55 protein-coding genes (1 of these 55 only partly in view) are annotated in these 55,205 nt (G+C 68.5%); 38 read left to right on the top strand and 17 right to left on the bottom strand.

Features of this window, described 5'->3' with window-relative positions:
* Positions 1–5: 5 nt before the first annotated feature.
* The 4 genes from QTI33_RS06965 to xdhC all read right to left on the bottom strand — a co-directional run bounded on the left by QTI33_RS06965 (position 6) and on the right by xdhC (position 4,418).
* Positions 6–767 carry a phosphatase PAP2 family protein gene (locus QTI33_RS06965; RefSeq protein WP_286505052.1) on the bottom strand — a complete coding sequence of 254 codons (762 nt, stop codon included), beginning with the start codon at positions 765–767 and terminating at the stop codon, positions 6–8.
* Between the two features lie 61 nt (positions 768–828).
* Entirely contained in the window at positions 829–2,163 is a 1,335-nt protein-coding gene (locus QTI33_RS06960) for a glycerate kinase type-2 family protein (protein ID WP_286505051.1), read from the bottom strand.
* A 26-nt stretch (positions 2,164–2,189) separates the two neighbouring features.
* Positions 2,190–3,395, bottom strand: a complete 1,206-nt coding sequence (locus tag QTI33_RS06955) for a urate hydroxylase PuuD (RefSeq protein WP_286505050.1) — start codon at positions 3,393–3,395, stop codon at positions 2,190–2,192.
* A gap of 210 nt (positions 3,396–3,605) precedes the next feature.
* Positions 3,606–4,418, bottom strand: a complete 813-nt coding sequence (gene xdhC / locus QTI33_RS06950; RefSeq protein WP_286505049.1) for a xanthine dehydrogenase accessory protein XdhC — start codon at positions 4,416–4,418, stop codon at positions 3,606–3,608.
* A gap of 53 nt (positions 4,419–4,471) precedes the next feature.
* Here xdhC and QTI33_RS06945 point away from each other — a divergent pair, with 53 nt between their 5' ends.
* The gene (locus QTI33_RS06945) at positions 4,472–4,972 is read left to right on the top strand and encodes a hypothetical protein (RefSeq protein WP_286505048.1); all 501 of its coding nucleotides are present in this window, start codon (positions 4,472–4,474) and stop codon (positions 4,970–4,972) included.
* 1 nt (position 4,973) lies between these two features.
* Here QTI33_RS06945 and uraH read toward each other — a convergent pair whose 3' ends face one another.
* Complete coding sequence (gene uraH, locus QTI33_RS06940; RefSeq protein ID WP_286505047.1) at positions 4,974–5,336, bottom strand: hydroxyisourate hydrolase; 363 nt, start codon at positions 5,334–5,336, stop codon at positions 4,974–4,976.
* A 74-nt stretch (positions 5,337–5,410) separates the two neighbouring features.
* On the opposite strand from uraH, the gene QTI33_RS06935 reads away from it, so the two are divergent.
* The 6 genes from QTI33_RS06935 (at position 5,411) to QTI33_RS06910 (ending at position 11,751) form a co-directional block, all read left to right on the top strand.
* On the top strand, positions 5,411–6,085 hold the full coding sequence (locus QTI33_RS06935) for a GntR family transcriptional regulator (protein WP_286505046.1): 675 nt from the start codon (positions 5,411–5,413) through the stop codon (positions 6,083–6,085).
* A gap of 4 nt (positions 6,086–6,089) precedes the next feature.
* On the top strand, positions 6,090–7,040 hold the full coding sequence (puuE, locus tag QTI33_RS06930; RefSeq protein WP_286505045.1) for an allantoinase PuuE: 951 nt from the start codon (positions 6,090–6,092) through the stop codon (positions 7,038–7,040).
* Between the two features lies 1 nt (position 7,041).
* Positions 7,042–8,820 (top strand): 2-oxo-4-hydroxy-4-carboxy-5-ureidoimidazoline decarboxylase, encoded by a 1,779-nt coding sequence (uraD, locus tag QTI33_RS06925; protein WP_286505044.1) that lies wholly within the window; start codon positions 7,042–7,044, stop codon positions 8,818–8,820.
* A 1-nt stretch (position 8,821) separates the two neighbouring features.
* Positions 8,822–10,048, top strand: coding sequence for a M20 family metallopeptidase (locus tag QTI33_RS06920; protein ID WP_286505043.1), 1,227 nt, complete (start codon positions 8,822–8,824; stop codon positions 10,046–10,048).
* Between the two features lie 303 nt (positions 10,049–10,351).
* On the top strand, positions 10,352–10,753 hold the full coding sequence (locus tag QTI33_RS06915; RefSeq protein ID WP_286505042.1) for a GreA/GreB family elongation factor: 402 nt from the start codon (positions 10,352–10,354) through the stop codon (positions 10,751–10,753).
* Between the two features lie 89 nt (positions 10,754–10,842).
* Positions 10,843–11,751, top strand: a complete 909-nt coding sequence (locus QTI33_RS06910; protein ID WP_286505041.1) for a universal stress protein — start codon at positions 10,843–10,845, stop codon at positions 11,749–11,751.
* On the opposite strand, the gene QTI33_RS06905 is transcribed toward QTI33_RS06910, so the two are convergent.
* The 4 genes from QTI33_RS06905 to QTI33_RS06890 form a co-directional block, all read right to left on the bottom strand.
* Positions 11,748–13,850 carry an ATP-binding protein gene (locus tag QTI33_RS06905; protein ID WP_286505040.1) on the bottom strand — a complete coding sequence of 701 codons (2,103 nt, stop codon included), beginning with the start codon at positions 13,848–13,850 and terminating at the stop codon, positions 11,748–11,750. The two genes, QTI33_RS06910 and QTI33_RS06905, sit on opposite strands and share 4 nt — an antisense overlap.
* Positions 13,851–13,874: 24 nt before the next feature.
* Positions 13,875–14,507: a response regulator transcription factor gene (locus QTI33_RS06900; protein WP_286505039.1), complete on the bottom strand. Its 633-nt coding sequence runs from the start codon at positions 14,505–14,507 to the stop codon at positions 13,875–13,877.
* A gap of 329 nt (positions 14,508–14,836) precedes the next feature.
* Positions 14,837–15,031, bottom strand: coding sequence for a hypothetical protein (locus tag QTI33_RS06895; RefSeq protein ID WP_286505038.1), 195 nt, complete (start codon positions 15,029–15,031; stop codon positions 14,837–14,839).
* A 33-nt stretch (positions 15,032–15,064) separates the two neighbouring features.
* Positions 15,065–15,313 carry a hypothetical protein gene (locus tag QTI33_RS06890; protein WP_286505037.1) on the bottom strand — a complete coding sequence of 83 codons (249 nt, stop codon included), beginning with the start codon at positions 15,311–15,313 and terminating at the stop codon, positions 15,065–15,067.
* A 288-nt stretch (positions 15,314–15,601) separates the two neighbouring features.
* On the opposite strand from QTI33_RS06890, the gene QTI33_RS06885 reads away from it, so the two are divergent.
* Complete coding sequence (locus QTI33_RS06885; protein ID WP_286505036.1) at positions 15,602–17,086, top strand: nucleobase:cation symporter-2 family protein; 1,485 nt, start codon at positions 15,602–15,604, stop codon at positions 17,084–17,086.
* A gap of 7 nt (positions 17,087–17,093) precedes the next feature.
* On the opposite strand, the gene QTI33_RS06880 is transcribed toward QTI33_RS06885, so the two are convergent.
* Positions 17,094–17,942 (bottom strand): aldo/keto reductase, encoded by an 849-nt coding sequence (locus QTI33_RS06880; RefSeq protein WP_286505035.1) that lies wholly within the window; start codon positions 17,940–17,942, stop codon positions 17,094–17,096.
* Positions 17,943–18,043: 101 nt separating this feature from the next.
* Between QTI33_RS06880 and QTI33_RS06875 the strand changes: the two genes are divergently transcribed.
* From QTI33_RS06875 to QTI33_RS06815, 13 genes are all read left to right on the top strand, one after another.
* Complete coding sequence (locus QTI33_RS06875; protein WP_286505034.1) at positions 18,044–18,628, top strand: helix-turn-helix domain-containing protein; 585 nt, start codon at positions 18,044–18,046, stop codon at positions 18,626–18,628.
* Between the two features lies 1 nt (position 18,629).
* Positions 18,630–19,178, top strand: a complete 549-nt coding sequence (locus tag QTI33_RS06870; RefSeq protein WP_286505033.1) for a GNAT family N-acetyltransferase — start codon at positions 18,630–18,632, stop codon at positions 19,176–19,178.
* A 40-nt stretch (positions 19,179–19,218) separates the two neighbouring features.
* On the top strand, positions 19,219–19,884 hold the full coding sequence (locus QTI33_RS06865) for a glutathione S-transferase family protein (RefSeq protein ID WP_286505032.1): 666 nt from the start codon (positions 19,219–19,221) through the stop codon (positions 19,882–19,884).
* Position 19,885: 1 nt separating this feature from the next.
* On the top strand, positions 19,886–20,107 hold the full coding sequence (locus QTI33_RS06860; RefSeq protein ID WP_286505031.1) for a DUF7661 family protein: 222 nt from the start codon (positions 19,886–19,888) through the stop codon (positions 20,105–20,107).
* A gap of 116 nt (positions 20,108–20,223) precedes the next feature.
* Positions 20,224–20,538, top strand: a complete 315-nt coding sequence (locus QTI33_RS06855; protein ID WP_286505030.1) for a DUF1801 domain-containing protein — start codon at positions 20,224–20,226, stop codon at positions 20,536–20,538.
* A 93-nt stretch (positions 20,539–20,631) separates the two neighbouring features.
* Positions 20,632–21,024 carry a VOC family protein gene (locus QTI33_RS06850; RefSeq protein ID WP_286505029.1) on the top strand — a complete coding sequence of 131 codons (393 nt, stop codon included), beginning with the start codon at positions 20,632–20,634 and terminating at the stop codon, positions 21,022–21,024.
* 63 nt (positions 21,025–21,087) lie between these two features.
* Complete coding sequence (locus QTI33_RS06845) at positions 21,088–21,333, top strand: hypothetical protein (RefSeq protein ID WP_286505028.1); 246 nt, start codon at positions 21,088–21,090, stop codon at positions 21,331–21,333.
* A gap of 217 nt (positions 21,334–21,550) precedes the next feature.
* Entirely contained in the window at positions 21,551–22,975 is a 1,425-nt protein-coding gene (locus tag QTI33_RS06840; protein WP_286505027.1) for an amidohydrolase, read from the top strand.
* 121 nt (positions 22,976–23,096) lie between these two features.
* Positions 23,097–23,708, top strand: a complete 612-nt coding sequence (locus QTI33_RS06835; RefSeq protein ID WP_286505026.1) for a YdeI/OmpD-associated family protein — start codon at positions 23,097–23,099, stop codon at positions 23,706–23,708.
* A 266-nt stretch (positions 23,709–23,974) separates the two neighbouring features.
* The gene (locus tag QTI33_RS06830) at positions 23,975–25,297 is read left to right on the top strand and encodes a C4-dicarboxylate transporter DctA (RefSeq protein WP_286505025.1); all 1,323 of its coding nucleotides are present in this window, start codon (positions 23,975–23,977) and stop codon (positions 25,295–25,297) included.
* Positions 25,298–25,305: 8 nt separating this feature from the next.
* Positions 25,306–26,004 carry a GntR family transcriptional regulator gene (locus tag QTI33_RS06825; protein ID WP_286505024.1) on the top strand — a complete coding sequence of 233 codons (699 nt, stop codon included), beginning with the start codon at positions 25,306–25,308 and terminating at the stop codon, positions 26,002–26,004.
* Positions 26,005–26,054: 50 nt separating this feature from the next.
* Positions 26,055–27,131 (top strand): AI-2E family transporter, encoded by a 1,077-nt coding sequence (locus QTI33_RS06820; RefSeq protein ID WP_286505023.1) that lies wholly within the window; start codon positions 26,055–26,057, stop codon positions 27,129–27,131.
* 15 nt (positions 27,132–27,146) lie between these two features.
* Positions 27,147–28,874: a peptidoglycan D,D-transpeptidase FtsI family protein gene (locus tag QTI33_RS06815; RefSeq protein WP_286505022.1), complete on the top strand. Its 1,728-nt coding sequence runs from the start codon at positions 27,147–27,149 to the stop codon at positions 28,872–28,874.
* Here QTI33_RS06815 and QTI33_RS06810 read toward each other — a convergent pair.
* Together QTI33_RS06810 and QTI33_RS06805 are read right to left on the bottom strand one after the other, a co-directional pair.
* Positions 28,831–30,765, bottom strand: a complete 1,935-nt coding sequence (locus QTI33_RS06810; RefSeq protein ID WP_286505021.1) for a hybrid sensor histidine kinase/response regulator — start codon at positions 30,763–30,765, stop codon at positions 28,831–28,833. The two genes, QTI33_RS06815 and QTI33_RS06810, sit on opposite strands and share 44 nt — an antisense overlap.
* Positions 30,755–31,384, bottom strand: a complete 630-nt coding sequence (locus QTI33_RS06805) for a response regulator (RefSeq protein WP_286505020.1) — start codon at positions 31,382–31,384, stop codon at positions 30,755–30,757. Before QTI33_RS06805 ends, QTI33_RS06810 begins: the two co-directional genes overlap by 11 nt.
* Before the next feature lie 140 nt (positions 31,385–31,524).
* Here QTI33_RS06805 and QTI33_RS06800 point away from each other — a divergent pair, with 140 nt between their 5' ends.
* A complete protein-coding gene (locus QTI33_RS06800; RefSeq protein WP_286505019.1) occupies positions 31,525–32,361 on the top strand; it encodes a hypothetical protein in 837 nt (278 codons plus the stop codon).
* Between the two features lie 23 nt (positions 32,362–32,384).
* Here QTI33_RS06800 and QTI33_RS06795 read toward each other — a convergent pair whose 3' ends face one another.
* Positions 32,385–33,308 (bottom strand): LysR family transcriptional regulator, encoded by a 924-nt coding sequence (locus QTI33_RS06795; protein ID WP_286505018.1) that lies wholly within the window; start codon positions 33,306–33,308, stop codon positions 32,385–32,387.
* Positions 33,309–33,418: 110 nt separating this feature from the next.
* Here QTI33_RS06795 and gcl point away from each other — a divergent pair, with 110 nt between their 5' ends.
* From gcl to QTI33_RS06755, 8 genes are all read left to right on the top strand, one after another.
* Positions 33,419–35,212 carry a glyoxylate carboligase gene (gene gcl, locus QTI33_RS06790; protein ID WP_286505017.1) on the top strand — a complete coding sequence of 598 codons (1,794 nt, stop codon included), beginning with the start codon at positions 33,419–33,421 and terminating at the stop codon, positions 35,210–35,212.
* 76 nt (positions 35,213–35,288) lie between these two features.
* Positions 35,289–36,068 (top strand): hydroxypyruvate isomerase, encoded by a 780-nt coding sequence (gene hyi, locus QTI33_RS06785; RefSeq protein ID WP_286505016.1) that lies wholly within the window; start codon positions 35,289–35,291, stop codon positions 36,066–36,068.
* Between the two features lie 24 nt (positions 36,069–36,092).
* Positions 36,093–36,998: a 2-hydroxy-3-oxopropionate reductase gene (locus tag QTI33_RS06780; RefSeq protein ID WP_286505015.1), complete on the top strand. Its 906-nt coding sequence runs from the start codon at positions 36,093–36,095 to the stop codon at positions 36,996–36,998.
* Positions 36,999–37,108: 110 nt separating this feature from the next.
* Positions 37,109–39,409 carry an NADP-dependent malic enzyme gene (locus QTI33_RS06775; RefSeq protein WP_286505014.1) on the top strand — a complete coding sequence of 767 codons (2,301 nt, stop codon included), beginning with the start codon at positions 37,109–37,111 and terminating at the stop codon, positions 39,407–39,409.
* A 192-nt stretch (positions 39,410–39,601) separates the two neighbouring features.
* Positions 39,602–40,630 (top strand): ABC transporter substrate-binding protein, encoded by a 1,029-nt coding sequence (locus tag QTI33_RS06770; protein ID WP_286505013.1) that lies wholly within the window; start codon positions 39,602–39,604, stop codon positions 40,628–40,630.
* Positions 40,630–41,466 carry an ABC transporter ATP-binding protein gene (locus tag QTI33_RS06765; RefSeq protein ID WP_286505012.1) on the top strand — a complete coding sequence of 279 codons (837 nt, stop codon included), beginning with the start codon at positions 40,630–40,632 and terminating at the stop codon, positions 41,464–41,466. Before QTI33_RS06770 ends, QTI33_RS06765 begins: the two co-directional genes overlap by 1 nt.
* A 7-nt stretch (positions 41,467–41,473) precedes the next feature.
* Positions 41,474–42,244: an ABC transporter permease gene (locus QTI33_RS06760; protein WP_286505011.1), complete on the top strand. Its 771-nt coding sequence runs from the start codon at positions 41,474–41,476 to the stop codon at positions 42,242–42,244.
* 41 nt (positions 42,245–42,285) lie between these two features.
* A complete protein-coding gene (locus QTI33_RS06755; protein WP_286505010.1) occupies positions 42,286–42,600 on the top strand; it encodes an EthD family reductase in 315 nt (104 codons plus the stop codon).
* 7 nt (positions 42,601–42,607) lie between these two features.
* Here QTI33_RS06755 and QTI33_RS06750 read toward each other — a convergent pair whose 3' ends face one another.
* Genes QTI33_RS06750 through QTI33_RS06735 form a run of 4 tightly spaced genes read right to left on the bottom strand, consistent with a single transcriptional unit; the run spans position 42,608 to position 45,487 of the window.
* Positions 42,608–43,006 (bottom strand): OsmC family protein, encoded by a 399-nt coding sequence (locus tag QTI33_RS06750; protein ID WP_286505009.1) that lies wholly within the window; start codon positions 43,004–43,006, stop codon positions 42,608–42,610.
* Between the two features lie 22 nt (positions 43,007–43,028).
* Positions 43,029–43,766 carry an FAD-binding oxidoreductase gene (locus QTI33_RS06745; protein WP_286505008.1) on the bottom strand — a complete coding sequence of 246 codons (738 nt, stop codon included), beginning with the start codon at positions 43,764–43,766 and terminating at the stop codon, positions 43,029–43,031.
* Positions 43,763–44,371 carry a sulfite oxidase-like oxidoreductase gene (locus QTI33_RS06740; RefSeq protein ID WP_286505007.1) on the bottom strand — a complete coding sequence of 203 codons (609 nt, stop codon included), beginning with the start codon at positions 44,369–44,371 and terminating at the stop codon, positions 43,763–43,765. The genes QTI33_RS06745 and QTI33_RS06740 overlap by 4 nt, the downstream gene beginning before the upstream one ends.
* 39 nt (positions 44,372–44,410) lie before the next feature.
* Positions 44,411–45,487 (bottom strand): aromatic ring-hydroxylating dioxygenase subunit alpha, encoded by a 1,077-nt coding sequence (locus QTI33_RS06735; protein ID WP_286505006.1) that lies wholly within the window; start codon positions 45,485–45,487, stop codon positions 44,411–44,413.
* Between the two features lie 271 nt (positions 45,488–45,758).
* Here QTI33_RS06735 and QTI33_RS06730 point away from each other — a divergent pair, with 271 nt between their 5' ends.
* From QTI33_RS06730 to QTI33_RS06695, 8 genes are all read left to right on the top strand, one after another.
* Positions 45,759–46,787, top strand: a complete 1,029-nt coding sequence (locus QTI33_RS06730; protein WP_286505005.1) for an ABC transporter substrate-binding protein — start codon at positions 45,759–45,761, stop codon at positions 46,785–46,787.
* Positions 46,784–47,305 (top strand): nucleoside deaminase, encoded by a 522-nt coding sequence (locus tag QTI33_RS06725; protein WP_286505004.1) that lies wholly within the window; start codon positions 46,784–46,786, stop codon positions 47,303–47,305. Before QTI33_RS06730 ends, QTI33_RS06725 begins: the two co-directional genes overlap by 4 nt.
* Positions 47,306–47,458: 153 nt before the next feature.
* Positions 47,459–48,220 (top strand): SDR family NAD(P)-dependent oxidoreductase, encoded by a 762-nt coding sequence (locus QTI33_RS06720; protein ID WP_286505003.1) that lies wholly within the window; start codon positions 47,459–47,461, stop codon positions 48,218–48,220.
* Positions 48,217–48,984, top strand: a complete 768-nt coding sequence (locus tag QTI33_RS06715) for an SDR family NAD(P)-dependent oxidoreductase (protein ID WP_286505002.1) — start codon at positions 48,217–48,219, stop codon at positions 48,982–48,984. Before QTI33_RS06720 ends, QTI33_RS06715 begins: the two co-directional genes overlap by 4 nt.
* A gap of 31 nt (positions 48,985–49,015) precedes the next feature.
* Entirely contained in the window at positions 49,016–50,149 is a 1,134-nt protein-coding gene (locus tag QTI33_RS06710) for a DUF5938 domain-containing protein (protein ID WP_286505001.1), read from the top strand.
* Positions 50,150–50,163: 14 nt separating this feature from the next.
* Entirely contained in the window at positions 50,164–52,044 is a 1,881-nt protein-coding gene (locus tag QTI33_RS06705) for an acyl-CoA synthetase (protein ID WP_286505000.1), read from the top strand.
* A gap of 38 nt (positions 52,045–52,082) precedes the next feature.
* Entirely contained in the window at positions 52,083–54,818 is a 2,736-nt protein-coding gene (locus QTI33_RS06700; RefSeq protein ID WP_286504999.1) for a winged helix-turn-helix domain-containing protein, read from the top strand.
* Positions 54,819–54,836: 18 nt separating this feature from the next.
* Positions 54,837–55,205, top strand: the beginning of a protein-coding gene (locus tag QTI33_RS06695) for an urease accessory protein UreD (RefSeq protein WP_286504998.1). Its footprint extends 462 nt past the window's final position; only the first 369 of its 831 coding nucleotides appear in the window; its start codon is at positions 54,837–54,839; its stop codon lies beyond the right edge, outside the window.

Here is a 55,205-nt window from a genome sequence, read left to right as displayed (position 1 = left end):
GAGTCTCAGTTCCTCCTGGCTCGGCCGCCGAATCGGCCCGCGGGCAGTGTCGCCTCATGATATCCGCTCCAAATGGCCGGCATCGCGGCCGGACGCGGGCGCCAGCGCAGCGACGGCAGCACGAACACGATGCCGAGCACCGCCCCCGCGACCACGTCGAGCACCACATGCTGCTTGATCGCCACGGTCGACCAGGCGATGGCCGCGAACCACAGCCCGTTGGCCAGCCGCAGGAGCATCGGCGCACCCGCCTGGCGCAGGATGTGCTCGATCCAGATGGCGGTGTAGATCGCGATCGCCACGTGCATCGACGGGCAGGCATTGCCGGCGGCGTCGACACCCTGCAGGATCGCGAAGCCGGGAAAATCGGTTGGCGGAATCGTCATCGGCGGGATCTGCGTGGGCCAGAAGAAGAACGCCGCCAGGCCGGTCAGGCACAGGGCGCCGACCCACAGGCCGTAGACCACCAGCTCCCTGAAGGTGAGCTGCAGCCCGGGCGCCACGCCCACGTACAGCCAGAGCGAGAAATAGGCGACCAGCGCCTGCGGCTGGAACGGGACCAGGTGGTCGAGCGCGGTCAGCGGCATCACGGTCACCGGACCGGCGGGCTGGCGCAGCAGGTGGAAGTAGCCGATGAAGAAGAGCCACGTGAAGGCCGTGGTGCCGATCACCTTGAGGGCGAAGTGGCGCCGGATGCGCAACCAGATCTCGACCTTCCAGCTCTCGAAGGGGCGGGGCGCCGGGCGCAGGTCGTGGGGTGGATTCATGAGGCTCGGCGTTGTCGGTGATTCTCTCATCAGCCAACGCGCCGGGCGTGTCGGCCTCAAGCTACACGATCAGCAGGGCCCGGAAATCGTTGACGTTGGTATGGGTCGGCCCGGTCACCAGCAGGTCACCGACGGCGTCGAAGTAGCCGTAGGCGTCATTGCGGTCGAGGTGGTCGGCCAGCTTGGCGCCCGCCGCCTCGGCCCGGCGCAGCGTGTCGGGCGTGACGATGGCGCCGGCGTTGTCCTCGACGCCATCGATGCCGTCGGTGTCGGCGGCCAGCGCCCAGACGCCCTCGCGGCCGGCCAGCGCGCCCGCCAGCCCCAGGCAGAACTCGCCCGCCCGGCCACCGCGGCCCTTGGCCTGGCCGGGTTGCCGCGGCCGGATCGTGACCGTGGTCTCGCCGCCCGACAGGATCACGCAGGGCTTGGCGAAGGGCGCGCCGCGCAGCGACACCGACCGCGCCAGGGCGCCGTGCACCTTGCCGACCTCGCGCGATTCGCCTTCGATCTCGTCGCTCAGCACATGGGCCTCGATGCCGGCCGCGCGCGCCGCCGCCGCGGCCGCCTCGAGCGACTGCTGCGGGGCCGCGATCACATGGGTCTGGTGGCCGTCGAAGGCGGCATCGCCCGGCTTCGGGGTCTCGAGCGCACCGCTTTCGAGCCGGGCCCGCACCGCCGCGGGCAGCTCGATCCGGTAGCGGTCGAGGATCGCCAGCGCGTCGGCGCAGCGGCTCGCATCCGGCACGGTGGGGCCGCTGGCGATCACGGCCGGGTCGTCGCCCGGCACGTCGCTGATGGTCAGGGTCACGACCTGCGCCGGTGCGCAGGCGGCGGCCAGCCGGCCGCCCTTGATGCGCGAGAGATGCTTGCGCACGCAGTTCATCTCGCCGATGTGGGCGCCCGACTCGAGCAGCTGGGTGTTGATGCGCTGCTTGTCGGCCAGCGTGAGCCCTTCGGCCGGCAGGGTCAGCAGCGAGGAGCCGCCGCCCGAGATCAGGCACAGCACCAGGTCGTCGGCCGTCAGCCCCTGGGTCAGCGCGAGGATGCGCTGGGCGGCGTCGAGCCCGGCCTGGTCGGGCACGGGATGGGCTGCCTCGACCAGTTCGATGCGCGCGGCCAGCCCGGCGGGGCGCGGCGGGATGTGGCCATAGCGCGTGACCACCAGGCCGGACAGCGCAGCGTCCGCCGGCCAGAGCGCCTCGAGCGCCTGGACCATCGAGCCGCCGGCCTTGCCGGCGCCGAGCACCAGCGTGCGTCCCTTGGGCGGTGCGGGCAGGTAGCCGCCCATGCTGGCCAGCGGCAGCGCCCGCTCGACCGCCACGCGGTAGAGATGCTCCAGGAATTCACGCGGGGCCGAATGCGCGTCGGGGATCGGCCGGGGGGTCGTCGGGGTCATGGCTTGCTGGTCTCCTGCGCCAGATGCTACTTCGTGCCGGCACCGCCTTCGAACCACTTGCCGATCAGGGCCCGCTCGGCGTCGGTGATGCCGGTCGCGTTGTTCATCGGCATGATCTTGGTGACCACCACCTGCTGGTACACCGCCTGCGCATGCGCCGCGACCTGGTCGGACGTGTCGAGGCGCACGTTCTTCATCTGCACCTGCGCGCCGTGGCACATGTAGCAGCGTTGCTCCAGCACCTTCTGCACGTCGCCGAAGCTGACCTTCTGCACCGCCGCCCCGGGCGCCGGTGCCGCCGCCGGCTCGGGCTTCATCCAGATGATGGTCAGGCCCAGCACCGCGATGCCGAAGAGCGCGTAGGGAATCGGGTTGCCCGCATTGCCGAGCTTGAAGCGATGCCGCACCACGAAGAACTGCCGGATCGCCGCGCCGCCGAGCATGATCAGCAGCAGCACGATCCAGTTGTACTTGTGGGTGTAGGTGAAGCTGTAGTGGTTGCTCAGCATCGCGAACAGCACCGGCAGGGTGAAGTAGGTGTTGTGCACGCTGCGCTGCTTGCCGCGCTGGCCGTGCACCGGATCCACCGGCCGGCCTTCGCGCAGCGCCTGCACGTTCTTGCGCTGGCCGGGGATGATCCAGAAGAACACGTTGCCGCTCATGGTGGTGGCCATCATCGCGCCGACCAGCAGGAAGGCGGCCCGGCCGGCGAACCACTGGCAGGCCAGCCAGGCCGCGAAGGCGATGAAGACCGCGACCAGCACGCCGACGATGGTGTCGCCGTTCTTGCGCCGGCCGAACAGCTGGCAGATGCTGTCGTAGACCATCCAGAAGACGACGAAGAAGGCCAGCGCGACGCCGATCGCGGCGCCCGGCTGCCAGTCCATCTTGGACTTGTCGATCAGGTAGGTGCTGGCGTTCCACAGATAGGACATCGTGAACAGCGCGAAGCCCGTGAGCCAGGTCGAATAGCTTTCCCAGTACGACCAGTGCAGATGGTCGGGCAGGCGCTTGGGCGCCAGCGCGTACTTCTGCATGTTGTAGAAGCCGCCGCCGTGCACCGCCCATTGCTCGCCGCCGACGCCCTTGTCGAGCGATTCCTGGTCCTCGGGCTTCTCGAGGCTGTTGTCCAGCATCACGAAGTAGAAGGACGCGCCGATCCAGGCGACGGCCGTGATGACATGGACCCAGCGCAGGAGCAGGTTGGCCCAGTCGAGGTAGTAGCTTTCCATTTGCTCTCAACCTTGTCGGCGCATGGGGGCACCGAGGTGTTCCGACCTGCTCACCACTGCGGGCGCTGTAAGCAGAGAAAGTGCCGCGAACGCAGACCCGGGGTGGAATCTCGCTCCGCTGCGGCTTGTTGTGGACTGAAGTGTATACAATTTTGAAGGCTGGCTCGTGGATTTTGCATCACCTGGCGTGCTGGAAAACCCTGAGCGCCCTCATGCTTTCGGCAGGGATTGCAACAACTGTGCCGCCACCGCCACGGCGATCACCTCGGGCTCCTTGCCGCTGATGCCGGGCACGCCGATCGGGCAGGTCACGCGGTCCATCTCCGCAGCCGAGAAGCCGCGCGCCTCGAGCCGGTGCCTGAAGGTGGCCCACTTGGTCTTGCTGCCGATCAGGCCGACGTAGGGCAGGTCGTCGCGCTCGCGCAGCCGCTTGAGGCAGGCGATCACGATGTCCAGGTCCTCGGCGTGGCTGAAGCTCATGATCAGCACCCGCGCACCCGACGCCAGCTGCGCCACCGCCTGCTGCACCGGATCGGAATGCTCGGTCTCGATCTGCGCCGGCAGTTCGGCCGGGAACACGCCGTCGCGGCTGTCGATCCAGCGCACCGCGAACGGCAGCGTCGCTAGCAGCCGCGCCAGCGCCGCGCCCACGTGGCCGCCGCCGAACAGCGCCACCGGCGCCAGCTGCGCCAGCAGCTCGGACTGCAGCGACGCCGCGTCGGCGGCATCGACCAGCTGGTAGGACAGGAACACCACGCCGCCGCAGCACTGGCCCAGGCTCGGACCCAGCGGATAGCGCTGCACGCCCTCGATCGGCGGGCCGCCCGCCAGCCAGGCGCGGGCTTCGTCGGTGGCCTGGAATTCGAGCTGGCCGCCGCCGATGGTGGCCGTCAGCCCGTCGGGCCAGACCGCCATCCAGGTGCCGGCCTCGCGCGGCGCCGAGCCCTGGGTCGAGACCACGCGCACCAGCACGCCGCGCTGGCGCTGCAGGCGCAGCAGCAGTTCGTCGACGGCGCCGGTCATCGGCGATACCTCCGGTTGCCCGGCGCCCGGCCGGGCACGGTATAAACCCGCCGATGCCATTTCAGACCACTTCGCGCCGCCTCGCCCTGGCGGCCGCCCTCCTCGCCAGCGTCTGGCTGGCCGGCTGCAGCACCGCGCCGACCGGCGCCGTGCCGGGCCAGCTCAGCAGCGCCCGCCCGGAGCCCGCCGACCAGAGCCGCGGCAAGCCGCGGGCGTCGAACGCCGCCACGGCGCGCGACTACCGCAAGGACGCCGCCCGCCACGTCTACGAGATCAACAAGGACCGGATCTACGGCGGCAAGCTGCCGCCGCTGCTCTACGCCGTCGGCACGCTGCAGGTCAACCTCGATGCCGACGGCAGGGTGCTGTCGATGCACTGGATGCGGGCGCCCACCCATGCCCCCGAGGTGATCGCCGAGATCGAGCGCACGGTGCTGATGGACGCGCCCTACCCGGCGGCGACGCGGCTGGGCAAGGTGACCTGGACCGACACCTGGCTGTGGGACGAAGGCGGTCATTTCCAACTCGATACGCTCAGCGAAGGCCAGCAGTAGCTCACGAGCCCCGGTAGGTGGAGTAGCTCCACGGGCTCACCAGCAGCGGCACGTGGTAGTGCTGGTCGGTGTGGGCGACCCCGAAGTCCAGTGCCACGCGATTGAGAAAGTTCGGCTCGGGCAAGGTCACGCCGCGGGCCTTGAAGTAGCCCGCGACATCGAACACCAGCCGGTAGGTGCCGGTCTTGAGCGTGCTGTTGTCATAGAGCGGCCCGTCGCTGCGGCCGTCGGCGTTCAGCTTGAAACGCCGCACCAGCGTGGCGCGGGCGTCCTCGCCGGTGCCATCGGTCGTGAACAGCGCCACCTCCATGCCGGCGGCGGGGCTGCCGTGCATGGTGTCCAGTACGTGAGTGCTCAGGCCCATCGATCTGCTCCTTCAATGCATTGGGGAAATTACGGTCGACAAAAGTGTATACAGTTCTGGGCTTTGGGTCTATCATGAAAAGCATGGACTCGACCACCACCCGCGCGATCGTCGACGCACTCACCAAGGCCATTGTGGAGCACCGGCTGCAACCCGGCAGCAAGCTGGCCGAGCAGAAGCTGGCCGACCACTTCGGCGTCTCGCGCACGCTGGTGCGGCAGGCGCTGTTCCAGCTGTCGCAGAACAAGCTGATCCGGCTCGAACCCGCGCGCGGGGCCTTCGTGGCGGCGCCGGCGGTCGACGAGGCCCGGCAGGTGTTCGCGGTGCGCCGCATGCTCGAGGCCGAGATGACGCGGGCCTTCGTGCGCAGCGTCACGCCGGCCAAGATCAAGGCGCTCAAGGAGCACGTGGCGCTCGAGAAGGCGGCGGTGTCGGGCGAAGACGTCTCGGGCCGCACCGAACTGCTCGGCGACTTCCACGTGCGCATGGCCGAGCTCATGGGCAACACCGTGCTGGCGCAGATCCTCGGCGAGCTGATCTCGCGCTGCGCCCTCATCACGCTGATGTACCAGAGCGCCACCGCGGCCGAGCATTCGAACGACGAGCACGCCGACATCGTCAAGGCGCTGGCCGCCAAGGACGAGGAGCGCGCCGTGCGCCTCATGACCGAGCACCTCGAGCACGTCGAGGCCAACCTCACCTTCGACCGCAAGGTCCCCACGCACGACATCTCACTCGCACTCGCATGACACCATGAGCGTTTACGACACGACCCTTCCCTACCCGCGCGACCTGGTCGGCTACGGCCGCAATCCGCCGCACGCCCAATGGCCGGGCCGCGCCCGCATCGCGGTCCAGTTCGTCCTCAACTACGAGGAAGGCGGCGAGAACTGCGTGCTGCACGGCGATGCCGGCAGCGAGCAGTTCCTGTCCGAGATGTTCAATCCCGCGAGCTATCCGGATCGCCACATCAGCATGGAAGGGATCTACGAATACGGCTCGCGCGCCGGCGTCTGGCGGATCCTGCGCGAGTTCGAGAAGCGCGGCCTGCCGCTGACCGTGTTCGGCGTCGGCATGGCGCTCGAGCGATACCCAGAACTGGCCTCGGCCTTCAAGGAACTGGGCCACGAGATCGCCTGCCACGGCTGGCGCTGGATCCACTACCAGAACCTCGACGAAGCCACCGAGCGCGAACACATGCGCCTCGGCATGGAAGCCATCGAGAAGCTCACCGGCGAACGCGCGCTCGGCTGGTACACCGGCCGCGACAGCCCGCGCACGCGCCGCCTGGTGGCCGACTACGGCGGCTTCGAATACGACAGCGACTACTACGGCGACGACCTGCCTTTCTGGATGAAGGTGCAGAAGACCGACGGCCAGGTCGTGCCGCAACTCATCGTGCCCTACACGCTCGACTGCAACGACATGCGCTTCGCGCTGCCGCAGGGCTACTCGCACGCCGACCCCTTCTTCCAGTACATGAAGGACAGCTTCGACGCCCTCTATGCCGAAGGCGACGAGGCGCCCAAGATGATGAGCATCGGCATGCACTGCCGCCTGCTCGGGCGGCCTGGGCGCATCACGGCGCTGCAGCGCTTCCTCGACCACATCGCCACCCACGACCGGGTCTGGGTCTGTACCCGGCTCGACATCGCGCGACACTGGAAGGCGACGCACCCCTACGCCACTCGCCAAGGAGACTGACATGGCGCTCACCATCGACCAACTCAACGCGGCCTCGGCCGACGAAGCCGTCGCGCTGCTCGACGGCGTCTACGAGCATTCGCCCTGGATCGCGGCGCGATCGCTGGTGTCGCGGCCGTTCCGGTCGCTGCCGCACCTCAAGCACGCGCTGGTGCAGGCCGTGACCCATGCCGCGCGCGCCGAGCAGCTCGGCCTGATCCGCGCCCACCCGGAACTCGCCGGCAAGGCGATGGTCAGCAAGAGCCTGACGGCGGAGTCGACCAACGAGCAGAACAAGGCCGGCCTGACCGACTGCACGCCGGAGGAGTTCGCGAAGATCCAGCAGCTCAACGCCGACTACAACGCCAAGTTCGGCTTCCCGTTCATCCTCGCGGTGCGCGGCCCGCGCGGCACCGGCCTGGCCAAGCGCGAGATCATCGACACCTTCGAGCGCCGCGTGCACCACCACCCGGACTTCGAGCTCGGCGAGGCGCTGCGCAACATCCACCGCATCGCCGAGATCCGCCTCGACGACAAGTTCGACGCCACCCCCACGCTCGGCAACGATGTCTGGGATTGGCACGAGAAGCTCTCGGTCCACACCGACCCGGGCTACGCCGAGAAGGGCCAGCTCACCGTCACCTACCTCACCGACGCCCACCGCGCCTGCGCCGCCCAGATCGCCGCCGACATGCGCGAGGCCGGCTTCGACAGCGTGCAGATCGATGCCGTCGGCAACGTGGTCGGCCGCTACGAAGGCGCCACGCCCGGTGCCCGCGCGCTGCTCACCGGCTCGCACTACGACACCGTGCGCAATGGCGGCAAGTACGACGGCCGGCTCGGCATCTTCGTGCCGATGGCCTGCGTGCGCGAACTCAAGCGGCAGAACCGCCGCCTGCCTTTCGCGTTCGAGGTGGTCGGCTTCGCCGAGGAGGAAGGCCAGCGCTACAAGGCCACCTTCCTGGGCTCCGGCGCATTGATCGGCCATTTCGACACCCGCTGGCTCGACCAGCAGGATGCCGACGGCATCACGATGCGCGAGGCCCGCCGCCATGCGGGCCTGAAGGACGAGGACATCGCCGCCCTGCAGCGCGACCCGTCGAAGTACCTGGGCTTCGTCGAGGTCCACATCGAGCAGGGCCCGGTGCTGACCGAGCTCGACCTGCCGCTCGGCATCGTGACCTCGATCAACGGCAGCGTGCGCTATGTCGGCGAAGTCATCGGCATGGCCAGCCACGCCGGCACCACCCCGATGGACCGCCGCCGCGACGCCGCGGCCGCGGTGGCCGAGCTGATCCTGTACGCCGAGCAGCGCGCCGCCAAGGACGGCGACTCGGTCGCCACGGTCGGCATGCTCGAAGTGCCGAGCGGCTCGATCAACGTGGTGCCCGGGCGCTGCAAGTTCAGCCTCGACCTGCGGGCGCCGAACAACGCCCAGCGCGATGCGCTGGCCAACGACGTGGTGGCCGCGCTGAAGGACATCTGCGAGCGCCGCAGCGTGCGCCACACGCTCGAGGAAACCATGCGCGCCGCGGCCGCGCCCAGCGCCCCCGATTGGCAGCAGCGCTGGGAGCGGGCGGTCGACACGCTCGGCGTGCCGCTGTTCCGCATGCCCAGCGGCGCCGGCCACGACGCCATGAAGCTGCACGAGGTGATGCCGCAGGCGATGCTGTTCGTGCGTGGCATCAACTCCGGCATCAGCCACAACCCGCTCGAATCGAGCACCAACGACGACATGCAGCTGGCCGTGCAGGCCTTCCAGCTGCTGCTCGACAACCTCGCCACCGACCCGGCCCACTGACATGACCGACTACACCAAACTCGACGCCTGGATCGACGCCCACTTCGACGAGGAAGTCCGCTTCCTGCAGGCGCTGGTGCGCGTGCCCACCGACACCCCGCCCGGCAACAACGCGCCGCACGCCGAGCGCACGGCCGAGCTGATCCAGGCCTTCGGCTTCGAGGCCGAGAAGCATCCCGTGCCCGCGCAGGAAGTCAAGGACTACGGCCTCGAATCGATCACCAACCTGATCGTGCGCCGCAAGTACGGCAGCGGCGGCCGCACCGTCGCCCTCAACGCCCACGGCGACGTCGTGCCGCCCGGCGAAGGCTGGACCCACGACCCCTACGGCGGCGAGATCGACGGCGGCAGCCTCTACGGCCGCGCCGCGGCGGTGAGCAAGAGCGACTTCGCCAGCTTCACCTTCGCCGTGCGCGCGCTCGAAGCGGTCGCCAAGCCGGCCAAGGGCGGCGTCGAATTGCACTTCACCTACGACGAGGAATTCGGCGGCATCCTGGGCCCGGGCTGGCTGCTCGCCCAAGGCCTGACCAAGCCGGACCTGATGATCGCCGCCGGCTTCAGCTACGAAGTGGTCACCGCCCACAACGGCTGCCTGCAGATGGAAGTCACGGTGCACGGCAAGATGGCGCATGCGGCCATCCCGACCACCGGCGTCGACGCGCTGCAGGGTGCGGTCCACATCCTCAACGCGCTCTATTCGCAGAACACGCTCTACCAGCAGGTGACGTCGAAGGTCGAGGGCATCACGCACCCCTACCTCAACGTCGGCCGCATCGAGGGCGGCACCAACACCAACGTGGTGCCCGGCAAGGTGGTCTTCAAGCTCGACCGCCGGATGATCCCCGAGGAGAACCCGATCGAGGTCGAGGCCACGATCCGCCAGGTCATCGCCGACGCCGCCGCGCAGCTGCCCGGCATCACGGTCGAGATCAAGCGCATGCTGCTGGCCAACTCGATGAAGCCGCTGGCCGGCAACAAGCCGCTGGTCGAGGCCATACAGAAGCACGGCCAGGAACTCTTCGGCGAGCCGATCAAGGCGATGGGCACCCCGCTCTACACCGACGTGCGGCTGTACGGCGAGGCCGGCATCCCGGGCGTGATCTACGGCGCCGGTCCGCGCACGGTGCTCGAGTCGCATGCCAAGCGCAACGACGAGCGCGTGGTGCTCGAAGACCTGCGACGCGCCACCAAGGTCATCGCGCGCACGCTGAGCGATCTACTCACGTGAGGCGCCACTGATCGGTTGCCCCTATCTGGCAAGGACCGTGAGGCCATTGGTTGAGCCTCGCGTGACTGCCCGATACACTCGGGCCCATGCACGCCCCGTCCCGCTTCCAGAACCACGCTGCGCTCGCGCAGCCGATGTTTTCTGCGCGCGCGGCAGGCCTGCAGCCGACGCCCGCACATTCCTAAGCCCGGCGGCCGCTTCCCTCCCATTCAGCGCAACCATCGACCGCCGGGCACCCACCTCGCGCGTCGCGGTGCCTGCCCGTCGTTCGGTCGGCCCGCATTCGACCAGGAGTGCGTCCCCATGCATGCAACCATCCTCGGCGAGCGAACGCTCACCGAACATGACTTCTCGCGCCTGAGCAAGCTGCTCGACGGCCATCTGCCGCCCGCGCTGGCCAACGTCCTCGGCGCGGCCGAAGTGACGCGCTCGCGCGAGGTTCCCGCGGACATCGTCACGATGTATTCGCAGGTCGAACTGGTCGACCCCCACACGCGGCGCCGGCAGACGCTGACCGTCTGCTTTCCCGGCGACTCGGAGCCCAGTGCCGGCTTCATCTCGGTCTTGTCGCCGGTCGGCAGCGCCCTGCTCGGCCTGAAGGTCGGCGCGGTCGCGCGCTGGCAGCTGCCCGGCGGCGAAGAAGGCGCGGCCGAGATCGTCGCCATGGCCTACCAGCCCGAAGCCAGCGGCGACTACACGCGCTAGCGCGCGCCGCCTTTTCCAGCCCACGCAGCGCGCGGTCGTGCCTCGACCGCGGCGCCAGCGCGCGCGCCACGCGCGAAGAGGAGACCTCCATGACCATCCGATCCATCCTGGCCGTGACCGACTTCTCACCGCCATCCCGCCTCGCCCTCGAACGCGCGGCCCGGCTCGCGGCCGAGCACCGCGCCGTCCTCAAGCTCATGGTGCTGCCGGCGAGCGGCAGCGCGCCACCCCCGAACAGCGCCGGCCGGCTCGCCCATGTCGCCAGGAAACTGGGCCATCGCTTCGGCTTCACGGTGCGGCCGGTCGCCCAGACCGCGAACACGCTGGCGCATGTCGCCGAGGAAGCCAGCTGCGCGGACCTGCTGGTCATGAGCCACCGGCGCGAGCGCACGCTGGCCTCGCTGCTGCAGGGGCAGCCGGCCGAGCGGCTGGCGCGCCTGTGCCGCTGCCCGGTGCTGGTGACCAGGACCGCGCCGCGCCAGGGCTACGAACGCATCCTGGTCGCCGTCGACTTCACGCCCGCCTCGAAACGGCTGGTCCAGCTGGCATGGATGCTGGACAGCAACGCCGAGGTCGAGCTGTTCCATGCCATCAGCACACTGAACGAGGCCAAGCTGCGGTCGGCCGAGGCATCGCGGCGTGCGATCCAGGCCTACCGTCATGAATGCATGCGCCACGCCCGCGACCGCATCTTCTGGCTGACCGATTCGTTCGACACCCGCCGCAACCGCGTGATGAGCGCCATCGGCTACGGCGACCCCGCCCGCCAGGCGGTGGTCCAGCAGGACCACGTGGGCGCCGACCTGCTGGTGGTCGGAAAGCGGCGCAGCTCGCCGATCGCGGACTTCGTGTTCGGCAGCGTGGCCCACCGGGTGCTGTGCTGGGCCACCAGCGACGTGCTGATCGTGCCGGATGATTTCCAGGCCTCGACCCGGGCCGCGGCGCGCCAACGGTTCGAGGCCGAACGCGGGGATCTGAAGGGCGCCTTGAACGGCTAGGCGCGTTCAGGCCGCGCCAGGCCCTTCAGCCGCATTTCGATCTCGCGGTCGAGTTCGTCGACCGCCGCCTCGAGCTGGGCCAAGGCGGCGCCGGGGCTTTGCGCCGGCTCGCCACGGCAGGCCCGCTGGAGCAGCTCGCAGGCCCGCATCACGCGCTGGGCCCGGACCATCCGGGCCGGGCCCAGGATCTTGTGCGCCACCGACGACGCCTCGGCCAGCGCCCCCGACCCGACATGCACGGCGAGTTCGCGGATGTCGCTGCGGTTGGTCCGCCACAGCGCCTCGAGAAAGCGCGACTCGACCTGGGCGTCGTCGTCGGACAGGCTGCGCAGCGCCAGCGGGTCGAAGGCGGCCTCGAAGGGCTCGTGCGGCGGCGCTTCGACCGGTGTCGCAAGGCGCGGCGCGGCCGCATCCGCGGGCAGATGGCGATGCAGCGCCGCCGCCAAGGCATCGAGGCTGAACGGCTTCATGAGGCACTCGTCCATGCCGGCCTCGAGCGCGTGGCGCCGGTCCTCCTCCTGGACATGCGCCGTGCAGCCGAGCACCGGGCAGCGCGGCAGGCCACGCTCGTGTTCCAGCGCCCGGATGGCTAGCGCCAGGGCATAGCCGTCCATGACCGGCATGGAACAGTCGGTGATGACCAGGTCGAAGCCACCGTCGCGCCAGAGTTCCAGGGCGGTCTCGCCATCCTCCGCCAGTTCGCAGGCGAGGCCCAGGTGCTCGAGCTGGCGCTGCAGCAGCAGCCGGTTGGCCGGATGGTCGTCGACCGCCAGGATCCTGCGGCCACGCTGCCGCAGCAAGGCGCCGGGCTCCGGCGCAGCGGCCGCGGCCGGGGCGGCCTGCGGGGGCGACGCGGCCTGCAGCGCGAGTTCGACCCGGACGCAGGTGCCCTGGCCGCGCTGGCTGCGGACGTCGATGCTGCCGCCCAGCAGCCGGCACAGGCGCTGGACGATCGGCAGGCCCAGGCCGGTGCCGCCGATGGCGCGCGGGCCGGCCGCCTCGGCCTGGAAGAACGGCCGGAACAGGTTCGCCACGTCTTCCGGGGCAATCCCGATGCCGGTGTCCTCGACCTCGAGGGCGATCGTCTCGACGCCGGCCTCGCGGCCCACATGGCGCAGCCGCACGGTGACGCTGCCGGCATCGGTGTACTTGATGGCGTTGCTCACCAGGTTGTTGGCGATCTGCCTGAAGCGCACCGCGTCCACGCTGTGCCATTCGCCGACCGCGGGATCGATGTCGAGCACCATCGCCAGGCCGTGCTGGCGCGCCAGGCCGCCGAAGATCCGGGCCACCTCGTCGACGATCGCCGGCAGCCGGGCCGGCGCCAGGGCGATTTCGAGGCCGCCGGCCTCGATCTTGGAGATGTCGAGGATGTCGTCGATGAGCCCGAGCAGGGCCACGGCCGACGTCCGGGCCAGGTCCACCGATTCGCGGTCCTTGGCCGACAGCCGGCCTTCACGCGTCAGCAGTTCGAGCATGCCCAGCACGGCGTTCATGGGCGTGCGGATCTCGTGACTCATGGTGGCGAGGAAGTTGGACTTGGCGCGGCTGGCCTCCTCGGCCTCGGCCCGCGCGACCTGGCTCAGATGGATCAGATGGTGGCGCTCGGTGACATCGATCGCGCCGGCCACCAGGGCGCGCTTCTGGCCGCCCGGCGACAGGGAGATCGGGACCGCCCAGTGCGCCAGCCGGCGCGTCTCGCCATCGAGGACCACGTCGACATCGTCGTTCAGCGGCTCGCCAGTCGCCAGCATGTCGAGATAGCGGGCGTGGAGCAGGGCCGAATTGTCCTGGTTGATGTAGTCAAGACCGCTTTCGCCCACGGTCTTGCCCTCCATGGCGGCGCGGGTGGTGCCGCACATCTTCTCGAAGGCGGCATTGCAGAACACCAGCCTGGCCTCGACGTCGCGCACGCAGATCGCCTGCGGGATGGCGTCGAGCAGGGCGCGCTGAAAGGCGAGCTGGTCGCGCAATTCGGCTTTGACGGCGAGTCGCCGGCGCATCTCATGGCGCAGTTTCCGGTTCCAGATCACGCTGATGACGAAGCACAGCGCAAATCCGGCAGCGATTTCATATCCCCAGGGCACGAGCCCCGACATTTCCCCCCACATCATTCGCCCCTTTCAGGAGACGAGGTGATGGGCGCGGGTGAAATCGACCAGTTCGACCAGCGTGGAAATTCCGAGCTTCTCGAATATGCGCGTCTTGTAGCTGCTGATCGTCTTGTTGCTGATCAACAGGGTTTCGGCGATTTCCTTGTTGCTCATGCCGCGCGCCAGGTATTGCAGCACCGTCAATTCGCGGTCGGAAAGCGACTTCATCAACACATCGGGCGGGGCGCCGGTATTCGTGTGCCCGTGCGACGACAGCGCAGACGATGGAAACATGCTGTAGCCGGCAAGCACCGTCCTGGCCGCCTGCGTGACGGCCGACATGTCTTCGCTCTTGCTCATGAAGCCATTGGCGCCCGCCTGCACGGTGCGGGCGGCAAAGATGGATTCCGGCTGGGCCGACAGCACCAGCAGCTTGGTCGACGGCAGGGACTTTCTCAGCCGCTCGATCAGGTCGAGCCCGCTGAGCCGCGGCAGGTCGAGGTCGAGGATGACCAGGTCGGGACGCTGGTCGCGGATCGTAGCCAGGGCCGAGGGGCCGTCGCCGGCCTCGCCCACGACCTGGAACTCGCCGCCGGATTCGAGGGCCGCCCGGACCGCCAGGCGAATGGCGGGATGATCGTCGACAACGATGACTGAGTGCATATGGATTCCCTTGCGTTGAGTTCGATGGCCTGAGGCCGCTCGCGAGGGCGACTGTTGTTTTTTTCCAGTGTCATGCCCCTCACAATTCAACGCAATTTTAGGGCGTTTCTCAATTGATGATGGAATTCATCAGGCATTCGAGAATCAATAATGCAGCAGTTCGCGAAAAAGATCACATAGGATTCCGGATCCGGTTTTTCAAAATTCAGAGTTTTCTCATTGATAATTCGGAATTTTCCGAGTATTCAAAGAAGAAATCTTGATTGAATTGATAACAATCCATTAATTGGATTTGATACCAAAATTTTCTACGAAGAGTTTTCGGGGAATCAGGCCCGCTGGGCGCTCTGCAGCTTGTAGCCGTTCTGGTAGATGCCGATCACCAGCCCGCTGACCGCGTCGGACGGTCGCGCCGTGACGAACCGGTTGTCGCCGGCCTGGTAGACCAGGATGGTGCAGCCGGCGCTGCGGCTCAAGGTGCGCGCCACGCCGGTCGCCTGGCTCACGGTCTTGTAGCTGTTCATGTGCTGTCTCCTCGTTCGTTGGTCGCCGAAAGATCACGAGCGCGCGGCGGCCAGCAACCCGTCGATGGCGAGCACCACGCCCTCCCGGGCGTCCTTCGACGGCACGCCTTCGAGCAGCAGCTGGCGCACCAGGCCCAGCGTGTTGATGAGCTCGGCCTCCATCTCCGTGAGCAGGGGGATCACGTCGAAGTCCGGGTACTTGCCCTTGGCGCCCATCGGTCGTCCGGGGCCCGACAGATCGACGTCGTAGCCTTCATTGATTGCCTGTTTCTGGGTCTTCATGGGGGCCTCGCATGGAAAGGGTGGATCGTGTCGCGCCGGGGATCGGCCGCACATCGATGTAATACATTGTGCCTAATTACTTCAAAAGTAACAAGATGAATCATTATTTCTTCTACGTTTTTGCGACGGCGGCGGCGGGCCCGCGATTTGCAAGGCCACACCACGGGTTTTCCGCCATACAGGCGATCACCTGGTTTGTATACAGTTTCGCGTACAGAACGGTGAACGATTCAACGCAACGAAGCGTTCGCCCCTCCCCTTCCTCCACGCTGCCCAGGAGTCCACGCAATGACGGCTGCCTCGCCTTCCATCCACCCGGTCGACCAGCGCCTGCCGGCCGGCAAACTCGCGGCCCTCGGCCTGCAGCACGTGCTCGTGATGTATGCCGGCGCGGTGGCGGTGCCGCTGATCGTCGGCCGCGCGCTCAAGCTCACGCCGCAGGAGGTCGCGCTGCTGATCTCCGCCGACCTGTTCTGCTGCGGCATCGCGACCCTGATCCAGGCGCTGGGCGCCACCCAGTGGTTCGGCATCAAGCTGCCGGTGATGATGGGCGTGACCTTCGCGTCGGTCGCACCGATGGTCGCGATCGCCAACGCCAACCCGGGCCAGGCCGGCGCGCAGTTGCTGTTCGGCGCGATCATCGGCGCTGGCATCATCTCGATCCTGATCGCGCCGATGGTCTCGCGCATGCTGCGCTTCTTTCCGCCCGTGGTTACCGGCACCATCATCGCGGTGATCGGCATCAGCCTGATGCGCGTGGGCATCAACTGGATCTTCGGCAACCCGGTCGGCCCGACCGCGCCGGCGCTGGTCGACCCGGTGTACGCCAAGTGGCTGGCCGATGTCACGTCGCCCGGCTCGGCCGTGCCGCCGCTGCCCAAGGGGCTGTCGATCGTGCCGTCGGTGCCCAACCCGCGCTACGCCGACCTCGGCGGGCTGGCCATCGCGGCCCTGGTGCTGGTGTCGATCCTGCTGATCGTGAAGTACGCCCGCGGCTTCATCGCCAACATCTCGGTGCTGCTGGGCATCGTGATCGGCGCGGTGGTCGCGACCCTCTTCGGCTTCATGACCTTCGAGAAGGTCGGCAGCGCGGCCTGGTTCGACATCGTGCTGCCCTTCCACTTCGGCATGCCGAAATTCGACCCGGTGCTGATCCTCACGATGTCGCTGATCATGATCGTGGTGATGATCGAGTCGACCGGCATGTTCCTCGCGCTCGGCGAGATGACCGAGCGCAAGATCAGCCAGCAGGACCTGGCGCGCGGCCTGCGCACCGACGGCCTGGGCACCTTGATCGGCGGCATCTTCAACACCTTCCCGTACACCAGCTTCTCGCAGAACGTCGGGCTGGTGGCGGTGACCGGCATCAAGAGCCGCTACGTCTGCGTGGCCGGCGGCGTGATCCTTGTCGTGCTGGGCCTGCTGCCGAAGATGGCGGCACTGGTCGAGTCGCTGCCCACCGTGGTGCTGGGCGGTGCCGGCCTGGTGATGTTCGGCATGGTCGCGGCGACCGGCATCCGCATCCTCTCGGGCGTGGACTTCAAGACCAACCGCCACAACGCGATGATCGTCGCGGTGTCGATCGGCGTCGGCATGATCCCGCTGCTGGCACCCAACTTCAAGCAGTGGATGCCGCACGCGATCCACTCGCTGGTGGAGTCGGGGATCCTGCTGGCTTCGGTCTGCGCGGTGCTGTTGAACCTGTTCCTGAACGGGGCCAAGCATGACGAGGCGGCGATCGTCGCGGCCGCCAAGCAGGCCGAGGCGCACTGACCCCGGCTCAGATCATCGCCAGCGGCCTATTGCGCCGCGGCGCCGGGTGCAGGCGATCGATTTCGGCCAGCACCTCCGGGTGCAGCGTCAGCGCGGCCGCCGCGAGGTTCTCGCGCAGATGGCTCTCGCGCACCGCCTTCGGGATCGCGGCCACGCCGGGCTGCGCCAGCACCCATGCCAGCGCGAGCTGCGCCGCGCCGATGCCCAGCCGCTGCGCGATCTGCTGCAGGCCCGCGTCGGCGGCCAACGCCCCCTGGTCGATCGGGCTGTAGGCCATCAGCGGGATGCCTCGTTCGTGCTGCCAGGGCAGCAGGCTGAACTCGGGGCCGCGCTCGGCGACCGAGTAATAGACCTGGTTGGCGGCGCAGTCGCTGGCCAGGGCGGCGAGTTCCTCCATGTCGTCGGTGTCGAAGTTGCTGACGCCCCAATGGCGGATCTTTCCTGCGGCGACCAGCGCCTGCATCGCCTCGCAGGTGTCGCCGAGCGGATGCTCGCCGCGCCAGTGCAGCAGATACAGGTCGATGTGGTCGAGCCCGAGCCGCGCCAGGCTGCGCGCGCAGGCCTTGGGCGTTCCGGCGCGGCTGGCGTTGTGCGGATAGACCTTGCTGACGATGAACAGCGCCTCGCGCCGCACATCGCCCGCGCGCAGAGCCTCGGCCACGGCTTGGCCGACCACCTCCTCGGCGCCGCCTTCGCCGTACATCTGGGCGCTGTCGATCAGCCGGTAGCCCATCGCGATGGCGGCGCGCAGCGCAGCGACTTCGGCGGCGCGGCGGCCGGCGGATTCGCCGATCTTCCAGGTGCCCAGGCCGAAGGCGGGCATCGTCGCGCCGCCGGGCAGTTCCAGGGTTCGCATGGGTATTCCTTGTCGGTCACGGCGTCGGATCGCGTCAGCCAACGATCCTAACCAAGCGGCGGCTGGACGTCTTATCCAATATACCGGATACTCGATCCAACATGACGGATAAAGCAAACCTGAGCGACCGCATCGCCCAACGGGTGCGCGAGCTGCGCGCCGCGCGCGGCCTGTCGCTCGACGCGCTGGCGACGCACTGCGGCGTCAGCCGTTCGATGATCTCGCTGATCGAGCGCGGCGAGAGCAGCCCCACCGCGGTCGTGCTCGAGAAGCTCGCCACCGGGCTCGGCGTCGCGCTGGCCTCGCTGTTCGAGGCGGCGCAGGCCAGCGACGACCCGGTGGCGCGGCTGGCCGACCAGCCCTTGTGGCGCGATCCGCATTCGGGCTACGTGCGGCGCAACGTCTCGCCCGCCGGCGGGGCTTCGCCGATCCAGATCGTCGAGGTGGCCTTCCCGCCGCAGGCGCGCGTGGCCTACGAGACCGGCGCCCGCGAGCCGCGCATCCACCAGCAGGTGTGGGTGCTCGAGAACACCATCGAAGTCACGGTCGGCGAGGTCTGCCATCGGCTCGACGCCGGGGACTGTCTGGCCCACGCGCTGGACCGCCCCGTGAGCTACCACAACCCCACGCGGCGCCACACGCGCTATGCGGTCGTGATCGCCACCCTGCCCTCGCCTTGGAGATGACATGCAGACCTCAAGCCTTTCCGCCCGGCGTGTCCGCCGGCTCCAGACCGTCTCCGACGCGCATCTGCGCGCACTCGCTGAACTGTTGATCGATTGCGTGGAGGGCGGCGCTTCGGTGAGCTTCATGCACCCCTTGCCGCTCTCGCGCGCCATGGCGTTCTGGCGCGAGGTGGCGGAAGGGGTCGCGCGGGGCGAGCGCGCCCTGCTGGTTGCCGAGGATGACGCGGGGATCGTGGGCACCGTGCAGCTCGTGCTGGCCCAGCCCGACAACCAGCCGCATCGCGCCGACCTGTCGAAGATGCTGGTGCTGCGGCGCGCGCGCTGCCAGGGTTGGGGCGAGGCGCTGTTGCAGGCGGCCGAGCAGATGGCGCGCGACCGCGGCAAATCGCTGCTGGTGCTCGACACTGCCAGCGAGAGCGCCGAACGGCTCTATGCCCGGCTGGGATGGCAGCGCGCCGGCGTGATCCCCGGCTACGCGCTGCTGCCGCAGGGCGGGCTCTGCGCCACGACCTTTTTTTACCGCGAACTGGAGCCCCTGCCGGGCGCCTGAAGGACGACACTGGCGTCCTGCCATCCACTGGAGCATGCCGATGACCCCGACCATCACCGCCTTCGAGCAATCGCCCGATCGGGGCCGGGGACTGGCGCGCGACATGCGCGTTCGCTGGGCGCTCGAAGAAGCGGGCCAGCCTTACGCCGTTCGCCTGGTGTCGTTCAGCGAGATGAAGAAGCCCGCGCATCTGGCGCTTCATCCCTTCGGACAGATTCCGACTTACGAAGAAGGCGGTCTCGCCCTGTTCGAGTCGGGTGCCATCGTGTTCCATATCGCCGAGCGCCACCCGGGCCTGCTGCCGGACGCTGCCAACGGGCGGGCGCGCGCGATCACCTGGATGTTCGCCGCGCTGAACACCGTGGAGCCGCCGATCCTCGATCGCGGCATCGCGATGATCCTGGAGCACGACAAGCCCTGGTTCGAGGCGCGCCTGCCCGTCCTCGATGAACGCGTCCGGGTCCGGCTGGGGGAACTGTCCCGCCGACTCGGCGCCGCGGATTGGCTCGACGATGCATTCAGCGCCGGCGACCTGCTGATGGTGACGGTGCTGCGCAGATTGAGCGGGTCGACTCTCCTGGACGAGTATCCGAATCTCGTCGGCTATGTTGCCCGCGGCGAAGCTCGGCCGGCTTACCAACGTGCTTTTGCCGATCAGCTGGCGGTGTTCACGGCTGGCGATGCATCGCGCGGGCGAAACGGGTGACATGAGACACCGTTTCAACGTCTTCGGACGCATCATCTCCATCGAACGCGTCGGCGATGCGTGGGTCTGCTACCTGCCGGGAAATGACGGCAAGCGTCGTCCAGCAGAACTGGCGATTCCTTCCGACCTGCCGCACGCCGAGCTGGCGCAGTATCTCTACGATGTCTACCACGAGGACGCGACGCCGACGAACGGCGACGTTTTCGAGATCGTGCCCGGCTAGGGGCGCTCCGGTGCGCCTGGCCATGCATCTCCGCCGGCTCGCAGCGAAGGAAAAAGAACGAAAGGAAAAATGGCAACCACTACATCGAGAGTCGACGACTTCTTAACGACCTCGGCTTGGTCGATCCGCAAAAACATCAGATCGCAGTCGCCCTGCGAAAGGAGATCCTGCGCCTGGCCAGGACGGCGACAGAGAAGATGATCTACGGCGGCGTGCTGTACTGCCTCGACGATTCCTTTTGCGGGATCTTCTCGTACAAGACACACGTCAGCCTCGAATTCGGCGAAGGCTACAGGTTTCACGATCCGGCGCGATTGCTGGAAGGCGCCGGAAAATACCGCCGCCACCTGAAGTTCAAACAGCTGTCCGACATTCGCGACAAGCATGCGGCCCTCTATATCGAGCAGGCCATCGCGCTCGTGAGCGGCTGAGGTGCCAGAAGCCGTAGGCCCGCCTGGGCGGCAGCAGCCGCCCGGCTTGAGCGGATCACACTGCGTACAGACACACCATGAAGAGCAATTCCGATGCCGCACGCACATCAGCTACGCCCGTTTTCGTTCGTTTTGGCCGTGCCCGACCTCGATCGGAACACCGCCTACTTCAGAGACTCCCTTGGCTTCCAGGCCGAGTGGCCGGAAGGCACCGGGTGGCAGTTGCTTTCGCGAGGCGACGTGCGCATCATGATCGGCCATTGTCCAGACGCCATCCCGCCGTCTGCGACCGGCGACCACAGCTACTTCGGATACCTGCATGTGGATGATGTCGATGCACTTCATGAAGAATTCGTCCACCGCGGCGCGCTGATACTGCAGCCGCCGGTGGACAGACCGCATGGCATGCGTGAATTCGTGGTCGCGACGCCCGACGGGCATCGCTTCATGGTTGGCCAGGAGCTGCCAGTCGGGGCGGGCCGCTGATTGTGTTCAAGCGCGCGCCCGAAGCGCGTGCACACAAACAGGCATTTGAGAACAATCGGTCGAATGCCGAGCCCGGTGCCCCTCTCGTTCAATTTCGTTCTCTTCGTCGCCATCGCAGCGCTGACCGGGCTGGCCATGTCGCTCGTGGTGGGCCTGCTCATCGTCGCGGCGCTCCTCCCACGCGGCCATCCGGCGGCAGACCGGCTTCGTCAAATCGCTGGCGAGTTGCCTCGGTTTGCGCTCGCGGGCGCGATCTGGATTCCTGCCGTTGCCTTCGTCGGCGTCATCGCCTTTTTCGCCCTGGTCTGAGCAGGCGCAACTCGGCCCTGGCCTTGAGCTGGGGGTTGCTCGCGGCAGCGGTCGTCTTCGTGTTTCTCGCAATTGACGCTTCGTCGGGACGGACACGCAGCCGCCGAGATCACCGCTCGTTCGGGTCAACGGAACCCGAGACATCGCGCGGATCCGGACCTATCATGTGTCGACCCGGCCAATCACGTATTTCGGTAGTGCCATCAAGGACACGAATATGGACAACCCACCGTCAGGGCTTTCGCGTCGCGGCTTCGTGGGCGCCGTTGGCGCCGGAGGCCTGGCCGTCGGGGCCAGCCTGATGAGTCACCCTGGACGGGCAGCCGCCGCTTCCGTGATCGATGTGAGCACGGTCACCACGCCCATCTCCAACGTGCAGACCCTGCCGAACGCCTATTACCTGACCAACGTCCGATTCGAGACCGGCTTTGTCGAGGAAAAGAAGCCCTGGCTCGACACGCCGGTCATCGCGCACACCAAGACCGAACTGAAGACGCTGCGCATCGCCAATGGCGCCGTGGCCGACGTCCTGGAAGCGAAATCGGCTGTTCCTCCGGACGCAGCGGTCTATGACGCGCAAGGGCAATTGATGCTGCCGACCTTTCGCGACATGCACATCCATCTGGACAAGAGCTTCTACGGCGGCCCGTGGGAAGCGACACTGCCGACGCAGCATGGACGGGCAGACCGCGTCGCCCAGGAGCAAGAGCTTCTGCCCAGGCTTCTCCCGGTGGCCGAAGAGCGTACGGCGGCCATGATCCGTCTCATGCATTCGCAGGGCACGACCGTGTGCCGCAGTCATTGCAACGTCGATCCCGTCAGCAAGCTGGGCAATCTCGAACATCTCAAGGCGTCGCTCGACCGCTTCAAGGATTCCTTGGATTCGAAGATCATCATCTTTCCGCAGCACGGCCTGCTGGCCTCCGACAGCGCAGGATTGATGCGCGAGGCATTGAGGTCGGGCGGTGTCAGCTATGTCGGTGGGGTCGATCCCACCTCTTTCGATCACGCGATGGAGAAGTCGGTCGACACGACGGTCCAGCTCGCGATCGATTTCAATGTCGGAATCGACATCCATGTCCATGAGCCGCGCGGCACCGCCATTCCCGCGTTCCATCGCATCATGGATCACATGGAGAAGAACAAGCAGCTGCAAGGCAACGTGACCTTCAGCCACGCCTATGCCTTCGCCGAACTCTCCAAGGACGAACTCAAGGACATGGCAGCCCGCATGAAGGCGCTCGACGTCACCCTGGCCAGCGCGGTTCCGTTGGGCAAGGGCGCCATGCCGCTGCGCGAACTGCACGAGGCGGGCGTCAAGGTGATCTGCGGCACCGACAGCGTCATGGACTGGTGGAATTCGTTCGGCAATGGCGACATCCTGCAGAAGGCCCAGGAGATCGCCCGCCTCCAGTATTCCAGCACCGAATACGACATCAGCCGCACGCTGGGCTATGCGACTGGCTTCGTCACGCCGCTCGACAACCAAGGTGGGCAGGCGTGGCCGAAAGCCGGGGACGCGGCGAGCTTCAATCTTCTGCCGGCGAGTTGTTCGGCGGAGGCGGTTGCTCGCCTGCCCCTGCGCAATGCTGTTTTCCACAAGGGCAGACTCGTCCACGGCGCAGTCCCGAAGGCCGTCTGACAACCCCGCTTTCCGGGGCGGCGCATCCCGCAGTCCCGGCCGGCGTTCCGAGCCAATGAATGCCCGAACGGCGATCCAGGCGGCATGCGCCTGCCAAGGGCCGAACTCTGGAAGCGACGACATGCCCGGCACGAAACCCGCCACTGCTGCGACCCTCTTCAAGTCCGCCAAGGCCTTCGACGCGTGGCTGAAAAAGCACCACGCCTCGTCGGACGGGCTGTGGTTGAAGATTGCGAAGAAAGGCGCCGACGAACCCGGTGTGACCTACCCCGAGGCCGTCGAGATCGCGCTGTGCTGGGGCTGGATCGACGGCCAGAAGAAAGGGCTCGACGACCAGCACTTCCTGCAACGCTTCACGCCGCGGCGCGCACGCAGCATCTGGTCCAAGATCAATGTGGACAAGGTCGCCGCGCTGATCGAGGCCGGACGCATCCAGCCCGCGGGGCAGGCCCAGATCGAGGCCGCGAAGACCGACGGCCGCTGGGGCAAGGCCTACGACAGCGCGCGCACGTCCAGCGTGCCGGACGACCTGCAGGCCGCGCTGGAGGCAAGCCCGACGGCGAAGGCCTTCTTCGCGACCATCAGTGCGTCCAACCGCTACGCTGTGCTCTGGCGCGTGCAGACGGCGGTCAAGCCGGAGACGCGTGCCAGGCGTATCGCCAAGCTGGTGGAAATGCTCGGGCAAGGTGAGGTCGTGCACATCTTCAGGCCCAAGGCCAAGGCCTCGGACTGAAGATCAGGCGCAGTCGTGCGTGCCGCAGCACACCGATGTGGCGCCGTGAGAGGACATTTCTTGCTTCTACTTCAGGCCCTGCACGAATGCGACGACGCGAAGCGCGTGCGCATCCACCCGCCGAGAGGCAGGGGCTGGGATTGCCTTGCTTGTTTGCGCATGGCTCCACCCGGGAATACCCTCGAACACTCCCTCCGAAACTTGCCTACATTGCTTGTATGCAAGACAACGTGCAGCTTGCATGCAAACCTTCATGGGGACCCTTCATGCCACGTTTCTTCAAATCGCTCTTCGGTCAGGTGGTCATCGCGCTGGTGCTCGGCGTCGTGGCGGGCCTGTTCTTTCCGGACTTCGCCGTCAAGCTCAAGCCGCTGGGCGACGGCTTCATCAAGCTGATCAAGATGATCATCCCGGTGCTGGTGTTCTGCGTCGTGGTGCACGGCATCTCGGGCGCCGGCGACCTGCGGCGCGTCGGCCGGGTCGGGGTCAAGGCGCTGGTCTACTTCGAGGTGCTGACCACCGTCGCCCTGGCGCTCGGGCTGGTGCTGGCCTTCGTCTTCAAGCCCGGCGTCGGCATGAACGTCGACCCCTCCAAGCTCGACCCGGCGGCCATGAGCGCCTATGCCTCGAACGCCGACAAGCTCACCAGCGGCGGCACGGTCGAGTTCCTCATGAAGCTGATCCCGACCACGGTGGTCAACGCCTTCGCCACCGGCGACGTGCTGCAGGTGCTGCTGTTCGCGGTGCTGTTCGGCTGCGCCCTGACCTTGCTCGGCGAACGCGGCCGCCCGGTGGCGCAGGTGGTGGATGCGCTCTCGCTGGTGCTGTTCAAGATCATGGGCATCATCATCAAGCTGGCACCGCTGGGCGTGCTGGGCGCCATCGCGTTCACGGTCGGGCAGTACGGCGTCGGGTCGCTCAAGCAGCTCGGCATGCTGGTGGCGCTGTTCTATGTCGCGGTGCTGTTCTTCGTTTTCGTGGTGCTCGGGCTGGTGATGCGCCTGTCGGGCTTCAGCCTGGTCAAGCTGCTGCGCTACCTGCGCGAAGAGCTCACCATCGTCTTCGCCACCACATCCTCCGACAGCGTGCTGCCGCAGATCATGGCCAAGCTGCGCCACATGGGCATCCGCGATTCGACCGTGGGCCTGGTGATTCCCACCGGCTACTCGTTCAACCTCGACGCTTTCTCGATCTACATCACGCTGGCCGCGGTGTTCATCGCCCAGGCCACCAACACGCCGATCTCGATGGCCGACCTGATGACCATCCTGGCGATCGCGCTGGTCACCTCCAAGGGTGCGCACGGCGTGCCGGGTTCGGCCATCGTGGTGCTGGCCGCCACCTTGCACGCCATCCCCGCGATCCCCGCCATCGGGCTGGTGCTGGTGCTGTCGGTCGACTGGTTCATGGGCATCGCCCGCGCGCTCGGCAACCTGATCGGCAACTGCGTTGCCACCGTGGCGATCGCCGCCTGGGAAGGCGACATCGACCGCGAACGGGCCCATGCGGTGCTCGACGGCACCCATTCGCCCGAAGACGAACCCTTGGCCGACCCCGGCTCGCCGGCCGCCATCCCGGCCACCCACTGACCCCGCCGATGACCGACGTCACGCCCACCCACATCGCCGAGCGCGTGGTCGAAGCCATCCTGGCGCAGAAGCTGGCGCCCGGAGAGCGGCTCGGCGAGCAGGCCCTGGCCGAGAATTTCGGCGTCAGCCGGACCATGGTGCGCGAGGCGCTGATGCAATTGCAGGCGCGCGGCTTCGTCGAGGTGCAGTCGCGGCGCGGCTGGTATGTGGTCGAACCTTCGGCCGACGAGGCCCGCGACGCCTTCGCCGCCCGCCGGATCGTCGAAGCCGGCATCCTGGCCGAAGCCGGCCGGCCGCTGGCCAAGGTGATCCGCAAGCTGCGCGAGCACATCGCCGACGAGCAGCGCGCCATCGCCGGCGCCGACGCCGCCACCCGCGCCTTCCTGCTGGCCGACTTCCACGTCTGCCTGGCCGACCAGATGGGCCACCGGCTGCTGTGCGACGTGCTGCGGGACCTGACGGCGCGCACCACGCTGGCGGCCACCCTGTTCCAGTCCCGGCACGAGGCGGCCGAGTCCTGCGCCGAGCACGCCGCGATCGTGGCCGCGCTGGAAGCCGGCGACACGCCGCAGGCCCGGCAGCTGATGCTGGACCATATCGGCAACGTCGAGCAGGCGCTGCAGGTCGAGGCCCCGCCGCTGCCCGACGCCGACGAACGGCTGCGCAGCACGCTGGCGCCGGTGGCGCTGCCTCGCGGCATTCGCTGACACGCATCGCCCCTGCAACGAGGGCGGTTTCGGCTAAAGTCGATCGGCCTATGAATTCACCAGCGCTGCAGCGCGGCACCTTCCTGTTCCTGCTGGCGGTCGTCACGATCGCCTTCGGCTGGATCCTCTTCCCCTTCTTCGGTGCCGTGATGTGGGGGCTTGCCCTCGCCATCCTGTTCACCCCGATCTACCGGCGGCTGCTCAAGAAGATGGGCGGCCGGCGCAACCTGGCCGCCATCGTGACGCTGCTGATGGCGATGGTGGTGGTGATCATCCCGCTGGTCGCGGTCAGCCTGTCGCTGGTCGAGGAGGTGTCGCTGCTGTCGCAGAAGATCCGCACCGGCGACATCAGCTTCGCCAACTACTTCCAGCAGGTGGTCAACGCCATCCCGCAGTGGGCCCTGAGCCTGCTCGACCGCTTCGGCCTCGGCAACGTCGAAGGCCTGATCAAGCAGGTCTCGCAGGCGGCCGCGCGGGGCAGCCAGGCGATCGCCACCCACGCCGTGGCGATCGGCCAGAACACCTTCGAATTCATCATCAGCTTCGGCATCATGCTGTACCTGCTGTTCTTCCTGCTGCGCGACGGCGCCGAGCTGTCGAAGACGATCCGCGCCTCGCTGCCGCTGGCCAAGCCGCACACCCACTACCTGCTGAACAAGTTCACCACCGTCATCCGCGCCACCATCAAGGGCAACGTCGCGGTGGCGGCCGCGCAGGGCCTGATCGGCGGCGTGACCTTCTCGCTGATGGGGCTGCAGGGCTCGCTGCTCTGGGGCGCACTGATGGCCTTCCTGTCGCTGCTGCCGGCGGTCGGCGCGGCCCTGATCTGGGGGCCGGTGGCGATCTACTTCCTGGCCGTCGGCGCCATCGGCAAGGCCCTCGGCCTGGTGTTCGTCGGCGTCTTCGTGATCGGCCTGGTCGACAACATCCTGCGGCCCCTGCTCGTCGGCAAGGACACCCAGATGCCCGACTACGTGGTGCTGATGTCGACCATCGGCGGGATCGCGCTGTTCGGCATCAACGGCTTCGTGATCGGCCCGGTGATCGCGGCGCTCTTCATGGCGGCCTGGGACCTGTTCGCCTCGTCGAACGACGCCGACGACACCCCCCCTCCCCCATTGTCCTGACAGGGAACCCGAACCATGCATCGCAGCGGGCCCAGCCTGCGCTACGCCACCAGCCCGTTGCTGGCGAGCAAGACGCCGGCCTGGCGCAGCAAACTCATCGTCGCCGGCATCGCGCTGGGCTTCGCCGTGCTGGCCGGCCGCGCCATCGACGTGCAGGTGATCGACAACGATTTCTTCCAGCACCAGGGCGAGGCGCGCTACGCCCGCACCCTCGAGCTGCCGGCCAGCCGCGGCCACATCCTCGACCGCAACGGGCTGATCCTGGCCTCCGACGTGCCGGCGCCCAGCATCTGGGCGATTCCGGAGGACGTCGACCAGGACGATCCGGCGCTGGCCCCGCGGCTGCGCAAGCTCGCCGAGCTGCTCGGCATGCCGCTGGCGGAGGTCTCTCGCAAGCTCGGAGAGGACAAGAGCTTCGTCTGGCTCAAGCGCCAGGTCGACGACGGCGTCGCCCGGCAGATCGCCGCGCTCGACATCAAGGGCATCTACCAGCGCCGCGAGTACAAGCGCCAGTACCCCGAGGGCGAGGCAGCGGCGCACGTGGCCGGCTTCACCAACGTGGAGGACGTCGGCCAGGAAGGCATCGAGCTGGCTTTCGACAAGGAACTGTCGGGCAAGGCCGGCTCGCGCCGGGTGATCAAGAACCGGCTCGGCGCGGTGGTCGAGGACCTGGGCGAGCAGGTGCCGCCGGTCGACGGCCACGACGTCCAGCTGAGCCTGGACGACCGGGTGCAGGCGGTGGCCTACGAGACGCTGCGCGACGCCGTGGTCGCCAACAAGGCCCGCGCCGGCAGCGCCGTGGTGGTCGATGCCGCCACCGGCGAACTGCTGGCGATGGCCAACTACCCGAGCTTCGACCCCAACGACCGCCGCAAGATGACCGGCGAGCAGCTGCGCAACCGGGCCATGACCGACGTCTTCGAGCCCGGCTCGACGATGAAGCCGATCACCGTGGCGACCGCGCTGCAGCTGGGCCGGATCACGCCGCAGACCGTGATCGACACCAACCCGGGCCACCTCACGGTGGCCGGCGCCACCATCCACGACGACGAGAACTTCGGCGTCCTGACCACCGAGACGGTGATCCAGAAGTCGAGCAACGTGGGCGCCACCAGGATCTCGCAGCGCATGACGGCCAAGGAGATGTGGGATTCCTACACCTCGCTCGGCTTCGGCCAGAAGCCGCAGACGCAGTTCCCGGGCGCCGTGACGGGCCGGCTGCGGCCCTGGAAGTCGTGGCGCCCGATCGAGCAGGCCACGATGTCCTACGGCTACGGCCTGTCGGCCTCGCTGTTCCAGATCGCCCATGCCTACACCGCCTTCGCCAACGGTGGCAAGGTGATCCCGATCACCATGCTCAAGACCCACGAGCCGCCGGCCGGCGTGCCGGTGTTCTCGGCGCTGATCGCGGCCCAGGTGCGCAAGATGATGCACATGGCGGCCGCGCCCGGCGGCACGGCGCCGCTGGCGCAGACCGAGGGCTACTCGGTCGGCGGCAAGACCGGCACCGCCCACAAGCAGGTCGGCAAGGGCTACGCGAGCAACAAGTACCGCGCCTGGTACACCGGCATGTCGCCGATCGACAAGCCGCGCATCATCGTCGCGGTGATGATCGACGAACCCAGTGCCGGCAAGTACTTCGGCGGCCTGGTGGCGGCGCCGGTGTTCAGCGCGGTGGTGCAGCAGACGCTGCGCATCCTCAACGTGCTGCCCGATCTGCCGGTGGCGTCGCAGGCGCACTGAGCCGCGGCAGCACCTGGGCCAGGGCGTCGCGCAGGGTCTCGGCGGCGATCGGCTTGTACAGCAGGGTCCAGCCGGCCTGGGTCGCACCGCGCAGCAGCTCCGACGCCGTCTCGCCGGTGATGACCAGCACCGGGAAGCGGCCATGCGTGCGCTGCAGGCGCTCGACCAGCATCGGACCGTTCTCCGCCCCCTGCAGGCGCAGGTCGACGATCAGCAGGTCGGGCTTGCCCGCCGACTCGAACAGCGCCGTGGCTTGTTCCGCATCGACGGCGGTGAAGGTGCTGCAATGCCACGACCGCAGCAGCATCGCCATGCTGCGCAGGATGTCGGGCTCGTCGTCGACCAGGTACACCCGCCCCGCGAAGGCGATGGCGTCGGCCGCGCCGGCAGGGCCGGCGACGACCGGCTCGGCCCCCGCCGACGGCACCGCCTCGACGCCGGGCAGTCTCACCGTGAAGCAGCTGCCCGCGCCGGGCTCGGAGTGCACGGCGATGTCGCCTGCCGACAGCTCGACCAGCCGATGCACGATCGCCAGCCCCAGCCCGACGCCCTGGCTGCGGTCGCGGCCCTGGTTGCCGACCTGGAAGAACTCCTCGAAGATCCGCGGCTGGGCTTCGTGCGGAATCCCGACGCCGGTGTCCTCGACCGACAGCAACGCGCGCTGTCCCTGCGCCGCGAGCCGCATCGTCACCGTGCCGGCGGCCGTGTACTTGATGGCGTTGCCCAGCAAGTTGCGGGCGATCCGCGAGACGGCCATCGTGTCGCCATGCCAGGCCAGCGGCGCCAGTTCGCGCCGCAGCCGCAGGCCCTTGGAAGCGGCCGCGCCCTCGTATTCGAGGCAGATCGATTCCAGCCACGCGTCCAGCGCCACGCGCTGGCGCGCCGGCACGTAATGGCCGCTCGACAGCTGCGACAGGTCGAGCAGGCCATGCAGCAGCGCCCCGAGGGTGCGGGCGATCTGGTCGATGTGGGCCCCGACCTCGCGCAAGGTCTGCGGCACCGGGTCGGCCGCCAGGACGGCGCTGTAGATCGACAGCGCATGCAGCGGCTGGCGCAGGTCGTGGCTGGCCGCGGCGAGCACGCGTGTCCTCGCCGCCGATTCGCGCTCGGCGCGCTCCACGGCCATGCGCAGCGCCTGGTTGAGCCGGTCGACGTCTTCGCGGCGGCTGGTCAGGCTGGCGTTCGAGCCGGCCAGCTGCTCGGTCTGCGCGAAGCTGGCGCGCCGGGTGCGCTCGAACAGGTTGGCGACGATGTAGCCGATCATCGCCAGCGTCGCCAGGAAGCTCAGCGCCGCCCATTGGTAGATGCGGGCCTCGTGGTCTTCGAGAACGTCGGCCTTGAGCTGCCAGTTCCAGGCGAAGGTGACAAGCGAAGCCATCGCGCACAAGCCAAGCTGCAGCAGCACCGGCCGAGCCCGCATCTGCAGCACCGCGAAGCCGAACACCACGTTGATGCACATCCCCATGAAGAAGTACATGTAGTCGTAGGGATAGGGCGCCAGCAGGAAGCCGCGGCAGTAGAAGAGGAAGTCGACGAAGACGCAGGCCGTCACGACGGCGGTGGCGAAGCGCTCGTCCTGCGCGAAGCGCGGGCGCATCGCGAGCGCCAGGAACGGCACGATCAGCAGCGCCGTCAGGATCCGGTTGACGAGCACCGCCCGGAAGACCTCGCCGCCGAACGCGGGGTCCCGCGCATAGACATGGTCCCAGGGCAGGTAGGCCACCGTCGCGACGATGCCCAGCAGCAGGGCCAGGCGGCGCTGGTTTGCGAACTGGAGGCTGTAGCCGCGCAGGAAGGCCGTCTCCTGCACGCTCGACCCGAAGCGCGGCGCCTGCATCCACATCTCGGTCCAGGCCTGCCGGATGGTCGCATGCCCCGCCTCATCCGACATCGCTTCCCTCCGTGAGGCCCAGCCGGCTGGCGACGATGACGGCCTCGGTGCGATTGGTCACCCGCAAGGCCTGGAACAGCCCGGTGAGATTCTCCTTGACGGTGTGATCGGAGATGCCCAGTTCGCGCGCGATGGACTTGGTCGGCAGCCCGCGCGCCAACGCGCTCAGCACGTCGCGCTGGCGGCGGCTGAGGCCCGAGCGCGCACCGGGCGACGGTGCCGCCGGCAGGACCTGCTCGGGCAGGAAGACATGGCCCGACAGCACCCGGCGCAGTGCCTGCGTCAGGGCGGCCGCGGGCATGCTCTTGGGCACGAAGCTCATCGCCCCGGCATCGAGGCAGGCGCGGATGGTGGCGGCATCCTGGGTGGCCGAGACGACCACCACCGCGATCTCCGGCGCCGCGCGGCGGAAGGCGGCCAGGGCATCGAGTCCACCGCCGTCCTCGAGCACCAGATCGAGCAGGCACAGGGAGATGCCCTCGCGCGCCCTGGCCGTCTCGAGCGCCTCCGCGAGAGAACACGCCTCGAAGACCTGCACGTTGCGCAGGATGGTCGACACCAGCAGTCGAAGCCCAGCCCTGAACAAGGCATGGTCGTCGACCAGAAGAATCTCTGTCATTTTTCTGACTCCCTGAGCGTCGCGCCGTCGTCGCGGCGCTGAGCACGCACGAGCATAACCCGACCTCTCGGGGGTTTTGGCAAGCGCGCCGTGATTGCATAGTGAACAGCCCGACCCACAACCCTCAACGCCCGCCGACCATGCAACATTTCACCATCCGCTCTGTCGAGGACCTGTCTCAACTGTCCGGCGACGAACTCTCCGCCTGCCTGCGCGGCCTGCGCCGATTCATCCTCGCGACCCGGCGCAAGCACGCCACGGCCCTGCGCGACGGCTTGATCGCCGCCGGCACCAGGCCCGACTTCTCGTCCTTCAACTGGTTCCCGAAAAGAGCGCTGCAGCTGGACTGCCTGTCGCGCCTGGGGCTCGACATGCCGATCGACGAGATCGCCATCGGGGCGCAGGCCCGCCAGGCGCTGCGCGAGCGCGGCATCTACTGGCTCGAGGACCTCTGCGCGGCCAGCGAGCGGGAACTGCAGCAGGAAAAGGCGATCGACGCCCCGACGCTGTCCGCGCTGCGCGACGCGCTGGCCAGCATCGGACTCGGCTTCCGGCCGGACGCCGACACGCAAGGACCGCAGGCAGACCAATGCCGGGTCGTCCTGGCCCTGCATCGGGAGGCACGCCGGCGCGCGTTGCGCGGCCTCGAGGACGACGCCCATGCGGCGGCGCTCGGGCTCAGGCCCAAGACGCTGGAGCGCGTGCTCGACCAGGGTTGCGAAACCCTCGGACAACTGCGCCGGCTGTCGCTCGACCAGCTGCGCCAGGATTTCGGCCGGCGCGAGTGCCGCGAGATCTACATGGTGCTCGCTGCCACACAGCGCCCGTTCGCCAGCGCCGCCTCGGAGGTCGAACTCTGGCGCTGTGGCCTGTTGGACGCGAAGGAGCTCTCGCAGCCGACCGACGACCGGACGCCCACCGCCGAGTTCCAGCCATGGCTGGGCCGCACCCCCGAACCGGCACGCTCCGCCGCCTGACAAGCCCGAGCGCGCTCGGCACCCTAGGGCGCGGCGCGTACAGGCGCCGACGCCCACCAGCGTTCGCCGAACCGCCCCTGCAGGAAGGCGACGAAGCTCGACACCTTGCCCGGCACCAGCTTGGGCGAGGGGAACACGGCATGGATCTCCTGCTCGTCCAGCGCATGGTCGGCCAGCACTTCGCTCACCTGCCCCGCGGCCAGCGAATCGCTCGCCACGTAGCGCGGCATCAGCGCGATGCCGAGGCCGGCCCGCGCGGCGGCCAGCACGGCCGAGACGTTGTTCGAGCGCAGGCGCCCCGACACCGGCACCGTGACCGGCTCGCCCCGGGGCGTGTGCAGGTGCCAGACGTCGTCGCCGACCACGCTGCTGTAGATCAGGGCCACGTGGGCGCTCAGGTCCTGGGCCTTCTTCGGCGTCCCGTGGGCCTGGAGATAGGCCGGCGCGGCCACCATGACCCAGGGATTCATGCCGAGGAAACGCGCGCCCAGCGAGGAATCGGCCAGCTTGCCCATGCGGATCGCGACGTCGATGCCCTGCGCCACCAGGTCGACATAGCGATCCTCGAAGCTCAGGTCGACCTGCACCTGCGGGTGCCGGGCCATGAACTCCAGCGCCAGCGGCACCACCACGCGGCGGCCGAAGGCGGTCGAGGTGCCGATGCGCAGCAAGCCTTGCGCCTGCGACTGCCTGAGCTTGACGATGCTCTCGGCCTCCTCCGCCTCGCGCACGATCGACTTGCACTTCTCGTAATAGAGCGCACCCGATTCCGTGAGGCTCACGCCGCGGGTGTTGCGGTTCAGCAGCCGGGCCTTGAGCCGGGCCTCGGTGGCGGCGACCTGCTTGGTCACGGTGGGCTGGGTGGTGTTGAACTCGCGCGCCGCCTTGGAGAAGCTGCCGGTCTCCACCACGCGCACGAACATCTCCATCGCCAGCAATCGGTCCATCCCCGGATGGTAGCCAGTTATTCCACCCAGGAATAGGCTTTATGGCCTCCCGCCGTCTTCTGCGAACCGGCCCGAATTCCTACAGTCGAGCCCAACCCAAGGAGACTCGCATGGCAAAGATGACCGCGGCCCAGGCCGCCGTGCTCGTGATGGAAAAGGAAGGCGTGACCCAGGCCTTCGGCGTTCCCGGCGCCGCCATCAATCCGCTGTATTCCGCCTTGCGCAAGCAGGGCGGCATCGCCCACATCCTGGCGCGCCACGTCGAGGGCGCCTCGCACATGGCCGAGGGCTACACCCGCGCGGTGGCCGGCAACATCGGCGTGTGCATCGGCACCTCGGGGCCGGCCGGCACCGACATGATCACGGGCCTGTACTCGGCCTGGGCCGATTCGATCCCGATCCTGTGCATCACCGGCCAGGCGCCGCGCGCCCGGCTCTACAAGGAAGACTTCCAGGCGGTCGACATCGAGTCGATCTCCAAGCCCGTCACCAAGTGGTCGGTCACGGTGCGCGAGCCGGGCCAGGTGCCGCAGGTGTTCCAGCAGGCCTTCCACCTGATGCGCTCGGGCCGGCCGGGCCCGGTGCTGATCGACCTGCCCTTCGACGTCCAGATGGCGCAGATCGAGTTCGACATCGACAGCTACGAGCCGCTCACGCCCTACAGGCCGGCCGCCACGCGGGCCCAGATCGAGAAGGCCATCGGCATGCTCAACGCGGCCGAGCGGCCCCTGATCGTGGCCGGCGGCGGCGTCATCAATGCCGACGCGAGCGACCTGCTGGTGCGCTTCGCCGAAGCCACCGGCGTGCCCGTGATCCCGACCCTGATGGCCTGGGGCGCGATCCCCGACGACCATCCGCTGATGGCCGGCATGTGCGGCCTGCAGACCAGCCACCGCTACGGCAACGCGACCATGCTGGCGTCGGACTTCGTGCTCGGCATCGGCAACCGCTGGGCCAACCGCCATACCGGCTCGGTCGAGGTCTACACCAAGGGCCGCACCTTCGTGCACGTGGACATCGAGCCGACCCAGATCGGCCGCGTCTTCACGCCCGACTTCGGCATCGTCTCGGACGCCAAGGCCGCGCTGCAGCTGTTCGTCGAGGTTGCCGAGGAGATGAAGGCCGCAGGCCGGCTGCCCGACCGCCGCGATTGGGTTGGCGAATGCCGCGACCGCAAGAAGACGATGCTGCGCAAGACCAACTTCGCCGACGTGCCGATGAAGCCGCAGCGCGTGTACCAGTGCATGAACAACAACTTCAGCCACGACACCTGCTATGTCAGCACCATCGGCCTGTCGCAGATCGCGGCGGCGCAGTTCCTGCACGTGTACAACCCGCGCCACTGGATCAACTGCGGCCAGGCCGGCCCGCTGGGCTGGACCATTCCGGCCGCGCTGGGCGTTCGCGCCGCCGACCCGACGCGCAGGATCGTCGCGCTCTCGGGCGACTACGACTTCCAGTTCATGATCGAGGAGCTTGCGGTGGGTGCGCAGTTCAAGCTGCCCTACATCCACATCGTGGTCAACAACTCCTACCTCGGTCTGATCCGCCAGTCGCAGCGCGGCTTCGAGATGGACTACTGCGTGCAACTCGGCTTCGACAACATCAACGCGGCCGAGGACGCCGGTGTCGAGCGCAGTTACGGCGTCGACCACATGAAGGTGGTCGAGGGCCTGGGCTGCAAGGCGATCAGGGTCTACAAGCAGGACGAGATGACGCCGGCGATCCAGCGCGCCGAGCAGCTGATGGCCGAGTTCGGCGTGCCGGTGGTGATCGAGGTGATGCTGGAGCGCGTGACCAACATCGCGATGGGCACCGAGATCGATGCCATCAACGAATTCGAGGCGCTGGCCGAAAGCGCCGAGGACGCACCGACGGCCATTGCAGCCGCGATGCTTGACTGAGACTTTGCGGGACAGATCAAGAAACTGCGTCGCAGTTTTTGCTCTGTCCTCATCTGACGAGAGAGGAGACAAACACATGCCCAAATTCGCAGCCAACCTCACGATGCTGTTCACCGAGCTGCCCTTCATGCAGCGCTTCGAGGCCGCCGCCAAGGCCGGCTTCCAGGCCGTCGAATACCTGTTCCCCTACGCCTGCGAAAAGAAGGAGCTGGCGGCCGCCCTGCGCGACAACGGCCTGGCGCAGGTGCTGCACAACCTGCCGGCCGGCAACTGGGACGCGGGCGAGCGCGGCATCGGCTGCCATCCGGACCGGGTGGGCGAGTTCCGCGAAGGCGTGGCGCGGGCGATCGACTACGCCACGGCGCTGGGTTGCCCGCAGCTGAACTGCCTGCTCGGCAAGCTGCCCGAAGGCGTCACGCAGGCCGACGCGCGCAAGGTGGTGGTCGACAACCTGCGCTTCGCATCGAAGGAGCTGCTGGGCGCCGGCATCCGGCTGCTGATCGAGCCGATCAACACCTTCGACATCCCCGGCTTCTACCTGAGCCGTACCGACCAGGCGCTGGCCCTGATCGACGAGGTCGGCTCGCCCAACCTGCGGGTGCAGTACGACATCTACCACGCGCAGCGCATGGAAGGAGAGCTCGGCAACACGCTGAGCCGCAACATCGCCCGGATCGGCCACATCCAGCTGGCCGACAACCCGGGGCGCGGCGAACCGGGCACGGGCGAGATCCACTACCCGTGGCTGTTCAGGCACATCGATTCGCTGGGCTATGACGGGTGGATCGGCTGCGAATACAAGCCACGCGGCACGACGCTCGACGGTCTCGGATGGCGCACGGCGCTCACGCAATAACCCAGCACAAGGACAGCTCGCGACATGACGCAATCGAACGCACAGAACATCGGCTTCATCGGCCTCGGCATCATGGGGGCGCCGATGGCGGGCCACCTGCTCGACGCCGGCCATCGGCTTTTCGTGAACACGCGCGGCGAGGTGCCGCAGCCCCTGGCTTCGGGCGCGACGGTCTGCGCCTCGGCCACGGAGGTGGCGCGGCAGGCCGACATCGTCTTCGTCATGGTGCCGGACACCCCGGACGTGGAGAAGGTGCTGTTCGGCGAAGGCGGCGTGGCCGCGGGCCTGTCCAAAGGCAAGCTGGTGGTCGATTGCAGCTCGATCGATCCGATCGCGACCAAGGACTTCGCGCAGCGGATCATCGGCCTGGGCTGCGGCTACGTCGATGCGCCGGTCTCGGGCGGCGAGGTGGGCGCGAAGGCGGCGAGCCTCACGATCATGTGCGGCGGCGACGAGGGCACCTTCGGGCGCGTGCGGCCCCTGCTCGAGAAGATGGGCAAGAACATCACGCTGGTCGGCAACGTCGGCGACGGCCAGGTCTGCAAGGTGGCCAACCAGATCATCGTGGCGCTCAACATCGCGGCGGTGGGCGAGGCGCTGGTGTTCGCCTCCAAGGCCGGCGCCGATCCGGCGAAGGTGCGGCAGGCCTTGATGGGCGGCTTCGCGTCCTCGCGCATCCTGGAGGTGCATGGCGAGCGCATGATCAAGCGAACCTTCGCACCGGGGTTTCGCATCGCGCTGCACCAGAAGGACCTGAACCTGGCGCTGCAAGGGGCGCGTGCGCTGGGGGTGGCGCTGCCGCAGACGGCGAGTGCGGCGCAGTTGATGAACGCGTGCTCGGCGCTGGGGCATGGGCAGGAGGATCATTCGGCCCTGGTGCGGGCGCTGGAGGCGATGGCACAGCATCCCGTGGCGCCGGACGGCAACTGAAGCCGGGCGGCGCGGATGCGCGCCGTCCCACCCCGAATCACGATCCCGAATTGCCCAAGCTCACTTTTGGAGTAGCCTCTCTCCTGAGCCAAGAAAGCAAGGAGACATCGATGGCAAACACCCTTTCCCCGGCAGAAGAAGCACTGCGCGACGCCGCGCGTGAATACCACCGATCGCCCGTCAAGGGCAAGATATCGATCTCGCCGACCAAGCCGCTGCTGAACCAGCGCGACCTGTCGCTGGCCTATTCGCCAGGCGTGGCCTATCCCTGCCTGGACATCGAGGCCGACCCCTCGCTGGCGGCCGAATACACCTCGCGCGGCAACCTGGTGGGCGTTGTCACCAACGGCACCGCCGTGCTCGGCCTGGGCAACATCGGCCCGCTGGCCAGCAAGCCCGTGATGGAAGGCAAGGGCTGCCTGTTCAAGAAGTTCGCCGGCATCGACGTCTTCGACATCGAACTGGCCGAGAACGACCCCGACAAGCTGGTCGAGATCATCGCGGCACTCGAGCCGACGCTGGGCGGCATCAACCTCGAGGACATCAAGGCGCCCGAGTGCTTCTACATCGAGAAGAAGCTGCGCGAGCGCATGAACATCCCGGTGTTCCACGACGACCAGCACGGCACCGCGATCATCTCGGCGGCCGCGCTGCTCAACGGCCTGGAACTGGTGGGCAAGAAGATCGAGGACGTCAAGATCGCCGTCTCGGGCGCCGGCGCCGCCGCCATCGCCTGCCTCGACGTCATGGTCGGCCTGGGCGCCAAGCCGGCCAATATCTACGCGGTCGACTCCAAGGGCCTGATCTACATCGGCCGGCCCGGCGGCTTCGACGACTCCAAGACCCGCTACGCCCAGAAGGACACCGGCGACCGCACCCTGGCCGACGTCATGAAGAACGCCGACGTCTTCCTCGGCTGCTCGGCGCCCGGCGTGGTCGACCAGGAGATGGTCAAGAGCATGGGCAGCCAGCCGATCATCCTGGCGCTGGCCAACCCCGAGCCCGAGATCCGGCCCGAACTGGCCAAGGCCGTGCGCCCCGACTGCATCATCGCCACCGGCCGCTCGGACTACCCGAACCAGGTCAACAACGTGCTGTGCTTTCCCTACATCTTCCGCGGCGCGCTCGATTGCGGCGCCAGCAAGATCACCGAGGAAATGAAGCTGGCCTGCGTGCGCGAGATCGCCGACCTCACCAAGGCCGACATCAGCGAGGAAGTGGCCACCGCCTACGCCGGCCAGGAGCTGGCGTTCGGGCCCGACTACATCATTCCCAAGCCCTTCGACTCGCGGCTGATCCTGCGCATCGCGCCCGCGGTCGCCAAGGCGGCGCAGGCCTCGGGCGTGGCGACCCGGCCGATCGAGGACCTCGACACCTACCGCCAGCACCTGACGCGCTTCGTCTACCAGACCGGCATGTTCATGCGGCCGGTGTTCAGCGCCGCCAAGGTGGCGAGCGCCAAGCGCGTGGCCTATGCCGAAGGCGAGGACGACCGCGTGCTGCGCGCCGCCCAACTGGCGGTCGACGAGGGGCTGGCCAAGCCGATCCTGATCGGGCGCCCGGCGGTGATCGAGGCCCGCATCAAGAAGGCCGGCCTGCACATCACGGTGGGCAAGGACGTCGAGTGCGTCGACCCCGAGGACGACCCGCGCTTTCGCACCTACTGGGAGACCTACCACCAGATCATGGGCCGGCGCGGCATCACGCCCGAGGCCTCGAAGGCCATGGTGCGGCGCTCCAACACCACCATCGCCTCGCTGATGCTGCACCTGGGCGACGCCGACGCGATGCTGTGCGGCCTGGTCGGGCGCTTCGACAGCCACCTCAAGATCCTGAACCAGGTGCTGGGCCTGAAGCGCGGCGCGCCGGGCTTCGCGACGCTCAACGCGCTCACGCTCGAGAAGTACACGCTCTTCATCGCCGACACCAACGTCCACGAAGACCCGAGCGCCGAGACCCTGGCCAACATCGCCATGATGGCGGCCGACGAGGTGCGCCGCTTCGGGCTGCCGCCCAAGGTGGCGTTCCTGTCGCACTCCAACTTCGGCTCGTCCGAGCGCGGCTCGGCGCGCAAGATGCGCCTGGCGCGCGACCTGTTCGCCAAGATGGCGCCCGACATCGAATGCGACGGCGAGATGCACGGCGACGCCGCCCTGTCCGAGGACGTGCGGCGCAAGGCGCTGCCCGAGACCCAGCTCACCGGCGAGGCCAACCTGCTGATCTGCCCGAACCTCGACGCCGCGAACATCCTGTTCAACGTGCTCAAGATGACCGGCGGCAACGGCGTCACGGTCGGCCCGATCCTGATGGGCGCGCAGGGCTCGGCCCACATCCTGACGCCGTCGTCGACGGTGCGCCGGGTGGTCAACATGACCGCGCTGGCGGTGGCCGACGCCAACTCGCCGCGCTGAGCGCGCACCAAACTGGACGCCCCGGCGCGGTGCACGCGACGGGGCGCTTTTTCGTCCGCTCTCCTGTGTCCGGTGGAAACCCGCAGTTACCGCATGCACCCGCATGGAGAACGCGAAAGGGTTCGCACCAAGTGCGTGCCGGCACCGTTTTTGCTTGAATCCCGTGCATCCACCCTTTCACGGAATTCCTGAATGAACAAGCGCCACCTGCTCCAGACCTTCCTCGCCGCCTCCGCCCTCAGCTTCGGGCTGGGCACTGCGCACGCGCAGACGACGCCGATCAAGTTCCAGCTGGACTGGCGCTTCGAGGGGCCCGGCGCCTTCTTCACCCACCCGGCCGCCAAGGGCTACTTCAAGGCCAGCGGGCTCGACGTCACGGTCGACGCCGGCAACGGCTCGGGCGGCGCAGTCACGCGGGTGGCCTCGGGCGCCTACGACATGGGCTTCGCCGACCTCGCGGCGCTGATGGAGTTCCACGCCAACAACCCCGACAGCCCGAACAAGCCGGTGGCGGTGATGATGGTCTACAACAACACGCCGGCCTCGGTGATGGCGCTCAAGAAGAGCGGCATCGCCAAGCCCACCGACCTCACCGGCAAGAAGCTCGGCGCCCCGGTGTTCGACGCCGGCCGCCGTGCCTTTCCGATCTTCGCCAAGGCCAACAACATCGGCGCGGTGAACTGGACCGCGATGGACCCGACACTGCGCGAAACCATGCTGCTGCGCGGCGACATCGACGCCATCACGGGCTTCACCTTCACCTCGCTCTTGAACCTCGAGGCGCGCGGCGCCAAGACGGCCGACATCGTGATCCTGCCCTACCCCGACTTCGGCGTGAAGCTCTACGGCAACGCGATCATCGCCTCGCCCAAGCTGATCAAGGAGAACCCGGCGGCCGTCAAGGCCTTCCTCTCGGCCTTCACCAAGGGCGCCAAGGACGTGATCGCCAACCCGGCGGTCGCGATCGAATCGATCAAGGCGCGCGACGGCATCGTCAACAGCGAGCTCGAGACGCGCCGCCTGAAGCTGGCGATCGACACCGTGGTCAACACGCCCGACGCCCGCGCCGAGGGCTTCGGCCAGGTCAACGCCGGCCGGCTGTCGCTGATGGCCTCGCAGGTGTCGGACGCCTTCGCGACCAAGACCCGCGTCAACCCCGACGCGGTCTGGAACGGCTCGCTGCTGCCGCCCGCCGCAGAACTGAACATCCTGCGCAAGTGATGGCGGAGAACGCCCACGCGCCCTTCGTCGATTTCCAGGACGTCTGGCTCGCCTACAACGAGGAACTGCTGCGGGCCAACCATTTCGCGGTCGAGGCGATCGACCTGAAGGTCCAGCGCGGCGAGTTCATCGCCATCGTCGGGCCCTCGGGCTGCGGCAAGTCGACCTTCATGAAGCTCACCACCGGGCTGCGGATGCCCTCGATGGGCAAGATCCGGATCGACGGCCAGCCCGTGACCGGGCCGCTGAAGATCTCGGGCATGGCCTTCCAGGCGCCGTCGCTGCTGCCCTGGCGCACCACGGTCGACAACGTGCTGCTGCCGCTGGAGATCGTCGAGCCCTACCGCTCGACCTTCAAGGCCAAGCGCCGCGAATATGTCGAGCGGGCCCGCAGGCTGCTGCAGAAGGTCGGCCTGGGCGGCTACGAGGACAAGTTCCCGTGGCAGCTCTCGGGCGGCATGCAGCAGCGCGCGAGCATCTGCCGGGCGCTGATCCACGAGCCCAAGATGCTGCTGCTCGACGAGCCCTTCGGCGCCCTCGACGCCTTCACGCGCGAAGAGCTCTGGTGCATCCTGCGCGACCTCTGGACCGAGCAGCAGTTCAACGTGATCCTGGTCACGCACGACCTGCGCGAGTCGGTGTTCCTGGCCGACACGGTCTACGTGATGAGCAAGAGCCCGGGCCGCTTCGTGGTCAAGCGCGAGATCGACCTGCCGCGCCCGCGCGAGCTGGAGCTGACCTACACCAAGGAATTCACCGACATCGTGCTCGAACTGCGCGGCCACATCGGCGCCATTCGCAGCCAGGCCATCGCCACCGCCGCGATCCCGCAGTAAGCCCTTCATGAAAAACAACAAGCAAATCGAACGCTGGTCGCCCTGGCTGCTGCTGGTCGCGGTCATCGTGCTGTGGCAGATCGTCTGTTCGGGCTTCGGCGTCTCGGAGTTCATCTTCCCGAGCCCGTGGCGCATCTGGACCCAGTTCTGGGAGTTCAAGGAAATCATCGCGGGCCACGCCTGGCGCACCTTCTGGGTCACGATGGCGGGCTTCGGCCTGGCGATCGTGGTGGGCGTGCTGCTGGGCTTCGTGATCGGCAGTTCGCGGCTGGCCTACGCGGCGATGTACCCGCTGATGACCGCCTTCAACGCGCTGCCGAAGGCGGCCTTCGTGCCGATCCTGGTGGTCTGGTTCGGCATCGGCGTCGGGCCGGCGATCCTCACCGCCTTCCTGATCAGCTTCTTCCCGATCATGGTCAACATCGCGACCGGCCTCGCGACGCTGGAGCCGGAGCTCGAGGACGTGCTGCGGGTGTTGGGCGCGAAGCGCTGGGACGTGCTCATGAAGATCGGCTTCCCGCGCTCCATGCCCTACTTCTTCGCCTCGCTCAAGGTGGCGATCACGCTGGCCTTCGTCGGCACCACGGTGTCGGAGATGACCGCCGCCAACGAGGGCATCGGCTACCTGCTGATCTCGGCCGGCTCGTCGATGCAGATGGGCCTGGCCTTTGCCGGGCTGATGGTGGTGGGCGCGATGGCGATGGGGATGTACGAACTGTTCAGCGCGGTCGAGAAGCACACCACGGGCTGGGCGCACCGGGGTTCGCAGGGGGAGTGAAATCCCGTAACCTTGCCGGTTCTTTTCACCTGGAGACGAACATGATCAAGGTCAGCGTGATGTACCCCCACACTCCCGGCGCCCGGTTCGACCACGCCTACTACCGCGACAAGCACATGCCGCTGCTCAAAAGCCGGATGGGCGACGCCTGCAAGTCCTACACGATCGACAAGGGCTTGGCCGGCGGCGCGCCCGGCGAGCCGCCCACCTACGTCGGCATGTGCCACGTCTACGCCGACTCGGTGGAATCGTTCCAGGCCGGCTTCGGGCCGCATGCGAAGGAGATCCTGGCGGACATCGCCAACTACACCGACATCCAGCCGGTGATGCAGATCAGCGAAGTGGTGGTGGGCTGAGGCTCGTTCAGACCATCCGGGTCTCGATTTCCGTCTTGACCTCGGTCATCAGGCGGTGCACCGGGCACTTGCCGGCCACCCGCAGCAACTCGGCGCGCTGCGCCTCCGTCAGGTCACCCGTGACGCGCAGCGTGCTGTCGAGGCGGTACACGCCGTGGCGCTCCTCGCTGTCGTCGCGGTCGACCGCGACCTCGATCTCCTCGATCGGCATGCCCTTGCGCCGCGCATAGATCAGCACCGTCAAGGCCTTGCAGGCCGCGAGCGAGGCATCGTAGAGGTCGTGCGGCGTCGGGCCGGCATCGGCGCCGCCGCCATCGGGCGAGGCGTCGACCGGGATCTCGTGGGCCCGGATCTTGAGGATGTGGCGGGTGCCTGTGACGCCGTCGCGCCGGACCGTGAGGGTCATTCGAATTGCTCCTGGTTGAATGTCATTCGGCGCCACCATAGCGCTCGGTGCGGATCATGCCCGCTGCGAGCGTGGCATCGGCCAACCCGCGGGTCACGCCCTCGACGAAACGGTTCGAGCCGCAGACGAGGACATGGCGCGGCAGATGGCCCCAGCGCACGATCAGTTCCTTCAGCGCAGCGGCATCGAGGCGCTGCGCACGGTCGCCTGCGCGCTGCACCGGGCCGCGCGTGATCGCGGCGACGAAGCGAAAACCGGTCCGGCTCGCCTCCAGCCCCAGCAGTTCATCGCGGCAGGCCAGTTCGTCCCACGTGCGCGCCGAGCAGACCAGCATCAACGGCAGATCGACCGCGGTGCGCGCCCAGTCGCGCACCATCGCCATCAGCGGCGCGATGCCCGAGCCGCCCGCGACCAGCAGCACAGGCCCGCCGTCCTCGGCGCGCCAGATGAAATGGCCGCCCAGCGGACCGCGCACCTCGATGGCGTCGCCGGCTTGCGCGATGTCGTGGAAGTACGGCGAGACCTCGCCGTCGTCGAGCTTCTCGACCAGCAGTTCGACCGGCTCGCCCGGTGCCGAAGCGATCGAGTAGCTGCGCTGCGCCGTATAGCCGTCGGGCGCGGTCAGGCGCACGTCAAGATGCTGGCCCGAGACATGCCGCGCCAGGTCCGCCTTCAGGATCACGCTGGCGATGCGCGGCGTGACCGGCGCGATGCGCTCGATCATGGCCTCCTGCCAGCGCGTGGGCCCCTGCGCGCTCACGGATCGTCCGAGTAGCGCTGCTGCTTCCACGGATCGCCACGCATGTGGTAGCCGCGCAGCTCCCAGAAGCCGGCCTCGTCGCGCGCCGTGAAGCGCAGGCCCTTGAGCCACTTGGCGCTCTTCCAGAAATACAGGTGCGGCACCAGCAGCCGGGCCGGCCCGCCGTGCTCGGCCGCGAGCGGCTGGCCGTCGAAATGGGTCGCCACCATGGCCCGTCCGCCCACCAGGTCCGCCAGCGGCACGTTGGTGTCGTAGTCGTCGTGCGAGAGCGCCAGCAAAAAGTCACTGGGCGGCGCGACGCCCGCAGCCGCCAGCAGGTCGTCGATGCCCACGCCCTCCCACCGGGTGTCGAACTTCGACCAGGTCGTGACGCAGTGGATGTCGCCCTGCCATTGCGTTCGCGGCAACGCTGCGAACTCGGCCCAGCTCCAGCTCGCGAGCGGACGCGGGCCGTGGCTCAGCGTGAAGCGCCAGGCCGCGAGATCGACCTCGGGCGTCGGCCCCTTGGCCAGCACCGGAAAGTCGTCGGTCTCGAACTGGCCCGGCGGCAGGCGGCGGGCAAAGGCTGCGGTCGGACGTCGTCCTGTGAATCCACGCGTGACCATCGGCACTCCTTCAAATCGAGCGCCATGGTAGCGCCCTCTTCAGGCCGCCTGCGCCAGCGGCACCACGCGCATGCCGCGATGCACCTCGGCCTCGCCATGCCGGGCCAGCAGCTGCATCAGGTGCTTGCGGATCAGCATGCCGGGACGGTCCGACTCCATCGAGTACTCGACGCCGCGCCGGCGCGTGTCGACCAGCGCATCGGGGTCGGTCGACTCGAGGATGTCCTTGTCCTCGCGCGTGATCTCCTCGTCGAAGTCGATCAGCATCTGCGCCGCGCAATCGGCCTCGCAGTCGTTGCGGAACAGCCATTGGCACAGCTGCATGCGGCCGTCGTCGATCGGCGTGAAGCAGTTGATGATGATGTGGCGGATGCCCGAGGGGTATTCGATGTCGAGCCGGCGCGAGAACGGCAGGAAGTAGGCGTTGCGCATGTGGCGGGTGGTGATCGGGTCGGTCACGCCGCTGATGGCATGGAACTTCTCGGGGTTGGCCGCCTGGATCACGGTCTCGGCGTAGAAGCCCGATTCGTTCTCGACCAGTTCGTACTTGCTCGGCTTCGGGCTCGCGGCCACGCCGAAGGTCGCCCGGTGCACGAAGCTGAAATGCGAGTTGTCGAAGGAGTTCTCGAGCGCGCGCATCGGGCTGGTCTGCCACTCTTCATAGAACTGGTGGATGGTGCGAAAGCCCGGATCGTCGAACTCCGGGATTGCCGGGATCTCGGCGATCGGCTCTTCGAGCGCGACCCAGGCGTAGCCGTAGCGCGCGCTGCAGTGGTAGGCGGTGGTCTTGTACTCGGGCGAGATCTTGCGCTCGGGTTCGTACTGGGGGATGCGTATCACCTGGCCGCTGCGGTCGTAGGTCCAGCCGTGGTAGCCGCACTGGATCGCGCCCTGCCCGCAGGCCTTGCCTTCGCCGTCGACGCACCAGCCCTTCGACAGCTTCGCGGTGCGATGGCAGCAGCGGTCGCGCAAGGCGGCCGGCTGGCCGTCGGCATCGAGGAACAGGACGATGTTCTCGCCGAGCAGCGTGAAGGGCTTCGGCCCCTGCTGCAGATCGGCCAGGGGCATGACGGCATGCCAGAACTTGCGGAAAACGGGTTGCTGCGTGACGAGCATGAAAAGACTCCTTCGGTTGCGTGAGGACCAACTTGAAAGAGCAATTTCCCGCTCCGCGACCGTGCGCGGGAGCTGAACGCTTCTACTCTGCGCCGATTCTCATGCAAATTGCGGGCCCGCGAGTTGGCATGCCTCCTGCATGACTGCGGTCAAGAGTAGAAGCGTTCAGCAGCGCCCGCACCCGATTCGTGCGCCGCCCGGAAATTGCTCTTGAAGTGCCTCGCCGGCCCGGCGGGGTGTTCAAGACCCACGAATTCCGGAGATCACCTTCATGCAACGCCGCCACTTCATCGCCACCGGCGCCGCCTGCGCCGCCGCCCTCGCCGCCCCTGCCGTGCTCGCGCAGGGCGGCAAGCTCACGCCGCTCAAGTTCACGCTCGACTTCCGCATCAACGGCCAGACCGCGCCCTTCTTCCTGGCCGAGAGCAAGGGCTACTACAAGGACGAAGGGCTCGACGTCGCGATCGACACCGGCGCCGGCTCGGTGGCCTCCATCACGCGCATCGCCAGCGGCGTCTACCAGCTGGGCCTCGGCGACATCAGCTCGCTGGTGGAGTTCAACGCGCAGAATCCGGGCACCCCGATGGTGCAGGCGGTCTACCAGTACTACAACCGTGCACCGTTCGTGATCATCGGGCGCAAGGACCGCGGCGTCGGCCCCGACTTCAAGAGCCTGCAGGGCAAGAAGGTGGCGGCCGCGGCGGTCGAATCGACGCGCCGCGCCTGGCCGATGGTGGCGCGCAAGCAGGGCATGAAGCCCGACGCCTTCCAGTGGCAGACCACCGACTTCAGCGCCCGCGACAACGTGATGGTGCGCGGCGATGTCGATGCCGCCACCTATTTCCACGACTCCGCGGTCTCGCTGTTCGCGCGCATGAAGGCCGACGAGCTGTCGGTGCTCAAGTATTCGGACGCCGGCGTCAACCTGTACGGCAACGCGATCCTCGCCAGCAGCCACCTGATCGCCCAGAACCCGAAGGCGGTGGCGGCCTTCCTGCGCGCCACCAACCGGGCGATCGTCGAGACCTTCGCCAACCCGGCGCCCAGCATCGCGGCGATGCGCCAGCGCGAACCGATCCTCGACCCCAAGGTCGAGCTCGACCGCTGGGCCATCACGGCGCAGTACGTCGGCGCACCCGACACGCGCGGCCACGGCCTGGGCGACATCCGCAAGCTGCTGCTCGAGCAGCAGGTCGACGAAGTCGCCGAAGTGTTCGGGCTCAAGACCCGGCCTTCGGCCGACGCCATCTTCAACAGCTCGATGCTGCCGGCGCGCAATGAACGTAGCATCCAGGCATGAGTTCACTTCTTTCAGACACCTTCCCGGTCGAGCAGCAGCTCGACGAGCGCGACGGCCGCTACCTGCGCAAGGCCATCGTCTGGTCGCACGCCGGCCGCCGGCGTGGCAACCGGCCCTTCGGAGCGGTGGTGGTCTCGGCGGCCGGCGAGGTGCTGGCCGAGGCCTACTGCAACACCGCCGAGACCGGCGACGTCACGGGCCATGCCGAGACCAACGCGGTGCGCATGCTCGGCGCGCGCAAGCTGTCGCGCGAGGAACTGGCGGGCGCCACGATCTATTCGTCGGGCGAGCCCTGCGTGATGTGCGCGGGCGCGATCTTCTGGGCCAACATCGGCCGCGTGGTGTTCGGCATCGACGCCGAGCGGCTGCGCGTGTTCCGCGGCGAGCGCGGCGACCAGCGCGATGCCGAGCTGTCCTGCCGCGACGTGTTCCGGGCCTCGCCGCATGCGATCGAATGCATCGGACCAGCGCTGGTGGACGAAGCCGGCGCGGCGCACGTGGGCGCCTGGAAGACCTGAGCACAGGCTGACGGGCACGTGCTGCGCCGCAGCACGAAAAACCAACCTTTAGGTGGGAGGCATGCGAAGCCTCCGGAGTTCGAATAGCACCCGTTCCGGGACTGCGCCTGCGAGCGCGGCCCGGCCGGACCTTCGAACCCAGGAGACAAACGCATGATCGAACTGCAGGGCCGAAAGGCCCTCATCACAGGGGCGGCGCAGGGGCTCGGTCGAGCCATCGCCGGTCTCTTCGTCGAACGCGGCGCGCAGGTGATGCTGGCCGACATCGACGAAGCCGGTGCCGCCAGGGCCGCCGACGAACTCGGGCCGATGGCCCGGTCCGTGCGCTGCGACGTCACCCAGGCGGCCGACTGGGCCCGCGCCGTCGAGGCCACCACCGCCGCCTTCGGCGGCCTCGACACGCTGGTCAACAACGCCGGCATCGAGATCGTCAAGCCGCTGTTCGAACAGAGCGAGGAAGAATTCCAGCGCCTGATGAACATCAACGTGATGGGCGTCTTCCTCGGCATGAAGAGCGCGCTCGGGCCCCTGGTCGCCTCGGGCAAGGGCTCGGTGGTCAACATCTCGTCGCTGGCCGGCACCAACGGCGTGCCGCTGTTCGGCTCCTATGCGGCGTCGAAGTCGGCGGTGATCCAGCTCACCCGCACCGCCGCCGCCGAGCTCAAGCCGACCGGCATCCGCGTCAACGCCGTGTGCCCGGGTTTCATCGGCACGGCGATGGTCGACCGGCTGATTCCCACCGTCGAAGCCATTGTCGGCGTGCCGTTCAGCGCGCTGGTCGCGGCCAAGCAGCTGCGGCTCGGCACGCCGCTCGAAGTGGCCGAGATGACCGCCTTCCTCGCCTCCGACGCCGCCAGCTGGACCACCGGCTCCCACTACATCCTGGACGGCGGCCTGTCTGCCGGATTGCTATGAGCCAATTGCTGCTTCAAGACAAGGTCGCGATCGTCACGGGCGCCGGGCGCGGGCTCGGCGAGGCCATCGCGCGCGCCTATGCCGCCGAGGGCGCGAAAGTCATCGTGTCGGACCTCGACGCCGAGGCGGCGCAGAAGGTCGCGGCCTCGCTGCCGGGCGCCAGCGCGGTGGCCTGCGACGTGCGCGTGCCGGCCCAGGTCGAGGCGCTGGTCGCCGCGGCCACGAAGCAACATGGCCGGCTCGACATCATGGTCGCCAACGCCGGCGTCGCCATGCTCTCGCCACTGGTCGCCACCAGCTACGAGCAATGGCGCGAAGTCACTTCCGTCAACCTCGACGGCGTGTTCCTCTGCATCCGCTATGCGGCGCCGGCGCTGATCGCGGCCGGTGGCGGCGCGATCGTCACGATGGCCTCGGTCACGGCGAAGGCGGCCTGCCCGCTGATCGGCAGCTATGCGGCGGCCAAGGCCGGCGTGGTGTCGCTCACCCAGACCGCCGCGACCGAACTGCGGGCGCACAACATCCGCGTCAACGCCATCCTGCCGGCCTTCATCGAGACCGACATGGTCAAGCCGCGCAAGAAGGAGTTCGAGCAGATGCTCGGCATCCCGGACTTCGACGCGGTGATCGCCCAGCGCCAGGGGCGCTACGGCACGCCGCAGGAGGTGGCGAACCTGGCCGTCTTCCTGGCCTCGGAGCGCGCCAGCTTCTCGAACGGCAGCCCCTTCGTGCTGGACGGCGGCGTCAGCTCGTCCCTTCTCTGAACCCATCCAACAGACCCGGGAAACCCACACCATGAGCAGCACCAAGAAGCCCGTCATCGTCTACGGCGCCAGCGGCTACACCGGCCGGCTGATCTGCGAATACCTGCGCGAGTACGGCGTGCCCTTCATTGCCGCCGGCCGCAGCGCGGAGAAACTCAACGAGGCCATGAAGGCCAACGTGGCCGGCATCGAGACCGCGGACTATGAAGTCGTCGAGGTGGCGCACACCACCGAGGCGCTGACCCGGCTCTTCACCGGCGCCTCGGTGGTGCTGAACACCGTCGGCCCCTTCGCCAAGTTCGGCCCCGAGGTGGTGAATGCCTGCCTGGCCGCCAAGTGCCACTACACCGACACCACCGGCGAGCAGGACTGGCTGATCACGCTCGAGGAAGAGTTCGGCGCCAGGTTCGCGCAAGCCGGGCTGCTGCTGTCGCCCGGGCTGGCGCAGATGTACACCACCGGCGAGATCGCCGCGCAGCTCTGCCTGGAGACACCGGGCTTGGACACCCTGGACATCGCAGTGTTCTGGGGCGGCAGCCCGACCATCGCCTCGACCCAGACCATCCTGGTCAATGCCGCCACGTCGAAGGCCTTCTTCCTGCACCAGAACAAGATGGTCGAATGGCAGCCCGACGCCGGCCTCTACAGCCTGGCCATTCCCGGCCAGCACGAGATGGCGCTGGCGCTGCCGTGGGGCGGCACCTCGCACCCGGTGTGGTTCCGCAAGGACCCGCGGGTGGCCAACGTCAAGGTGCTGGGCGGCGTGTTCAACAAGCCGCTGATGCTGGGCGTGCCGCAGATCGTCGCGGCCGCGCTGAAGGCCACCGAAGGCATGCCGCCCGACGAACGCTACGCCGCGCTGGCGCAGACCGCCGCCGGCGTGATGAACAGCATGCCGCCGCGTGAGAACCCGCGCCTGAACAAGTCGGTCGATTCGGTGCACGCCACCGGCCCGCTGGGCCGCGCGCATTGCGTGATCTTCGGCAACTGCAACTACAAGCAGACCGGGCTGCTGCAGGCGCACGCCGCCTACGCATTGCTGCAGCAGCCGCCGAAGCGAGTCGGCTTCGCCTCCGGCTGCCAGGCCTTCGGCCACCATGAACTGCTGGGCGTGCTGCGCAGCTTCGGCCTGGTGGCCAAGCCCGAACTCAGGGTCGAGAGCTGAAGCGGCCGCCGCAGATGACGAGCCTTCGCGCGCCCCTGCGCCACCTGGCCGATGTCGAGGCGCTGGAGGCCGTGCCGATCGAGGCCCGGCTCGAGCGGCCCGTGTCGAGCTATGCCGCCATCGCGCGGCAGGCGGCGGCCACCCCCGGCGCACCGGCTTTGACCTTCGTGCCGACCGGCGACCCGGCGGACGGCGAGACGCGCTTCGACTACGCCACGCTGCTGCAGCGCATCACGCAGGCGGCCAACGTCTTCACGGGCCTGGGCGTGGGCCGCGGCGACGTCGTGTCCTACCTGTTGCCGAACCTGCCCGAGACCCACTTCACGCTCTGGGGCGCGGAGGCCGTGGGCATCGTGAACCCGGTCAATCCCTTCCTCGAAGTCGAGCACATGGCCGGCATCCTCAACGCCGCGGGCACCGTGGTGCTGGTGGCGCAGGGGCGGCAGGCGCAGCCCGGCATCTGGGAAAAGGTCGAGGCCCTGCGCGAGCGCGTACCGACGCTGCGCGCCGTCCTGCGCATCGGCGGCCTCGGGCTGTGCCCGCCGTGGGCGCTGGAGTTCGACGCGCTGCTGGCCCAGCAGCCGGGCGACAGGCTGCTGGGCGCGCCGCCCAAGGGCGAGGACGTGGCCTCGTACTTCCACACCGGCGGCACCACCGGCACGCCCAAGCTGGCGCGCCGCACGCATTTCAACGAAGCCGCGAATGCCTGGTCGCTGACCACCGTCGCAGACATCGGCAGCGGCGACACGCTGTTGTGCGGCCTGCCGCTCTTCCACTCGAATGCGATGCTGATCACCGGGCTCGCCGCCTTCGGCGTCGGCGCGCACGTGGTGCTGCTGTCGCCCGCCGGCTATCGCGATCCGCGCACCTTCGCGGCCTTCTGGCGCTCGGTCGAGCGCTATCGGGCGACCTTCTTCAGTGCGGTGCCGACGGTGCTGTCCGCCCTGCTCAACGTGCCGCGCGACGGCGCCGACATCGCCTCGCTGCGCTTCGCGATCTGCGGCGCCGCGCCGCTCGCGCCCGAACTGTTCCAGCGCTTCGAGCAGGCCACGGGCCTCAAGCTGCTCGAGGGCTACGGCATGACCGAAGCGACCTGCGTCAGCTCGATCAACCCGCGCGACGGCGAACGCGCGATCGGCTCCATCGGCCTGCGCCTGCCCTACCAGCAGATGAAGGTGGCGCAGCTCGGTGCCGACGGCGAAGTCGAGCGCGAGGCCGCGACCGACGAGATCGGAACGATCTTGCTGCGCGGCCCCTTCGTCTTCGCGGGCTACGTGAAGGACAGCGACAACCGCGGCGTCTGCCTGGCCGACGGCTGGCTCAACACCGGCGACCTCGGCCGCCAGGACGCCAGGGGCTACTTCTGGCTCACCGGCCGGGCCAAGGACCTGATCATCCGCGGCGGCCACAACATCGACCCGGCGATGATCGAGGAAGGCCTGATGCGCCATCCGGCGGTCGAGATCGCGGCCGCGGTGGGCAAGCCGGATGCGCACGCGGGCGAGCTGCCGATGGCCTACGTGACCTTGCGCCGCGGCGCGCAATGCGATCCGGCCGAACTGCTCGCGCATGCCCGCAGCACGATCACCGAGCGGGCCGCGGTGCCGGTCGAGGTGGTGGTGCTCGACACGATGCCGCTGACCGCGGTCAACAAGATCTTCAAGCCCGCGCTGCGCCAGCAGGCGATCGCGCGGGCGCTGGCCGATGCGGTGCGCGCGGCCTGCGGCGAGGTCGAGGTGCAGGTCGCGGTCGAGCCGCATCCCAAGCACGGCCTGGAAGCCCGCATCAGCGCGGCCCGGCCCGGCGGCCCGGAGGCCGAAGCGCGCATGCGGGCGGCAGAGGCCGGGCTGGCCGCCCTGCCGGTGCACTGGACGCTGGCCTGGCAGGCAGGATGAGGCACACTGATCGCCCCTCGTTGCAGCAAGGAACCCCCATGGCGCGGGCGACAGGCAAGTCCGTAGACAGGCCCGCATCGGCGGCCGTGCTGGTCGAATCGAAGCTGGCGCCGCCGCAGCTGTCGCTGCGCCTGCTCGCGCGCTCCACGCTGTCGGCGCGGCTGCACGCGGGCCTGATGCAGCGGGTGGCCAGCGTGACCGCGCCGGCCGGCTACGGCAAGACCACGGCGCTGGCCCAGTTCGTGGCGCAGCTGGAGCCGCATGGCATCACCTGCGCCTGGCTCAGTCTCGACGCCGAGGACAACGACCCGCTGCATTTCGTGCGCTACGTCGCGGCCGCCCTGCACCATGCGGATGCCCGGCTCGGCCGCAGCGCGCTCGCGCAGACCGACGGCGGCACGATGGCCTCGCCCGATGCGGTGGTCGCCTCGCTGCTGCACGACCTGATGGGCCACGACCATCGGCTGCTGCTGGTGCTCGACGACTTCCACCTGGTGCATGACGACGGCGTGCACCGCAAGCTCGAATGGCTGATCGGCCACCTGCCCGCCAGCGTCGGCCTGGTGATCGCCAGCCGCACCCGGCTGCCGCTGTCGCTGAGCCAGCTGCGGCTGCGCGGCGAGCTGCTGGAGCTGGACGCCTCGCACTTCGGACTCGGCCTCGACGAGGCTGCCGACTTCGTCGGCCGCGTGAGCGGCGCGCCGCTGGAGCGCGGCCAGCTCCAGACCCTGCACGAGCGCACCGAGGGCTGGATCGCCGGCCTCCAGCTGGCCTCGCTGGCCTTGCGCGAGAGCGGCGACCGGGGGGCCTTCCTGGCCGCCTTCTCGGGCACCGACCGCGACATCACCGACTACCTCGGCGAGCAGGTGCTCGACAGCCTGCGGCCGGCCCTGCGCGACTTCCTGCTCGACACCGCCGGCCTCGACCGCTTCTGCGCCGAGCTGTGCGACGAAGTGCTGCAGCGCGACGACAGCCATGCGATGCTGGCCGAGATCCAGGCCCGCAACCTGTTCCTCTCGGGGCTGGACCGCTCGCGCACCTGGTTCCGCTACCACCACCTGTTCGCCGACTACCTGCGCGGGCGCGCCAAGGAGCGCCCGGGCGAGCCGGCGCGGGCCATCTGCCTGCGCGCCAGCGACTGGTTCAACCGGCACCGGCTGCCGCACGAGGCGGTGCGCTATGCCTTCGACGGCCAGGACGTCGAGCGCGCCGCCGACCTGGTGGCCGAGTTCTCGGGCGAGCTGGTGCAGTACCGCGGCGAGCACGCCACGCTGCTCGGCTGGCTCACGCGGCTGCCGCAGGCGCTGATCCATGCGCGGCCCAAGATCCGCACCGGCCATGCCTGGTCGCTGGTGCTGACCCGGCGCCATGCCGAGGCCGACCAGGAGCTGCGGGCGCTCGAAAGCGCCTGCGCGGACGACGGCGACGAGGGCGTGCGCTGCGTGGTCGAGATGATCCGCTGCGTCTACTTCGCACTGTCCGACCAGCCGCTGCTGGCCAAGTCCGCGAGCGAAGCCTGGCTCCGGTCCTGGCCCCGGGCCGAGGCCTTCCGCACCGGCGTGGTGGCCAACGTGCTGGCGGCCGGCTGCGCGGCCAGCGACGCCTTCGAGCAGGGTTTGCAGGCGCTGGCGATCGCCCGCCGCGCCTTCGAGGAATGCGGCGCCCACTACGGCCTGGCCTGGGCCAGCGCGCTGGCGATGGTGATCGCGATGCGCCGCGGCGACCTGCCCGAGGCGATGGCCCAGGCCCGCCTCGGCCTGGCCACGGTCGAGCCCAGCCTGGGCGTCGCTTCCTACGCGGGCTCGATGCTGACCTTGCTGGCGGCCGAGGTCTGCTACGAGCAGGGCGAGCTCGCCCAGGCCCAGCGCTACCTGGACCTCGGCCTGCCCTTCATCGACGAGCACGGCCTGGTCGAGATGAGTGCCGCCGGCTACCTCACGCGGGCCCGGCTGCTGCGCCTGCGCGGCGACCTCGCGGGCGCCGACAGCTGCCTGCTCGAAGGCGAATCGCTCGGCCACCGGCTCGGGCTGCCGCGGCTGGCGCGCATCCTGGCCGCCGAGCGCTGCACGCTGCGCCTGTCGGTGGCCTCACTCGACGATGCGCTCAAGCTCGCCCAGTCCTATGGCTTCATCGGCCACGGCGGCGCGGCCCCGGCCAGCGCCGTGGCGGCCGAGGAAGACAGCGTCGGCCTGGCCATCCTGCGCCTGCGGCTGGCGCAGGGTGGCGGCGCGCCCGTGGCCGGCGCCCTCAACGATGCGCTGCGGCGCGCCCAGCGCGACGGCCACCAGGCGCAGCAGGCGCGCCTGCTGCTGCTGCGGGCCCTGCACCCGCAGCGCGCGCACGACCCGGCCCTGGCGCTGCGCACGCTCGACGACGCGCTGGCCCTGGCGGCCCGCTGCGGCCTGCTGCGCAGCCTGGTCGATGCCGAACCGCAGCTGCTCGACCTGGTCGAGATGATCGCCGCCCGGCGGCCGGTGGCGCCCCCCGGGGTCGACGACTACCTGCGCCGCCTGCTCGCAGCGGCGGGCCGCACGCCGGTCGCTGCCGCGGCCCCGGAGCCGCAGCACGCGCGCAGCGAGGCCGAGGAACTGACCGAGCGCGAAATCGGGATCCTGCGGCTGCTCAAGGCCGGCCTCGGCAACCGCGAGCTGGCACAGAGCCTGTTCCTCTCCGAAGCGACGGTGAAATGGCACCTGCACAACATCTTCGCCAAGCTCGGCGTCAAGAACCGCATCGGGGCGCTGGCCCGGGCGCAGGAAAAGTCGCTGCTCTGAGTCCCTACACTCGGTGACATGCCCTGGCACGCGCGACTCGACCTCGACTACCAACTTGAACACGCCCGCAGCGTGGCCCGCTTTCGCCATGAAGGCCCGCTGCGGATCCTGCAGAGCCTCTACCCGGAGGGCGACCCGGTCTGCCACAACGTGCTGGTGCATCCGCCCGGCGGGCTGGTGGGCGGCGACACGCTGGACATCCGGGTGCGGGCCGGCGCCGGCAGCCACGGCCTCATCACCACGCCGGGCGCCTCGCGCTTCTACCGCTCGGATGGCGAACTGGCGCTGCAGCGCACCGAACTGCAGCTCGAAGCCGGCGCCCGCCTCGAATGGCTGCCGCTGGAGGCGATCTGCTTCAGCGGCTGCCGGGCCGAGAACCGGCTGACC

This window comes from Variovorax davisae, assembly GCF_030316845.1.
In the GTDB taxonomy this organism is placed as follows: domain Bacteria; phylum Pseudomonadota; class Gammaproteobacteria; order Burkholderiales; family Burkholderiaceae_C; genus Variovorax; species Variovorax davisae.
Note: the sequence above shows the minus strand (reverse complement) of the source record. Positions and strands in the feature narration are given on the sequence as shown.

What these genes read in the sequence shown, in the direction of transcription:
- QTI33_RS06755 (WP_286505010.1), top strand. Translation starts at nt 42,286, where the DNA reads ATGATCAAGGTCAGCGTGATGTACCCCCACACTCCCGGCGCCCGGTTC.
- QTI33_RS06845 (WP_286505028.1), top strand. Translation starts at nt 21,088, where the DNA reads ATGCCGAGCCCGGTGCCCCTCTCGTTCAATTTCGTTCTCTTCGTCGCC.
- QTI33_RS06720 (WP_286505003.1), top strand. Translation starts at nt 47,459, where the DNA reads ATGATCGAACTGCAGGGCCGAAAGGCCCTCATCACAGGGGCGGCGCAG.
- uraD (WP_286505044.1), top strand. Translation starts at nt 7,042, where the DNA reads ATGGCGCTCACCATCGACCAACTCAACGCGGCCTCGGCCGACGAAGCC.
- QTI33_RS06735 (WP_286505006.1), bottom strand. Translation starts at nt 45,487, where the DNA reads ATGCTCGTCACGCAGCAACCCGTTTTCCGCAAGTTCTGGCATGCCGTC.
- QTI33_RS06825 (WP_286505024.1), top strand. Translation starts at nt 25,306, where the DNA reads ATGACCGACGTCACGCCCACCCACATCGCCGAGCGCGTGGTCGAAGCC.
- QTI33_RS06705 (WP_286505000.1), top strand. Translation starts at nt 50,164, where the DNA reads ATGACGAGCCTTCGCGCGCCCCTGCGCCACCTGGCCGATGTCGAGGCG.
- puuE (WP_286505045.1), top strand. Translation starts at nt 6,090, where the DNA reads ATGAGCGTTTACGACACGACCCTTCCCTACCCGCGCGACCTGGTCGGC.
- QTI33_RS06880 (WP_286505035.1), bottom strand. Translation starts at nt 17,942, where the DNA reads ATGCGAACCCTGGAACTGCCCGGCGGCGCGACGATGCCCGCCTTCGGC.
- QTI33_RS06860 (WP_286505031.1), top strand. Translation starts at nt 19,886, where the DNA reads ATGAGACACCGTTTCAACGTCTTCGGACGCATCATCTCCATCGAACGC.
- QTI33_RS06945 (WP_286505048.1), top strand. Translation starts at nt 4,472, where the DNA reads ATGCCATTTCAGACCACTTCGCGCCGCCTCGCCCTGGCGGCCGCCCTC.
- uraH (WP_286505047.1), bottom strand. Translation starts at nt 5,336, where the DNA reads ATGGGCCTGAGCACTCACGTACTGGACACCATGCACGGCAGCCCCGCC.
- QTI33_RS06815 (WP_286505022.1), top strand. Translation starts at nt 27,147, where the DNA reads ATGCATCGCAGCGGGCCCAGCCTGCGCTACGCCACCAGCCCGTTGCTG.
- QTI33_RS06900 (WP_286505039.1), bottom strand. Translation starts at nt 14,507, where the DNA reads ATGCACTCAGTCATCGTTGTCGACGATCATCCCGCCATTCGCCTGGCG.
- QTI33_RS06775 (WP_286505014.1), top strand. Translation starts at nt 37,109, where the DNA reads ATGGCAAACACCCTTTCCCCGGCAGAAGAAGCACTGCGCGACGCCGCG.
- QTI33_RS06725 (WP_286505004.1), top strand. Translation starts at nt 46,784, where the DNA reads ATGAGTTCACTTCTTTCAGACACCTTCCCGGTCGAGCAGCAGCTCGAC.
- QTI33_RS06750 (WP_286505009.1), bottom strand. Translation starts at nt 43,006, where the DNA reads ATGACCCTCACGGTCCGGCGCGACGGCGTCACAGGCACCCGCCACATC.
- QTI33_RS06965 (WP_286505052.1), bottom strand. Translation starts at nt 767, where the DNA reads ATGAATCCACCCCACGACCTGCGCCCGGCGCCCCGCCCCTTCGAGAGC.
- QTI33_RS06805 (WP_286505020.1), bottom strand. Translation starts at nt 31,384, where the DNA reads ATGACAGAGATTCTTCTGGTCGACGACCATGCCTTGTTCAGGGCTGGG.
- QTI33_RS06870 (WP_286505033.1), top strand. Translation starts at nt 18,630, where the DNA reads ATGCAGACCTCAAGCCTTTCCGCCCGGCGTGTCCGCCGGCTCCAGACC.
- QTI33_RS06875 (WP_286505034.1), top strand. Translation starts at nt 18,044, where the DNA reads ATGACGGATAAAGCAAACCTGAGCGACCGCATCGCCCAACGGGTGCGC.
- QTI33_RS06955 (WP_286505050.1), bottom strand. Translation starts at nt 3,395, where the DNA reads ATGGAAAGCTACTACCTCGACTGGGCCAACCTGCTCCTGCGCTGGGTC.
- hyi (WP_286505016.1), top strand. Translation starts at nt 35,289, where the DNA reads ATGCCCAAATTCGCAGCCAACCTCACGATGCTGTTCACCGAGCTGCCC.
- QTI33_RS06730 (WP_286505005.1), top strand. Translation starts at nt 45,759, where the DNA reads ATGCAACGCCGCCACTTCATCGCCACCGGCGCCGCCTGCGCCGCCGCC.
- QTI33_RS06885 (WP_286505036.1), top strand. Translation starts at nt 15,602, where the DNA reads ATGACGGCTGCCTCGCCTTCCATCCACCCGGTCGACCAGCGCCTGCCG.
- QTI33_RS06710 (WP_286505001.1), top strand. Translation starts at nt 49,016, where the DNA reads ATGAGCAGCACCAAGAAGCCCGTCATCGTCTACGGCGCCAGCGGCTAC.
- QTI33_RS06835 (WP_286505026.1), top strand. Translation starts at nt 23,097, where the DNA reads ATGCCCGGCACGAAACCCGCCACTGCTGCGACCCTCTTCAAGTCCGCC.
- QTI33_RS06760 (WP_286505011.1), top strand. Translation starts at nt 41,474, where the DNA reads ATGAAAAACAACAAGCAAATCGAACGCTGGTCGCCCTGGCTGCTGCTG.
- QTI33_RS06905 (WP_286505040.1), bottom strand. Translation starts at nt 13,850, where the DNA reads ATGTCGGGGCTCGTGCCCTGGGGATATGAAATCGCTGCCGGATTTGCG.
- QTI33_RS06700 (WP_286504999.1), top strand. Translation starts at nt 52,083, where the DNA reads ATGGCGCGGGCGACAGGCAAGTCCGTAGACAGGCCCGCATCGGCGGCC.
- QTI33_RS06740 (WP_286505007.1), bottom strand. Translation starts at nt 44,371, where the DNA reads ATGGTCACGCGTGGATTCACAGGACGACGTCCGACCGCAGCCTTTGCC.
- QTI33_RS06820 (WP_286505023.1), top strand. Translation starts at nt 26,055, where the DNA reads ATGAATTCACCAGCGCTGCAGCGCGGCACCTTCCTGTTCCTGCTGGCG.
- xdhC (WP_286505049.1), bottom strand. Translation starts at nt 4,418, where the DNA reads ATGACCGGCGCCGTCGACGAACTGCTGCTGCGCCTGCAGCGCCAGCGC.
- QTI33_RS06865 (WP_286505032.1), top strand. Translation starts at nt 19,219, where the DNA reads ATGACCCCGACCATCACCGCCTTCGAGCAATCGCCCGATCGGGGCCGG.
- QTI33_RS06795 (WP_286505018.1), bottom strand. Translation starts at nt 33,308, where the DNA reads ATGGACCGATTGCTGGCGATGGAGATGTTCGTGCGCGTGGTGGAGACC.
- QTI33_RS06915 (WP_286505042.1), top strand. Translation starts at nt 10,352, where the DNA reads ATGCATGCAACCATCCTCGGCGAGCGAACGCTCACCGAACATGACTTC.
- QTI33_RS06770 (WP_286505013.1), top strand. Translation starts at nt 39,602, where the DNA reads ATGAACAAGCGCCACCTGCTCCAGACCTTCCTCGCCGCCTCCGCCCTC.
- QTI33_RS06935 (WP_286505046.1), top strand. Translation starts at nt 5,411, where the DNA reads ATGAAAAGCATGGACTCGACCACCACCCGCGCGATCGTCGACGCACTC.
- QTI33_RS06895 (WP_286505038.1), bottom strand. Translation starts at nt 15,031, where the DNA reads ATGAACAGCTACAAGACCGTGAGCCAGGCGACCGGCGTGGCGCGCACC.
- QTI33_RS06920 (WP_286505043.1), top strand. Translation starts at nt 8,822, where the DNA reads ATGACCGACTACACCAAACTCGACGCCTGGATCGACGCCCACTTCGAC.
- gcl (WP_286505017.1), top strand. Translation starts at nt 33,419, where the DNA reads ATGGCAAAGATGACCGCGGCCCAGGCCGCCGTGCTCGTGATGGAAAAG.
- QTI33_RS06810 (WP_286505021.1), bottom strand. Translation starts at nt 30,765, where the DNA reads ATGTCGGATGAGGCGGGGCATGCGACCATCCGGCAGGCCTGGACCGAG.
- QTI33_RS06910 (WP_286505041.1), top strand. Translation starts at nt 10,843, where the DNA reads ATGACCATCCGATCCATCCTGGCCGTGACCGACTTCTCACCGCCATCC.
- QTI33_RS06850 (WP_286505029.1), top strand. Translation starts at nt 20,632, where the DNA reads ATGCCGCACGCACATCAGCTACGCCCGTTTTCGTTCGTTTTGGCCGTG.
- QTI33_RS06715 (WP_286505002.1), top strand. Translation starts at nt 48,217, where the DNA reads ATGAGCCAATTGCTGCTTCAAGACAAGGTCGCGATCGTCACGGGCGCC.
- QTI33_RS06890 (WP_286505037.1), bottom strand. Translation starts at nt 15,313, where the DNA reads ATGAAGACCCAGAAACAGGCAATCAATGAAGGCTACGACGTCGATCTG.
- QTI33_RS06765 (WP_286505012.1), top strand. Translation starts at nt 40,630, where the DNA reads ATGGCGGAGAACGCCCACGCGCCCTTCGTCGATTTCCAGGACGTCTGG.
- QTI33_RS06800 (WP_286505019.1), top strand. Translation starts at nt 31,525, where the DNA reads ATGCAACATTTCACCATCCGCTCTGTCGAGGACCTGTCTCAACTGTCC.
- QTI33_RS06780 (WP_286505015.1), top strand. Translation starts at nt 36,093, where the DNA reads ATGACGCAATCGAACGCACAGAACATCGGCTTCATCGGCCTCGGCATC.
- QTI33_RS06960 (WP_286505051.1), bottom strand. Translation starts at nt 2,163, where the DNA reads ATGACCCCGACGACCCCCCGGCCGATCCCCGACGCGCATTCGGCCCCG.
- QTI33_RS06840 (WP_286505027.1), top strand. Translation starts at nt 21,551, where the DNA reads ATGGACAACCCACCGTCAGGGCTTTCGCGTCGCGGCTTCGTGGGCGCC.
- QTI33_RS06830 (WP_286505025.1), top strand. Translation starts at nt 23,975, where the DNA reads ATGCCACGTTTCTTCAAATCGCTCTTCGGTCAGGTGGTCATCGCGCTG.